The organism is Klebsiella sp. HMSC25G12, assembly GCF_001807705.1.
Classification (GTDB): Bacteria; Pseudomonadota; Gammaproteobacteria; order Enterobacterales; family Enterobacteriaceae; genus Klebsiella; species Klebsiella variicola.
In genome coordinates, this window is sequence record NZ_KV789910.1 from 89308 (window position 1) to 146649 (window position 57342).

Consider the following 57342-nt stretch of genomic DNA (forward strand, 5'->3'; position numbering starts at 1 on the left):
GAAAAATAGGACAGATCCACCGAAGCCGCAGGATCCTCGGCGACTTCGAGTAAATTCGGGTTGAAATATTCACCGGCCTCAGCGCGAGAAGACAAGGTACTCAGGCACAAAACAATAGCGACGCAGATACTTTTGGTTGAAAACAGTAGCTCAACGCTACTGAATGATAGCGGTATATTTCTTCCCTGACATACCATAATCATTAATCACGCTCCATGTGATCTCTTTTTTCCCTGTCGCGGACAGGGTACTCTGCACGGGTATTTTTAAAGTAGAAAATGGGGCAGCAAACCATGCGCCAGAAATATTTTTTCCGTTAAGGCTAACCTGGGAAAAATTCATATACAGCGGTGAGTTATTTTTTACCGTCACCGAGTCCCCCGCTTTTCCCCACTGTAATTTTTCGGCATACGATTCCGGTGTATTGCCTTTTAACGCGGCAGGTCGATAAATCAATTTTATTTTCGAGTTGATGGCAAACTGCACCACATTTTTATCCGGGACATATTCCGTTGCCGGGATCCCTTTGATATTGAGCCAAAACATCGACTCGCGATCGTCGGGTAATTTTTTTCCTGAGCGGACAACGCGCACGAATCCTTTCTCTCCGGCTTTGAGACGGAACAGCGGCGGCGTAATAATAAACGCGTCTTTGGCTGGCGACGCGGCATCCACCACCGAGAGCCAGGACTGGACGATATTGCTGCTCTGATCTTTATTCTCAACCGTGATGACGGCGTTGTTTTTCGCACCATCAAACACCAGACGCGTGCCGCCCACGACCACGCTGGCTTGCGCAATAGAGGAAGACAGCAAAAAACCGACCACAAAAAAAGGATATCTCATACGTTTAATTAAAGGGGAATAGCAGACGATTCCCCTTTCTCCATTCAACAAAACGCCGAATTAATAATAAGTCACGTTATAAGTCACAGTTGTCTGAACGGTACCTTTCGTCGGATCGGTATCACCCGACTTCACCATTTTAACGGTGAATGGAATGGTTGCGGCACCAGAAGAAATATCGACATCTGAACCCTCTTCATTATTCTTCATTACCTTACCCGCTTCGTCAAAAAGGGCCACAGCAACACCGGTTGCCGGCTCATCAGTCGCCTGGTTTTTAAAATAATCGCTGTTCGCGGTATCGGAAACACCGCCAAAAGTGACGCGAGCGATACTGTTGCCACCGTCTTCCGCGGTCGGGCAATCGGCTAAGCTAAAGGAGAAGTTCTTGGCAGCGCCGAAGGTATACGCTTTCAGATCCGCCACTGAGGTGGTGCCCATATCAATAGCCGTTACGCCGCCGTCAATAGTCGCCGTACAGGTCGTATCGGAAACAACACCATTAAAAGTAATGGTGTTATCGGCCTGAGCAACGGTAGACAGCACGCTGCAGGCAGAGAAAATCAGGGCACCCGCCAGAATTTTTTTACTCATCTTCATATTTATTCCCATATCCATTATAAACGACAATCAGTCCGTCAATTGTTTTATGCAGATATATTAGAGAATGAATTTGCATCCGCGCGGCGTCACATACACATTTACGTGACATATGATTTATGATAATTAATATTATACATAAATAAACGACCAGCATTTGAATCCATTCAATAATACAAGCCCGCGTAAAAAGAATAACGAACAGAGGGTAAAAGCTCAATTATTAATGTAAAAATTGATTTTTAAACAAATCGCCTTAAAAAATGAAAAAAATAAGATGAAGTTCCTTTGAAATCATAGCGATACAAACTTATAAAATTCTTAGAGATAATAAAAAGCCTATACATCATTCGCAATATAATTAGATCACTATTGATTATGAAATATTTAGTTACAAAGAGAGGATGGTAATAAGAATTGCCTTAATCTTTTCTGATGACCAATAACCGGCATAAACAAAAAGGGGCGAAAATAGTTCACAACTATTCCGCCCCTCAATATTTCATAACAACCGATTACACGAGAACGCTAAAACAGCAGCCAGCGCACTAACGGCGCCGCCAGCACCACCACTACGCCAGACAGCATCATCACCAGGCTGGCCACCACGCCCTCCTGCTGGCCCAGCTCATAGGAGCGCGCCGTCCCGGCACCATGGGAAGCCGCGCCGAACCCGGCTCCTTTCGCCATCCCTTCCCGGATAGCCAGGCGTAAAAACAGCATATCCCCCACCGCCATGCCAAAGACGCCGGTGATCACCACAAACAGCGCCACCAGATCGGGCTGACCACCGAGCGGTTTCGCCGCCGCCAGCGCAAAGGGCGTGGTCACCGAGCGCACCGCCAGGCTGCGCTGGATTTCATCAGACAACATCAATCCGCGCGCCAGCCATACGGAGCTGGTCACCGCCACCACCACCGCCGTTACCACCCCGGCGCTGAGCGACATCCAGTGGCGTTTGATCACCGCGACATTTTCATAGACCGGGACGGCAAAGGCGATGGTGGCGGGGCCCAGCAGCCACAGCAGCCAGTGGGTCTCTCCCATATAGCTCTGATAAGAGATATGGCCCAGCACCAGGATCAGCACCAGCAGGATCGGCGTGAACACCAGCGGCATCAGCGGCAGTTTATGAAAACGGCGATACAGTCTTTTATTGGCGTAATAGAGACCCAGCGTCGCCACCAGACACAGGACGCTCAGCATGACATCATTCATTTTTTTAGCCGGCTCACTTCGTAACGGTAAACCCTGTCGACGACCCAGGCCGTCGCGCCCAGCACCATCAGCGTGCTTAAGGCAATGACCAGGAAAATCCGCCAGCCATCAACCATCAGCAGCTGGGTATAATTGACCACCGCGACCACCGCCGGGACGAAAAACAGCAGCATCTCCGCCAGCAACCAGCGGGCGCCGGCGCGAACCCAGTTCAAGGGGATCACCCGGCAGACGATCAGCAGCAGGAGCATCACCATGCCGACCAGGTTAGCCGGCAGGGGTACCTGCCACCTGTTCACCAGATATTGCGCAAAAATAAATAACCCGACATAAAGAAGCACCTGCAGCGGGATTTGAAGACGCTGCGCCACGGCGGGGGCAACGCGAGCTGGCGCGAAGGCCATGAGCGATATTCCTGAAAAAAAGAAGTCAGGGGTGCAGTATAGAGAGCCGCCGAAGCGGACAGAAATGAATTAAAATCATCGCAGGTATAGTCTCAGGGAATAATTATGGATATCCGAACGCTGCGCTATTTCGTTGAAGTGGTTCGTCAGCAGAGTTTTACTCGCGCGGCGGAAAAGCTGTTCGTCACACAGCCTACCATCAGCAAGATGCTCAAAAATCTCGAAGATGAACTGAACTGCACGCTGTTGATCCGCGATGGCCGTAAACTGCTGCTCACCGATACCGGGCGCGTCGTTTTTGAACGCGGCCAGGCGATCCTTGGCGAGTTCAGCCAGCTGGAGTCAGAACTAAGCGATATCAACCACCTGAATAAAGGGGTGTTGCGGCTTGGCATTCCACCGATGGTCGGAATGCTGATGGCGGAGCCGATCAGCCGCTTCCGCGAGCGCTACCCGGGCGTCGAGCTGAAAATCGCCGAGTTTGGCGGCCTGACGGTCCAGCAGGCGGTCAGCAACGGCGAGCTCGATATGGCGATGACCGCCCTGCCCATCGAAGAGGGTAGCCACCTCACCACCCTGCCGTTGTTCAACCACCCGCTGTGCGTCCTGACGCCAAGAACCGCGCCGTGGGAGGGCGTGACCTCGCTCTCGCCGGTCGAGCTGGCGGCGTATCCGCTGGTCATCTACAACGAAGAATTTGCCCTCAGCCAGCAGCTGATGCGCCTGTTTGCCGAGCATGACGTAAAGCCGCGTATCGCGGTGCGCAGCGGACAGTGGGATTTTCTCGCCGCGATGGTGCAGGCCGGCATTGGCGTGGCGATCCTGCCCGAGCCGATTTGCCAGCGTCTCGACCCGCAGAACTTTTGCTGGATCCCATTACAAAGCGAGCTGCGCTGGGAGCTGGGGATGATTTGGCGGGAGGGCGTGTATATGTCGCGCAGCGCTGAGGCCTGGCTGGCGTGCAGTAAAGCGTTCTGGCTGGAATAATTCCCTGGTGACAACGCGTTTCGCAGAGGAATGGGTAGCCCGGGTCAGGCGCTTGCGCCGCTGCCCGGGTTTCCCCCGGTCGCGCTAACGCTTACCGGGGCGACACATTTACTGCAGTCTCGCCAGTAGCCCGAATAAGCGTCGCGCTATCCGGATTACAGGTTATTGATCTTCGATTAACAGCGCTTCCAGCAGGTCGAGATCGTGCAGCAGCTTCTGCAGCGTCTCGTTACTGATCTGCCGGGTGGCGCGCAGATGATACAGCTCTCCGCGTTCAGAGCGCAGCGCCGCCAGGCGGAAGCGGCGCTCGAGGCTCTCCTCCAGCATAGAGGTTTCCACGTCGTTACGACCATCGACGCGGCGGCGCAGGTTACCGATCACCCGCGAACTGACTTCGGTCAGCAGCTGGTTATCGATATTCTCTTTGGTATCTGCCGCCAGCCGCTCTTCCATCTTCTGGATCGCCACAATCGCCACGTCTGCCGTCGCTGCGCGCGCCAGTCGTTCCTCTTTCCGCTGCTGCACGTTGTCACTCGATTCAATGTGGCGCAGCAGGATCGGCAGCGCAATCACCCCGACGAACAGCGAGAACAGGATCACCCCGGCGGCGAGGAAAATCAGCTCATAGCGCGCAGGGAAAACATTCCCGTCCGGCAGCAACAGCGGAATCGAGAGCACACCGGCGAGGGTAATCGCCCCGCGCACCCCGGCCACAGAGGAGATCAGCAGCTCGCGGGTGGTCCAGGAGCCAAACTCCATCGGTTTCTTCTTCAGGAAGCGCTGACTAAGCTTACGCATCGACCACAGCCAGCCAAAACGCACCAGCATCAGCGCGGCATAGATCAGGATGATGTCGGTAAACAGCATCCAGGTCTCGACGTTGGGGTCAGCTTCCGCCGCCACCAGCGAGCTGGAGAGGATATCCGGCAGCTGCAGGCCCAACAGCAGGAAGACCATGCCGTTGAAGACAAATTCCAGCATCGCCCAGGTGCTGTTAGCGCGCAGACGCATGGCCAGCGGCGCGGTACGCATCACGCCGGAACGGGTGATGGTCATCCCCGCCGCCACCGCCGCCAGGATACCGGAGACACCGATATGTTCGGCAATCAGATAGGAGGCAAACGGCAGCAGGAACAGCAGGACAATCTGCGTGGCGGGTTCATCCCCGCCCCAGCGGCTGAGGAAACGCATCGAACGGCCATACGACCAGCTCACCACAAACCCGGCCAGCACGCCGCCGATCGCCACCTTCAGAAATTCTACGGTCGCGCCGCCAACGGTAAAGACCATAGTGCCCATCGCCACCGCGACGGCAAACTTGAGCGAAACCAGACCAGAGGCGTCGTTCATTAACGCCTCCCCCTGCAGAATGCCCATGATTTTTTTCGGTATCCGCCCTTCCCCGACGATGCCGGAGAGCGCCACGGCATCGGTCGGCGAGAGTACGGCCGCCAGCGCGAACGCCGGGATCAGCGGAATGCCAGGCACAATCCAGTAGATCAGAAAGCCGATGCCGACCACCGTCACGACGACCAGCGCCAGCGCCAGACCAAGGATCTCCCGCCCGTGTTCAATAAACTCACGGGTCGGCGTTTTCCAGCCGTCGGCGAACAGCAGCGGCGGGATAAACAGGACCAGAAACAGCTCTGGATCAAATTCAACGTGCAAACCGAAGGTCGGCCATGCCAGAAGCGCGCCAATGGCGATTTGCATCAGTGGGAGTGGAACCTGAAAGGGCAGTACACGCGTCACTACCCCGGACAGTGAGACCACGAGGGTCATGATGAGGATGGTAAAGAATATTTCCATGTGTTCCCTGTTTGCTGCGTTTTCTTTTATACCTGTGAGGCGTCGTGCCTGTGAATCATACGCTACCCAGATTAACGCAAATGGAAACAGGATGTGGCTTAAAAATAAAACGGGCGGCCTGAGCCGCCCGTGAGGAGCACGAAGGGTTTAAATCGCCCAACCGCCCGCGTAAAACGCCACCAGCGCCACGGCGATAATTACCGTACCGAGGTTCAGCTTGCGCCACTCGCCGGAGACCAGACGGCCAATCACCAGGGTAGCGAAACCGATCATGATGCCGGTCACGATGTTACAGGTCAGCACGATAAACACCGCGGTGATCAGGCCAGCCATCGCGTCAACGAAGTCGTTGAAATCGATTTTTGCCACGTTGCTCAGCATCAGCAGGCCGACGTACATCAGCGCCGGCGCGGTCGCGTAGGCCGGTACCAGATAAGAGAGCGGGGAGAGGAACAGGATCAGCAGGAACAGGACACCGACCGTCACCGCGGTCAGACCGGTTTTACCGCCAGCCGCGGTACCCGCCGCCGATTCGATATACACCGCCGCTGGCGCCGCGCCAACTAAACCGGAGAAGACGCTGCTCAGGGAGTCGGTGGTCAACGCTTTACCGCCGTTGATGATCTGTCCGTCTTTGTCCAGCAGGTTTGCCTGGCCGGCCACCGCGCGGATAGTACCGGTGGCGTCAAAGACCGCCGTCATCACCAGCGCCAGCACGCTGGGCAGCACGACCGGGTTCAGCGCGCCGATGATGTCGAGGCTGCCGATCAGCGAGTTGCCTTTATCATCGCTCAGGGATGGCATGGCGAAAATACCGGAGAAATGGACGTTCGGATCGAAAATCAGGCCCACAATCGACACGCCAATAATGGTCAGCAGAATGCCGCCCGGCACCTTCATTTTTTCCAGACCAATGATCACCGCGAGGCCAATCAGCGACATCACCACCGGGAAACTGGCAAATTTGCCCAGCGCCACCGGCAGACCGTCCAGCGGATTTTTGATCACCAGACCAACGCCGTTAGCGGCGATCAGCAGCAGGAACAGGCCAATCCCGATCCCGGTACCATGCGCCACGCCCTGCGGCAGGTTGCGCAAGATCCAGCTGCGGATGCCGGTCGCGGAAATCACCGTGAACAGGACACCCATCAGGAATACCGCGCCGAGGGCCACCGGAATACTGATCTGCTGCCCCAGCACCAGGCTGAAGGCGGTGAAGGCGGTCAACGAAATGGCGCAGCCGATAGCCATCGGCAGATTTGCCCATAACCCCATCACCAGCGAGCCAACGCCCGCCACCAGACAGGTCGAGACAAACACCGCGGCCGGCGGGAAGCCCGCTTTACCGAGCATGCCCGGCACCACGATGACGGAGTAAACCATCGCCAGAAAGGTAGTAAGACCTGCAACAATCTCCTGACGCACGGTGCTACCGCGCGCCGAAATTTTAAACCAGGCGTCTAATGAACCGCCGGTACGCGCTGAAGGCGTAGACATAGAAAACTTCCCCTGAAAATTTTTATTGTTCGTTGATATGCGTGGTGGACCCTCCACTGCCAGTTAAACGCGATCTCCTTGTACCGAATCGCAGCGCCAGGGGGGCTGCAAAAAAGCAAACGTTTAACTCCGCGCATACACTACGGTGTGTCAACCTTATCTCCTCCCCCTGGATAGCAGAAAAAAGAGGGAGCAAAACAGAAAGGCAAACGATTATCCGGCCTTTAGATAACCCTTTTCAACCGATGTTTATCGTATTTCGCTAAATTTCGCTTATGACGAGCAGAAAATAACCAGACGATGCGCAAACGTTATCGTCTATGCGCAATCCGCTAACAAATTTTTAGTGAGTTGCTTTCATTTGTCGGCGTCATCGGATCCGCTGATACCTCAGGCGCCGGGTAAGGTGAAGGGACCGCCGCGCTCGATGGCCCGCTGCCAGGCCGGACGCTGCTCCACCCGCTGTCGCCAGGCCTCAATATGGACAAGGTCATGCACGCCACCGCGCGCCAACAGCGCCATCACCGGGAAGCTCATCTGGATATCGGCCATACTTAGACGCTCGCCGGCAAACCATGGCCGCGTGGCAAGATGGTCGTCAATAAACCGCGCATGGGTGGCCAGCTGGGGATCCAGCCACGCTTTCTGAATGCCCTTGCCCAGCAGGGCGCCCAGAGAGCGGACGCCAAAGGGCACAGGGGGTTTACCCAGGCTGACGAACACCAGCTTCATTAACAGCAGCGGCATCAGCGAGCCTTCGGCATAGTGCAGCCAGAAGCGGTACTGCAGTTTGTCCTCTATCGCCTGCGGCTTCAGCAGCCCGCCGCTGTCCCAGGTCTCCTGCAAATACTCGAGAATGGCCCCGGACTCCGCCAGCACATAGCCGTTGTCTTCCAGCACCGGCGATTTCCCCAACGGATGGACTTTCTTCAGCGCCGCCGGCGCCAGCATCGACTTTTCCCGCTGATAGCGGACTATCTGATAAGGCAGCTGCAGCTCTTCCAGTGCCCACAGTACGCGTTGCGATCGTGATTGATTAAGATGGTGTACCGTCAGCATGGGCCTCTCCCGTGGTTTGTTCAAATTAACTATAGGAACAGGCGCTCATTGCCGGGAAAATTTCGGCAAAATAGTGAGGAAAAAATGACGGCAGCTGCCATAGTTAAAGTGTCGACGCAAACCGGAACCTCCATCAACAGATTGCGCAATACTGAGGGACGTCGATGTCGGGGGAAACCCTCTCGTGAACCAGCGAGATAATGCGAAAGACAAAGACCGGAAAACAACTAAAGCGCCCAGTTGTGGCGCTTTAGTTTTATTATTCCTCTTCCAGCAGCCGGGCGCCGGTCCCCTCTTCCCCCAGCTTATCGCCCGGGTTGCGCAGCGGGCAGTCGCGCCGTGATAAACAGCCGCAGCCGATACAGCCGTCGAGCTGGTCGCGCAACGCCGTCAGGGTATGAATACGCCGGTCCAGCTCCTCACGCCACTGCGATGACAGCATCTTCCACTCTTTTGCGCTGAGGTTGTGCCCTTCCGGCAGTACGCCAAACGCGTCGCCGATGGTCGCCAGCGGGATGCCGATGCGTTGCGCAATTTTGATAATCGCCACCGCGCGCAGGACATCGCGCCGGTAGCGCCGCTGGTTGCCGGCATTCCGCTGGCTATGGATCAGGCCTTTACTCTCATAAAAATGGAGAGCCGAGACCGCCACGCCGGTTCGTTTTGCCACTTCCCCGGGCGTCAGCAGCATTTTGATGCGGGGTGATTTCTTTTCCATAAAGCGCTTTACCTCAAGTTAACTTGAGGAATTATACTCGCCCGCAGACAAAACGACGAATCGAGAATTGAGAGAGGCCGCTTTATGTCCCATCAGGATATTATTCAAACACTGATTGAATGGATTGATGAACATATCGATCAACCACTTAACATTGATATAGTCGCCAGAAAGTCAGGATACTCGAAATGGTATCTGCAGCGGATGTTCCGTACCGTAATGCATCAGACGCTGGGTGATTATATTCGTCAGCGCCGCCTGCTGCTGGCGGCGGAAGCGTTGCGAACCACTCAGCGACCTATCTTTGATATCGCGATGGATCTGGGCTACGTCTCGCAGCAAACCTTCTCCCGGGTGTTCCGCCGCGAGTTCGACCGCACTCCCAGCGACTACCGCCATCAGATCTCCGCGTGACGCGGCGGCTGAGGCCTGCTTATGGGCGTGGGAGCATTCGCTAACCACTGCATAAACTCCCGCGCCGGCATGGCTTTCGCAAACAGCCAGCCCTGACAAAATTGCACGCCGCGCTTGTAGAGCCAGCTTACCTGCTCCGGGGTCTCCACCCCTTCCGCGATAGTTTTTAAACGCAGCCCGCGCGCCATCTCAATGATGTGCTCAGCGATCAGATGGCTGGTGTTGTTGGTGGTCAGCGTATCAACGAAGGTTTTATCGATTTTGAGGATATCGACATTCAGCGCGTGCAGATTATGCAGATTCGAGTAGCCGGTACCAAAATCATCGATCGCAATCTCATAGCCTGCTTCGCGGAACGCCTGGATCACCGGCGTCGTTTTCGCCACGTCGATAAACCCGCGCTCGGTCACTTCGATTTTGATCTGTCCGATGCAGACCGCATAGCTGTGCGCTTTCTCACTGATCTGGGAAATCAGCCGCGCCGAGTGGAAATCGGACGCAGAGAGATTGATCGCCACATACAGCTGCGGATGGCTGGCAAGAAACTCACCCATTTCATAAAACAGCTCGTCCACCACGTAGTCCGTGATCTGGGCAATCATGCCTTCATTTTCCGCCAGCGGGATAAACTCCGCCGGGTTCATCACCGGGCCATCAAACCCCGGCCATCGCAGTAGCGCCTCCGCCCCGACGCAGCGGTTATTTTTAATATCGATAATCGGCTGGTAGTGCAGCCGCAGCTGGCGGCAGCTCAGAGCCCGCTGTAGCATATTGCGCGGTGAGTGATATTGGCGGCGGGTTCGTGTCCACACCAGCACCAGTAAAATACTGCAAATGATCCCCAGCGGCAGCGTCAGGCTCGCCTGGTCACAGAAGTTGTGGTAGTAGCTGGCCCGGGAGGTGGACATGATGACCGCGATCGGCCGGATAGCGGAGCGGGCTATCGTATACACCCGACCATTCTGATTAAAAAAAGCATCGCCTTCGCGAATTAACGCCTGGAGTTCGGCGGGCTCAACATTATTACTCAGCGAGAAAAAGAGGTTGGTTTTAGTATCGAAAACGCCATAGGCTAAATCGCGGTCGCTGGCAATCACCGAGCTGAACGAGTAGGGGTTGACCACCACCACATAGGGCCCCTTCTGCATATAATTCATGGCAAAGCCCGGGTAAAACGGCGTATCCCGATAGTAGTAAATCGCCACATCCGGCTTTTTGGTGTAATTCGCCGCGGGCATCCGCCAGCCGGTCTCGGGATGAGCGGACGTTGAACAGATAAAGCGCTGACCGTTGGCGTAGATCAGATCTTCTACATACAGCAGACCGCGAACAATATGCAGTAAATAACGCTGGTGCTCCGCTGAGCATAGCTCACCACGATACCGGCTGGCTTTAAACCGCGCCTGATCCGCTTCCCGGATGACCATTTCTGTTTTTTGCAGCGCCAGCTGCGAAAATGAGTGCAATTGATCAATGGTTTCGGCTTTGGCCCGCAGCTGGGCAAACCACAATGCCAACATCACCGGCAATAAAATAACCAGCCCCATTCCGACAAGTCTGAGCGCCTTATGCGGCGCACTGTCAGCCATTTACGCTTTCATCCATGCGATATGCCTTAATTAAGGTAGCCCGAACACGTTAGCAATCGCGACTGCGATAGACATCAGCAGATATCTGCCAGCCCTTCAGGGCGTCAGCTTTTCAGCTGGTGGTGTTGAATAATACTTATTTATCAGGTATTCGAAAGATATTCTCGTCAGATTAAGAATAGACGCGCATCTGACTCGGTTTCTCCGTGTAATAAACAGGAACTGGTAATAAAACCCGCAGAATAATAATCATTAGCAAGAGAATGAAAATAAGATAATCGGGTTTTGCTTACCTATATCCACACAAAATTAAAGCTTATTCAGCGCAGCGAAAGCTCATTTTTTGGCTGGCGAATAAAGCACCAAGTGTGATATAGTTCACACAAGTTGATGAAACAGAAATGACGTTTCATCACTCTCTAGTTTGCCAGTCGAGACCAGAGCGCTATGCCATCGTCAGTCGCGCCAGGTCATCCATGGCTCCCCGACTTTCTTTGAGGATAGGTTAATGGCTTCCATTACTACCAGTGTCGTTTTGTTGCGCTGGCCCCTGGTGAGCGCGGTACTGATGTTTCTCGCCAGCTCGTTGAATATCCAGTTACGGAAAAGCGATTATGCCGGTCTGGCAGTGATCTGCAGCTGCCTCGGCCTTGCCGCCGCCTGCTGGTTCGCCACCGGTTTGCTGGGCATCACCCTGATCGATATCGCAAAAATCTGGGGTAATATCAAAGATGTGATGATTGAGGTCATGAGTCAGACGCCGCCAGAATGGCCAATGATGATGACCTGAGGTTAAAAAGCTTCCCACCGGGAAGCTTTTTCGTTTTCTACGGTCCTTACTTCCCCAGTTTCGCCATCATCTCCGGGCGCATAAATTTATGGATCACCACCATAAAGAGCAGCGATGGCACCAGCAAAATCAGCGCCGTAATCGACGAGACCTGATAGTTACCCGACATGCTGGCGTTATAGAGCAGTAGCGGCAGCGTGGTGATATCCGGCGCGCCGACAAAGAAGGTGCCGGTAAACTCATCCAGCGACTCCAGAAAAACGAAGATGCTGGCGGCAACGATCCCCGGCGCCGCCTGCGGCAGCACAATGTGCCAGAAGGTATACACCGGTCCGGCGCCAAGGTTACGCGACGCCCGCGCCAGCAGCGGGTCGATGGATGAGAAGGCTGCCACACAGATCCACACCGAATACATCAGGCCGTGGACGCTATGCACCAGCACCACCCCCGCGATACTGCCGTTCAATCCCCACTGATAAAACAATCGGGCAACATTCATGTATACCGTCAGGTTGGGAAAGGCCTGCGGGATGAGAAACAGCAGCATAAACAGCACCCGCAGCGGCATTTTCCGCCGGGAAAGCGCATAGCCGGCGGGGACGGAAATCAGCAAACAGACCCCCACCGATAACAGGGCGATCAACACGCTGGTTAACAGCGAACCGGACACATCGCTGTATGGATTGAAAACCTGATACCAGTACTTCAACCCCCACTGACTGGGCAGCGAATGGGGAAAATACCAGCTTTCCGCTACGGTCCAGATCAACAGGTTCAGCAACGGGCCAAACATCGCCAGCAGCATAAACAGCAGCAGCAGGGTCTGCAGCGCCAGGCTGGCGCGCACTTTACGGCGCCCTTTTATCCACCATGACGGGGATGAGGCGAGAGTCAGCGCTTTCATGATTCCCCTCCTTTTTGCTGCAGGCTGTGGCGCAGGTAAAACCACGACAGCGCGCCGCAGATCGCCAGCGACACCACACCCAGCGCATTCGCCACCGCGTAATCGCCATAGGAATTCACGCGAAACGCCATATCCACCGTCAGCATCGTCGGCGTTCCGACGCCGATCATCAACGGTACCGACAGCACCGACATCATGGTCACCGTCGACAGCACCAGCGCCACGCCGATGGTCGGCAGGACCTGCGGCAGCATGATATCGAACAGGATCCGCGGCCGGGAGGCGCCAAGGTTACGCGCAGCAAGGATCTGCGACGACTCCAGCGCCGCCATCGCTCCGCAGATCAGCAGCGTGGCAAAGGCCAGTTGCTTCCAGACAAAGGTGATCACTATCCCTTTCCATCCCAGCCAGGAGAGCGTCTCCAGCGGTGTGACCAGGTCGGCCGCCACCAGCGCATTGTTCATCAGGCCATTTTTGGCGAGAAAAGTGCGCATCATCTGGGCGACAACGATAAACGGAATAAACAGCGGTAAGCGATACAAAAAACCCAGCAGACGAACAACGGGTCGGCACGGTGACAGCGCAATCACTGCCGACAGGGTAATGGCGATCAGCGCTAACAGCGCCACTGAGACCAGTACGATAATCAGCGAAAAGAGCACATCACTGGCGTAAAGCGCATAGACCTTGCGGAAGTGATCGAGCGTGAACGGCTGTCCCGGCGCGGTAAACGCCGAGACCAGCGAAAACCCCAGCGGATACAAAAACAGGATCGCGATCATCAGCGCCGCCGGAGCAACCAGCAGCAGATATTTTAATGAACTGGACATAATGCACCTGGCGTCAGCACAAGAAAGCGCCCGGGCCGACAACCCGGGCGGGAGAAGGCGTTAGTTGGCCACCTGGCTTTCGTAACCCTCTTTGATGTCGTCAAAATAGGGAGCGATCGGGAAGCTTTTGCCATACTTTGCCAGCGCTTCCGGCGAGATTTCGGCAAACAGCTTTTGCCAGGTCGCCGTATCCAGCTTCGGCTTCACCTGGCCGGCGTCGATGCCCGGATACCAGTTAAACTGCTTAACGATCCCCTGCGCCTGCACTTCCGGGCTGGTGGCCAGCGCGATAAAGTCGCGCGCCAGCTGCGGATTCGCCGCCTTCGCCGGGATGACGTAATACATCGGCTGACCCGGCATACCCGGCGCCAGTAAAGCAAGCTTGATCGAGGGCGGCAGCTTGCCCTGATCTTTCCAGCTATAGAACATATCGACCCACACCGGGCCCATGGCGATTTCCCCCCGGCTCAGCATGTCGAGCGTCCCGGCGTTGCCCGGGGTGAAAGTCACGTTTTTATTGAACGCCTTCAGCTTCTCATAGGCCTGCTGCCAGCCTTTTTCGACGCTTTTATCATAGGGCCCAGCGGAGAGACGCTGGGCGTCGGTCCCGTAGGCGTAGATCCAACCCACCACAAAGCTGACGCCAGACATGCCGTTTTTGATGCCGTTATAGCCAAAAGCCTGCGGATGTTTCTGCGTCCAGGCCACCAGCTCGTCATACGACGCCGGTGGGGTAGTGACCAGATCGCTGTTCCAGGCGATAGCGGTCTGGCTTAAGAACATCGGCATGACGTATCCGTCGACGTTAACGCCCAGCGCCTGAGTGGCGCTCGGCGAACTCACCATGCCGCCGGTCTGAATATCCTGACGGTATTTTTGCAGTAATCCCTTTTCCACCTGCTCACCGCCCGCCTTCTGGTGCACTACCGCGACGTCGATATCCCACTGCTGCGCGCCGCTCTCCTGCTGGGCCGTTAGCTTCTCGCTAATTTTATTCGACCCGGCGTCGCCGGGGCCGGTACCGATCACCCGCACCTTGACGCCGGGATGAGCGGCTTCAAATTTTGGCCCCAGCCAGGTTTTTACATAATCCACCATATTCTGATCGCCCGCGGTGGCGACATTCAGAATGGTGTCGGCCTGTGCGCCAAGGCTCAGGAAGAGGGTCGTTACGATCGCTGCTTTCGTCTTAGTCAACATGGATTGTCCCCAGAATGAACACGCTGATATCACTGTGATAGTGGTAAAGGAAAAATATGCAGGGCCGGCGTTGGCACATGGAGCCGAACGCGGCTTTTTGTCGGCCAGCACTGCGCGGCATCGGCCAGTAGCAGGCGGTCATGACAGCGCACGCTGTGGCGATACAGATTGCCCAGAAACGCGCTTTGCTCCACCACGCCCTCCAGAGCAAGTCCCTCCTGCGGCGCAGGCTGCGTTAATTCAGCGAGCGCGGCATCAGCGCTGCGAAAATAAATAACTTTTTCCCCCTGCTGAGCGGCGGATAAACCGGATATTGCGGCAGCGGATAATTCACCGGAGGTTATTTTATTATCGGCGCCCATAAAATCAGCGACGAAGGGCGTCGCAGGATGTTGATATATTTGTTCCGGGGTGCCAGTTTGTTCAATACGCCCCTGATTTAATACCGCAATGCGGTCCGCCATCACTAAGGCTTCCTGCTGATCGTGGGTGACAATTAATGACGTGAAACCCAGTCTCTTTTGCAGAGATTTAATTTCATGGCGCACATTCAGGCGCACTTTGGCATCCAGATTAGATAACGGCTCATCCAGCACCAGCACCTGGGGCTCTATGGCCAGGGCTCTTGCCAGCGCCACCCGCTGCCGCTGACCGCCCGACAGTTCGGTCACTTTCACCTCGCCAAGTCCCTCAAGATTCACTATTCGCAGCAGCTCCGCCACCCGCCGCGCGATATCCGCCCCGCGCCATTTGCGCAGTTTCAGGCCATAGCCGATATTGCGCGCTACCGTCAGGTGCGGCCACAGGGCGTAGCTTTGAAACACCATGGTGATATTGCGCTGCTCCGGCGCAAGATGGGTGATCGTTCGACTGGCAATCGCCATCTCGCCGCTTTGCACCGGAATAAAGCCGCAGAGCGCGTTCAGCAGCGTGGTTTTTCCGCATCCCGACGGACCCAGCAGGGCAATCATTTCCCCTTGCTCGACCGCCAGATCGATATTATGTAAAACCACGTTATCGCCATAACTAATTTTAAGGCCGGTGATCTGTAAATAACTCATATTCGCTACCTGAAAGCGCTGCTGCGGCATTTTTTTAGCAAGGTGAACACGTGTTCATTTGGCTGTAAAAAAAATGCAACGTTAACTCGACATGATGTGAGCCTACTTTGTCGGGTATTTATGACAATTTAATTAAGCGGCAAAAAATTTTGGCGAGGGTCAATGAAAATAGATGTGCTTGGCTGCGGGAGCGCCTTTTCCTGCACGCAAAATACCTCCGCGCTGCGGGTGATCGACGCGGACAACAAACAGTGGTTAATCGACTGCGGCCCCACCGTTCCCCGCGCACTCTGGCAGCGCGGCGGTGGGGTCAATGATATTGACGCAATCTACTTCACCCACGTCCATCCGGATCACTGTACCGGTCTGACGGCGCTGCTGAATTACTGGAAAAGTGGCTCCCGTCAGAAGCCGCTGATTATCTACTGCCAGCCAGCGCAGCAGCCGGTGCTCATGCAGCTGGCCGCGCTGGCGAACTGGCCTCAGGCGGACCCTGGTTTCACCATCGACTGGCAGGAATGCCGCGAAGCCTGGACGTGGCAGGACTGGCAGATCCGCACCGCCGCCACCCAGCATGAGCTGAGTAATCGCGCCATCCGCATCACCATTGCCGGGCAGACGCTGTTTTACAGCGGCGATGGCCGGCCAACCGCCGACTCGATAGCCCTGATGGCCGGCGCCGGGCTGGCGTTTCAGGAGTGTGCCTCAGTGGCGGCCCTTGACGACGATGCTTCTCATGGCGATTTCCCCTCCTGCCTGATGCTGTTCAGAACGCTGCAGCTCCCGGCGCTGGGGCTCTATCACTGCGAGGACGCCGCCCTGTCGGCGCTGAAGCAAGCCTGTCAGCCGTGGCAGGGATTATTCGTGTCGCAGGATGGGGACCACTTTACGCTGCCGCGTCCCGCATTCGCCGATGAGGCGCATGCCCTATGAGCCCACGTAAACCCAGCGTCACCGCCCAGGATGTGGCCAGACTGGCCGGCGTCTCGCGGGCGGTGGTGTCACGCGCGCTGAGCAGCAACGGCAGCATCTCTCCCGACGCCCGGGCGCGGGTGCTGCGCGCCGCCGAAGAGCTGGGGTACCAGGTTAACTTTCTTGCCCAGGGGCTCAATCGCCAGCGCAGCCACTTAATCGGCGTGATCGTCTCGCGCATCAGCGATCCTTTTCGCAGCGCCCTGCTTGATGCCCTGCTCAACGAGATCCAGCGCCAGGGCTTTCAGGCGCTGGTGAGCGAGATCCACAGCGAGCAGGACCTGGCGCACACCCTGCGCCGTTTCACGCAGTTTCGCGTCTCCGGCGTTATCGTCACCTCCGGCCAGCCGCCGGAGGCGTTGGTGAACGAGTGCGTCCAGCAGCATATCCCGGTAGTGGGCATTAACCGCCAGCCGACGATCCCCGGGGTGGATTATGTCTGCTCTGACAACGTCGCCGGCGCCGAACTGGCGGCCGACCAGCTGCTGCGCAGCGGCTGCCGGCGGTTTGGCTGGCTCAACCACTCGCCTTCCACCTGGGCCGGGCGCATGCGTGGGGAAGCATTCAGCCGGGCACTGCAGGCGCGCGGAGTGGACGTCGAACGCAATCTGGCGATCCTCGCCTGCCCGGAAGAGGGCTATACGGGCGGGTTTCAGGCCGCGGCGCTCGCCGACGAGGCGCTGGAGGGGATCTTCTGCGCTAACGCCCAGATTGCCTGTGGCTTTCTCGATGGAATGCGCCAGCGCGGCAAACAGGCGCCTGAGGATTATCAGTTGATTGGTTTTGATAACACGCCGCCGACCGCGCAATATAGCTACCAGCTCACCACGCTACATCAGGATGTGGCGGCGATCTCCCGCCAGACCCTCGCCCGGCTGCAGGAGCGCACCGTCGACCCTTTACAACCTTCACGCACCACCTGGGTGGAGGTGACATTAATTCACCGGCGCACGTCGCCCTTTATTATCTGAGAGCAAGACCATGACGGAAGCACAACGAGAGTCATTATGCGCCTTGATTCGCCAGGCAGGCGCCCACGCCCAGGCGCTGCGCGATGCGGGATTGCAGGTCGATAAAAAATCGCGCCAGGACTTTGTTTCGCAAGCAGATCTCGCGGTAGAACAGGAGATTAAAGGGTGGCTGAAGGCGCACTTTCCGCAGGAGGGTTTCCTCGGTGAAGAGAGCGGTTTCGAAGGCGATGAGCACACCGTCTGGGTGCTTGACCCCGTGGATGGCACCACCAACTTTATCCTTGGCATGGATTACTGGTGCATCTCACTGGCGAGAGTGTGCCAGGGCGAACTCTCGTTCGGCATCATCTACGCCCCCGATCGCAATGAGTTTTTCTTCGCCGGCCGCGGCGAAGGGGCGTTTCTCAACGGTCGTCGCCTGACGCTGCGTGAACCGGATCCCGACGCGGTGGTGATCGGCATGGGGCGCTCCAGCCGCGCCCCGGCCAGCGACTATGCCCGGGCCATCGACACGCTGCTCGACGCCGGCCTGGAGTATCGCCGTTTTGGCGCAGGCGCCCTGATGCTGGCGCATGTCGCTGCCGGTCAGATCCATGGCTATTTTGAAGCGCATATGAACAGCTGGGACGCGCTGGCGGGTATGCTGTTGATTGAGGAGGCGGGCGGAACGTGCAATGCATTTCTCGCCAATGAAGGGCTGCGGCAAGGCAACCTCGTCCTCGCCGGCTGCGCAAGCGTCCAGCCACGAATGGCCGCCCTGCTGGTCAAATAACATCGCGCCGCCGGTAGCCGACCGGCGGCTTTCTCGGGCTAACGCCAGGGTTCACCGCGCGGAATATTATTCGGGCAGCGCTTAATCGCGCAAAAGGACTGGAAAAAACAGGAGTCAGACTGCTTGCCGCCAGCCTGATACGGGCAAGATGGCCGTTCGCGTAATTTCTCCCACTGCGCCTCGTCGTACACCGTAATATTGTAGATTTTTAATGAATGATACTGGTCATTAATTAAAACTCTCGAGGAATAGAGCTTCATCGACTCGCCGGGCAGCAGTATCACATCGGCCTCGTACCACATAATAAATTTTAAGAAACGCAGGCTGGATATTGCCGAAAAGGCGATGCCGGATTGCGGGCAGATGAGAGTATTAAGAATAGTCCATTTCATATTCCTTCCTTATAACAGATGCTACAAATTATTACCTTATATAGTGATAGCATCCATCATTATAAACTGCAAGCACACCTGACAATTATGTGACTTAAGACAATTCCTAACAACATAACCCATTATCGGTAACCTTAATTTTTCATCAAGAGATTAATGGTTAACCTCTATAAAAAAAGAAATAAATTAACCACAGAAAAGAAAATATAATAAAAAATAAGATAATATAAACATAATTGACAAAACGTCTTAGTCCTTGTGGATGAGCCCTCAGCCATGGGTATCAGGTAATGTCGCACACAGCGTCGCCAGCGCCTCGGCTGGCATGGTCAGCAGGGTAATTAATGCCCGGGCAGCGGCTGACTGGCTTTTATGCGGCGGGTAAAGCACCGAGAAAGGCCGTGAACGTCCGGCGAACGCCGGAAGAACAGGAACCAGCTCCCCGCGCGCGATCGCCTCCTGCACAATAAACGCATAGCTCTGACAGATCCCCGCCCCCTGCAGGGCCAGCGAGACCACCCCGAGCACATCATCGGAGACATGCAGAGATGACGTCGGCAGCCAGCTGATATCCCGGCCATCCTCACGAAATACCCATTCGGCGACTTTTCCCGTTGCCGGCATAATAAATGTCAGGCATGAATGATGGCGCAAATCGGCTATTTTACTCAGCGGTCTCGCTGTCGAGCGTAAATAGGCCGGCGAGGCCACCAGACATAGCGCCGCATCTTCCAGCTTTTTTGCCACCAGGCCGCTGTCGGGTAAATGTCCCTGGCGCACCACCAGATCGAAGCCCTCAGCGATAATATCGACATTACGGTTGGTAATATTCAGCTCAATCTGTACGTCGGGGTGCAACTGACGGTACAACGCCAGCCGGGCGGGCAAACGATAGTGTCCCCAGGTGGTGGGGGCGCTCAATTTAACGCGCCCGGATAACGCCCCTTTTTGCCCCTGCGTCTCCCGTTCGGCATTATCCAGCACCTCAAACGCCTGGCGGACCTGACTCAGATAGGCGCTTCCGGCCTCGGTCAGGCTGATCCGACGGGTGGAGCGGCGCAGCAGCTGGCACCCCAGACGCGTTTCAAGACGGGTGACGGCCCGGCTTAACACCGACGGCGTCGACGACAGCGCCACCGCGCCGGCGGTAAACGACCCGCGCTCGGCCACCGCCAGAAAGACTTCTACATCCGCAAGATAATCAAACCGCCGGGCCATTTGGTTCTCCAGAGAACAAATGATTGTCATTCCAGGCATCTTATCTTCCCGAAGGGATTTAATAAAATCGTTTACCGAGGCTTAACCGGGCCATCTGCCCCTCTTTTTTACTGCTTTCTGGAGACCATGATGCATCGTTTTTCACTCTTCGTTCTCGGCCTGCTGTCCCTGGGGCAGACCGCACTGGCGGCCGGGCCTGACGCCCCTGCCCATCTGGCGCTATGGCGCAGTTATACCGGGGTCACCTGGCAGCAGCGCGTCGATGCGCATTCCGTCAATGCGCCCATCGCAGGATTGCACTTTGACGCCGCCGGTCGGGCATTTGTTAGCACCCCACGTCTGATTTCGACCCAGGCGCCCGCCACGCTCAGCCTGCTCGATACCAAGTCCCTGAGCGGCCCGGCACGACTCACCGCCTTTCCGTCCACCGCGGCCAACAGCATCAGCGCCGATCCCCGCACGCACCTGCGCAATGTGCTGGGCTTTTACGTCGATAACCGCAACGGCTGGCTATGGGCGTTAGATCAGGGCTTTGTCGCAGGGGAAAAGACGGCGCCGCCGGGGGCGCAAAAAATCATGATCTATGCGCTCAGCGACGGTCATCTGGTGCAGCGTATTCCGCTCGACAGCGTCGCCGACCGGGAAGGAAGCTTCCTCAACGATATTGTGGTCGATGAGGCGCGCCGGGTGGCGTATATCGCCGACAGCGGCCTGCGCAGCGCGCCGGACAATCAGGCCGGACTGATCGTCGCGGATGCTAACCGTGGGACGGTCCGCCGGGTACTGAACCAGCACCCGGCGTTGATGCCGGTTGCCGGTCTGCAGGTGGTTTCACATGGGGAAACGGTCTGGCCGGGCAACCCCATTATGCTTGGTATCAATGGTATTGCGCTGTCACCGGACCAGGAAACCCTCTACTGGACGGTCACCACCGGTACCACGGCGCGGACCATCGCCACCGCCGCGCTGCGCGATCCCGCGATGAACGAACGCCAGCTCGCCGCGGCCATCCGTACCGCGGGTGAGGTCGGCGGGAATAGCGATGGGATCGTGGTCGATAAGCATGGCGCACTCTATATCACCGATGTGACCCATAACGGTATTGTCCGTTATCGCCCGCAGAGCGGGCGGTTCACCCTGCTTGCCGCTGACGACCGCGTGTACTGGCCCGATACGCCGACTATCGGCCCGGATGGCGCGGTAATGTTCACCGCCAGCCATTTAAACCAACACTTCGCTCAGGCGGTTAAACCGGGAGAAGAGAAATATACCATCTGGAAAGTGGTGCAACCCTGATCCACACGGCAGGCAGGCCCGTTGGACCTGCCTGCGTTTTTACCAGGTTTTGCCAATATTAAACTGAAACTGTTCTGCTTTATCGCCATCATACTTTTTAAACGGCTCTGCCCAGGAGAAGACCAGTGGACCAAGGGGAGACATCCACTGCACGGCAATCCCCGCGGAGAGACGAATATGACCCGGATCGCCGTAATCAGGGATCCCTGCCGCCAGCGTCTGCGCGGTGTTCTGCCAGGATGTGCTCCAGACCGTCCCGGCATCAACAAACAGCGAGGTTCGCAAGCTATCGGCGTACTTATCATTCACAAAGGGGGTTGGAATGATAAATTCGCTGTTCAGCACCGCCATGGCATTCCCGCCGACCGCATCAGATGAGGCGTCCAGCGGGCAGGCGCTATAGCTGCTTTCGCTACCATTGCAGCGGTAATAGGCCGCTTTAGGCCCAATGGTGTTAGAAGAGAAGCCGCGCACTGACGACGAGCCGCCGGCGTAAAAGTTATCGTAGAACGGTACACTTTTGCCGTCTAACCCACCGGCATAGCCTGCACGCAAACGTTCCATCCAGACCCAGCGCTTATTCTCGCTCAGCGGCAGATACTGGGCGGTGTCAAATGAGAGCTTGTAGTAGCTATTATCCGAACCGGGGAGGGTCACTTTACCGCTAAGACTGCTCTTGTTTCCCGCACGCGGGAAGAAGCCGCGATCGAGATCGTTATATCCCCATCCAAGACTCACAAAATAGTCGTTGGCGCTATATTTCGCGCCGCTGTCGCCATCTTTCGTCACCACGCTGGGCTCGATTCCCCGGGAGCTGAGGTAGCGCCAGGTCGTCAGCTCCGGATCCATATTGGTCAGGCGATTATGAACATAATCCAGTCCCAGGTTCAGGGAGTTATTTTCGCTAATGGGAAACCCCAGCGTACTGCCTAAGCCATAGCTCTGCTGGTTATAGCTCCCGGCATCCGCATCGGAAGCATCATAGCTGTTATAAAAAATCTTTCCGCCCAGGCTGATGCCATCGACGGTAAACCACGGGTTCGTCGCCCCCAGTTCAAGATAAGACTGGTAGCTGTTGCGCGTCCCGTTGAAGCTAACGCTATTACCCGTTCCCAGCCAGTTATCCTGAGTCACGCCAAGCTGATAGCTCACGCCGCTGTCCGTACCAAATCCCAGGCCCACGTTAAATGAGCCGGTGTTGCGCTCCTTCACCTTGTAGACCACATCGACCTGATCTGCCGTCCCACTGACCGGAACGATCTGCTGTTCAACGTTCTCAAAAAAACCCGTTCGGTCAAGACGTACTTTCCCTTGTTCGACTTTTTCGTTGTTGAGCCACGCCCCTTCCATTTGGCGCATTTCACGACGCAGCACCGCGTCCCGGGAGGTGTCGTTACCGGAAAATCGGATCTGGCGTACCGAGTAGCGGCGGCCCGCGTTGACCTGAATATGCAGCGCCACGCGGTGATGCGCATCATCGATTTCCGGCGTGGTCGTCACCTGCGGCCAGGCATAACCATACTTACCGAAACGCTTTTTGATCTCATTTTCAACTGTGGTGACTTGCGCCCCGCTGTACCATGCCCCCGCCAGCGGCTGGGCAAGGGCCTCGATCTCTGGGCCATGCTGCGCCAGGTCGCCTGTCACCTGAGTTCGGTCGACCCGATAACGTTCGCCTTCATTGAGGGCGATAGTGATATACAGGGATTTTTTATCTGGCGTCATACTGACCAGCGTGGACTCGATAGCAAAGCGCGCATAGCCGCGATCGAGATAAAAACTGCGCAGCGTTTCCAGATCGGCTTCCAGCTTCTGCTTCTGGTATTTTTTATCGGCTACCACGTTCCACCACGGCACATTATCGCGTAGCTGAAGCTGGTCCAGGAGCGTCTCTTCCCGAAACGCCTGATTACCGATAATGTTTATTTGTGCGATTTTCGCCGAGATGCCTTCCTGAAAGACGAACGTTAAGTCAACGCGATTACGCGGTAACGGGGTCACCACCGCGTGAACCTGCGCACTGTATTTCCCCGCACTGTAATAGAAATCCTGTAACCCTTTTTCTATTTCGCTAAGCGAATTTCTGTCCAGTGCGCTACCTGCAGAAATACCGGACGCGGTGAGATTTTCCTTTAGCGCATCATCCTTCACTGACTTATTCCCGGAAAAACTGACGCTGGCAATAGTGGGCCGTTCCTTAACCTGCACCACCAGCGTTTTCCCATCGCGCAGGATCTGCACATTCTCGAAATTGCCGCTCGCATACAGCGCGCGCACAGCCTCGCTGACATCTTCTGGCGTCACCGCATCTCCCGCGTGCAATGGCATACTTAATAGCGCTGCCCCGACGGTCACGCGCTGTAGCCCTTCAAAACGGATATCATCAACTTGATATGATGTTGCGGCATATAACGTTAAAGGGGCGATCAATAATCCGCTGATGATATGAGTCTTTTTTAACATGAATGTGTCGTCTACGAGATAATGAGCAATAGCAGTATTCTGCTGGTGTTGAGCTTATTTGTTCAGGATGCATCTCTAAAATGTGCGACAGAAAATAACCTGAGCGAGGCGCAGAATTACATGCAATTATGGCGATAAAATGGAGAAAAAAAGGATGTTAAATCATCTTTAAAAATATATTTAATGATGGAACTTTTGCTGAACGCCGTGGTTCTAATGGCCAACACCAGAGCTATATTTAGATTTACCTGAACGTTTTTTATTAAAAAAGCCCCCTTTCTTGTTAATGGAAAGGGGGAAAATTCTCGTTAGGAATGATGCTCTCTGGGATCACCAGGAACAGGGAGAAAAATATCCTGAAACCCAGCAGATATAATGAAGAGAAATTGAATAAATTATGCAACTGATATCACAACATTCTACCCCGTATACACTGCCAAAGGCCGTTAACGAACATCTCCATATTTTCCTCAAAATAGCAGAATACAGTAGGGTCGCCTTATCAAGGCATCAAGGAAAGTCTATCGTTATCTACAATAGCCAAGCAGTGGCGCCTCGCCAGGGAAGGTGAGGCATAGGCTTCGCCATCCTGCCGCCTCCCATCATTAGCAACAGGGAACTGCGTATGACACGCTTACTCAAGACGATCTTACCCGTCATCCTCTGCACCCTCTTTGGGTTATCGTTCGCTTCACCCACGCAGGCTGCCGCCAGTCTGCCGATGGTTCTCCCCGCGCTAACATGCGATGCGCTGAGCGCGACCGACTTCAGCGCCGCCGTTGGCGCAAAGGTCACTATCAACCACACTGAAATGCAAACCTCCGCGCAGGGAAGCTGGTGCAAGGTGAGCGCCACTATTGCCCCCCAGATTGGCGTGCAGATTGCCCTGCCGACCCAACGCTGGAGTCAACGTTTCTTGCAGGTCGGCTGCGGCGGACTGTGCGGGAGTATTAACCTGAGTCTGTCGAATGCCAGCGGCTGCCTGCCGGCAATGAACGGCGAGTTTGTGGTGGCAGCAACCGATATGGGGCACCATGGCAGTATGATGGATGCTTCATGGGCCGAGGATCCGCAAAAGCGCATCGATTTTGCCTGGCGCGCCAACCACCTGACCGCCGTGCTGACCAAAGCGGTGATTCAGACGCTTTACCGCCAGCAACCAAAGTACGCGTACTTTATGGGCTGCTCAGACGGCGGTCGCGAAGCATTGATGGAAGCACAGCGCTTTCCGCAAGATTTTGACGGTATCAGCGCTGGCGCGCCTGCGGCCTTTTTCCAGTTTCAGAATTCCTTCTTCCACGGCTGGAATGTGGCCGCCAATCAGCGTCCGGACGGTACCGCTATCCTGCTGAAAGATCGCCTTCCTCTGATTCACCAGGCCGTGCTGGCTCACTGCCCGACGCTTTCCGGCGTGCAGGATGGTATCCTGCAAAATCCGTATGCCTGTCAGTTCTCTGAGTCATGGCTCCCCCGCTGTCCTGCCGATGCTCAGGACCGTTCTACCTGCCTGACGCAGGAAGAGATCGAGGTGGTGAAAAAACTCTACCGCGGCGCTTACGACAGCCACGGCGCCCAGTTTGTCGCTGGCGGTCTGCCGCTGGGCTCCGAGCTACGCTGGCCGGTGCCCGAGACCCCGACCGGCCACTCGATGTCGGAAATGATGGTACTGCCGGCTCTGCAATCCGTGCTCCTGCCGGGAGGAAAACAGAAGATCCAATCGATGCGGGATTTCCCACTGAACCAGCAGAATTTTGACGCCGTCGCTCAACTGGCACCGCTCTATAACGCGGCAAATACCAATCTTCATGCCTATCAACAGCGCGGCGGCAAGCTTATCCTGTGGCACGGTCTGGCCGATGACTCCGTCAGCCCAGCCTTTTCTATCGCCTATTACCGCAGCGTAGAAGCAGAGATGGGCCATGCCGCAACGGATACCTTCCTGCGGTTATTCCTGCTGCCTGGGGTAGCCCATTGCGGTAATGGCGAAGGTTACGATCAAATTGATCTCCTTACCCCGCTGATGCGCTGGACCGAGGAAGGCATCGCGCCGCAAGAGATCATGGCCGGAAAACGGGCGCCAGCCGCCACCAGCCTGCCGCCGATGACAGAAAAACCAGATGCCCAAACGCAGTTTCACGGCGTGCAGAAAGTCAGTCAGCCTTTCGCTGACGCCGCCCCAGCCGTTATCGCGACTCGCCCGGCGTACCCCTTTCCGGCCACTGCCCGTTATAACGGGCACGGCGACGTGAATGACGGCGAAAATTATCATGCAGAGCAATCAACCGCGTTTGGTCATCTGCAGCTGGCAAAACCCGCCAGCGACTATATTGGCCCTGATAATCAAAAAAATTATCAGGTTCGCCACGGCGAACTCACTGTTCAATAAACCCCAAGGCTCCTCGCTGAGGAGCCATTCGTTATGGGATTAGCCGCAATCATGCGTAGCAAAACGCTCCAGCAATCGGTATTAAACGACCTGCTCTTGTGGATCGATAATAATCTGGATAAGAAACTGACCGTCGACGATCTGAGCGATATCTCTGGTTATTCCCCCTGGCATTTATTTCGACTCTTCCGCCATTATTTTGATCGTTCGCCCATGGAATATATCCGCCAGCAGCGCATGTCGCTGTGTTGCCGTTTATTGCTGACGACGCCTGGTTACCGAATCGTCGATATTTGTATGATGGTCGGTTATGACGATCTCAGTGCGTTTAATCGTACCTTCAAAAAATATTATGCGCTCACACCCACTCAGTATCGCTATCAGATCACGCGGCAAAAATAAGGAGGTCCCCCTCCTCCGCATCGCTGCGGTTGGGAATGGAAGGGGGACAGGGGATATTACAGAAGGGAAATAGCAGGATGCTATTATCGAACCCGGTCGGGATCAACGACCTTGCGCGACGGAAATCAGTATAAAAGGATATGTTGAGCTAATAATGTAGAGGGCGTGAAGATTTTGTCACGATTTATAACCGCCTCCTCCGCTCTCATCTGAAATAAAAAAACCGGGTCGCGCTGCACCCGGTTTACTCCTCGTCAGGATCATCAGAAATGAGTATTAACGCTCATAAAGAAGGTCCGCCCCGACTCGTTATAGGTCTCCGCACCCGCGCCATAAAGATAAGCCCCCGTCGTCGCGTTGCCGGTCGTTTGCGCATTCCCTGCCCGGTAGTGGCGAATATCAAACAGGTTATCTATCCCGCTGGTGAAGCTCAGATTTTTGTTCACATCCCAGGTCGCACTGAGGCCGACAATGCTGTATGGGCTGACTTCGTTTAGTTCGCTGCCGCTGACCGCCTCGCCCTTATAATTAAAGCGTTTTGGTTTCTGTCGACCATACCAGGTAAAGGTGCTCTGCAGGGAGAGATCTTCACGAACCTGCCAGCTCAAAGTCGAGTTCAGGGTAAACTGCGGGATCACTGACAGCCGGTCGCCGGTCGTCTTATTCTTGCTCTGCAGCATCCATGTCAGGTTATTGCTCCAGTTAACCGTCTCCCCCACCGGAAGATTCAGCGTTCCTTCCAGGCCTTCCACTAACGCCTTTGGTACGTTTTCCCACTGATAGATATTGGTGGTGCCGTTGCTGGCGGTGCCCACCGCCGCGTACCCTGACTCAATCTTGTTGTGATAGTCGTTACGGAACCAGGTGATTCCCGCCTGATAGCCATCATGCTTGTACTCAAGACCAATCTCTTTATTAACGCTGGTCTCCGCTTTCAGGTCGCTATTCCCCATCAGATAGCAGGCGGAACTACTGGCGTAACAGCCTTGACCGTTGCTGTAGAGAATATAGTTCGGGTTCAACTGGTAGAGGTTAGGTGCCTTGTAAGCGCGGGCAATGCCCAGCTTCAGCGTCCAGTCATCCGTCAACTCCTGGGAGAGGTTCAGTGAGGGGCTCCAGTTATTGCCGACGATGCTGTGGTGATCGAAGCGCAGGGCGGGTGTCAGCATGGTACTGTCCGTTAGCGCCATATTATCTTCGGTAAACAGCGAGAAGATCTCGGCGCTGGAGTACGGGCTACGACCGGTAGCCGACACACCGTCGATAGTCCCGTAAGAGAGCGCCTGGGTTGTCGATACGCCATCTTTCATCCGCTGCTGATTCCATTCGGTGCCCAGCGTCAGATTCTGATCGACCCCCAGCGTAAACGGAATATTCACTTCGCTATGTAGCAGGACATCGGCCAGATCGATATCTGAAAACTCGCTACTGGAGAAGATCCCTTCCGTACCGCCCGCCAGCCCTTCATTCATTCGCGAGTTACGGGTGTGTTCGTACTGGGCATAGCTGTTGCTGGTCACGCCATTATCCCAGCCGCCGGTCCATGTGACGCCGTAAGTTTGCCGGTAGAGACGGTTGGTCTCTTTCCCGTACATACTCTTCACCAACGTACTGGTATTGGTGTTTTGCGTGTCGCCGGCATAGAGGTTGCCCTGGCGGCTGTAGCCGGCCTCAAACTCCAGGGCCTGCATCGGGGCGAACTCCCAGCGTAGCTTACTGTGAATATCTTTGTTCACCACCCCTTCACGTCCGGCGGGATAAGAACCGGCGTAGGAACCGGTACGCTCCGCTTCATGCCCGGCGTTAATGTCCTGAGCATCAGCCTGGGTTTTACTCAGATTACCCCAGAGATTGAAGCTGACACTGTCCGACAGTGGACCATTGAGGCTAAAGTTGGTACGTTTCGTCGCCCCTTCTTTACGGTGCTGCGGAGCATTCATATAGGTATTCCACGACCCGTGCCATTCTGGCGTGGTCGGTTTGGTCACGATGTTGACGACCCCGCCCATCGCGCCATTACCATAGCGCGCCGCCGCCGGGCCGCGGATCACATCGATATGATCGATCATCTCCGCTGGCACCCAACTGGTATCGCCGCGGGAGTCACGATCGCCGCGCCAGCCATACCGCACCGAGTTACGGCTGGTCACCGGTTTACCATCGACCAGCACCAGCGTATTCTCGGGCCCCATGCCACGGATATCAATTTGCCGGTTGTTGCCGCGCTGACCACTGGTGGAGTTGCCGGTCAGGTTTACCCCAGGTTGCGTACGAATTAACTCCGATACATCGCGGGCGGGGGGATGTTTGCGAATCTCCTCTGCGGTAATGGTCGACACGCCCGGTGCCTGCAGGTTCTGCCTGGCAGCGGTCACCACCATCGTTTCCTCCTGGTTTTCGGCCGTTGGGGTGCTCTTATCGCGCGTCGATTGTTCTGTCATATTCTCTGCCGCCTGCAGCGGCACGCTACAGGCGAGCAAAGGAATGACGATCCCCAGCGGGAAGTGAGACGTGTATTTCATAGAATATGCCCTGTTTTCTGTTGCTGTCGGGCATAACGCCTTCCCCAATTGAAAAAACAATGGGATAAAATACTCGCCTCTGCGCCTCGCCAGATTTTGGCGTAGGTCAGCCCCTTCCCGATAGTCATGGGAATAAGAAAACAGCATGAGGCATAATAAAATTAAGTGCCCTGTTTCATCATTAGAGAAAAAGCGCTGCGCGCTATTCTTTGATAGCGTAATCCAGACAGCGAATAATAAGAGTAATGTGCAGTGCTACGGTAATAAAAATGAGATTCATTATCAAGATGATAATAATCAATATCGGGGAAAAATAAAATAAACACAAATAATCAAACAGTTACAACAAAACAAATGGAGAAGAATAAAATAAAAATATCATCATCATTTTCTATTTATCATTAAAAACACACATTTCCGCCACATTATCTCCATAGTTAAAGTAAAGATAAAAGCACATTAATAGCAAGCGATAAAATGGGAGAAGACTATTTGTCGGCATCGTTATGTTTTTTACGCCCTTGTCGTGCCCGGCTAACGGCAGCCGTTCTGCTAAAATAACCACATCCCCCTGCGGAGTGTTCCTCCATGAACGCCAACTTGCTATCACGCCTGTTTATCGCCTGGCTCACCTGCCTCGCGCCGCTGTTATTCGCCCCTATCCTGCTTGCGGCGGAGGCGGAAAAAGCGCCGCCAGTCGCAACCGAAGACAATACGCTGTCGATCCACATCGACGATATGCTGCAGCCATGGAAAGGCGATCTGCCCGGCATGACCGAGCGGCGCACCATTCGGGTATTAACCACCTACAGCAAGACCTTCTTTTTTATTGATAAAGGCACTCAGCGCGGAGCAACCCACGATATCTTTATGGCGCTGGAAAACGATCTGAATAAGCAGTTGGCGAAGGATAAAAAGCTCAAACAGCGCCACCTGAAGCTGCATATCGTTTTTGTGCCGGTCAGCCGGGATAATCTCTTTATCGCGCTTAATGAAGGTAAAGGCGATATTGCGGCTGCCAATCTGACCATCACGCCCTCGCGGGAAGCCCAGGTCGATTTCGCCCAGCCGCTCTACAGCAACGTGAAAGAATTACTGATCTCCGGGCCGGCATCGCCGAAGATCGACAGCCTGGAGCAGCTCTCCGGCCAAACCGTCTTTGTTCGCCGCTCCTCCAGCTATTACGAGAGTCTGCAGGCGCTGAATGCCCGATTTGCCAGTGAGTCGCGGCCGCCGGTTATCCTGGAGGCAGCGCCGGAAGCGCTGGAGGATGAAGATCTGCTGGAAATGCTCAACGCCGGGCTGATTCCGCTGATCGTCGTCGATCAACACAAAGCCGTTTTCTGGAAACAGGTGTTTCCGAAAATTCAGGTCCATGACAACGTGGTGCTGCGCGACGGCGGCAACATTGCCTGGGCGGTACGCAAAGACAGCCCGCAGCTGCTGGCGGTGCTAAACAACTTCGTCAAAAAGAATCGTCAGGGCACCACGCTGGGTAATACCCTCCTGCTGCGTTACCTGAAAAATGCCAAATATGTCAAAAATGCCGCCGCGAGTAAGGAACGGCGCAAGTTCCTCGCCATGGTGGAAGTCTTCCGCAAATATGGCGATCGCTACGATGTCGACTGGCTGCTGATGGCGGCCCAGGGGTACCAGGAATCGCGACTGAACCAGTCGGTGCGAAGCCACGTCGGCGCCGTCGGGGTAATGCAGGTGATGCCCAGCACCGGAAAAGAGCTGAAAGTGGGCGATATTAAACAGTTGGATCCCAACATCCATGCTGGCGTGAAATACATGCGCTGGATGATAGATCGCTACTATGCTGATGAGCCCATGACCCGGCTCGATAAGGCGCTGTTTGCCTTTGCCTCCTATAACGCGGGTCCGGCGCGTATCGCCCGCCTGCGCACCATGACTAAACAGCGAGGATTTGACCCGAACGTCTGGTTCGGTAATGTCGAAAATCTGGCGGCAGAAAAAATTGGCGCCGAGACGGTCACCTACGTCAGTAATATCTATAAGTATTACATCGCCTATCGGCTGATCGTCGATGATATGGCCCGCAAACAGAAAGCGACGGCCGCGCCGCGACAGGAGCCAGCAGCAGAGCCAGTGAAACCGCAGCCCAGCGTGGCGACGCCGGAGACCGCTCAGGCGCCCTCTGCCTGAAACGCTCGTCGCCGCAGGTTAAAAACCGGTTCTGACACGGTGGCGCAGAAAAAATGCTGAAAGGATGATGCTGAAAGGATAAAGAAAAAGCCCCGGCGAAACCGGGGCTTTTTGTATTTTACGGCGCAGGCAACGCGTTTAAGGCAAGCCTTAAAACGGGATGTCGTCGTCGAAGTCCATCGGCGGTTCGTTAGAAGAAGGCGCTGCCGGGGCCTGCTGCTGCGGACGGGACTGTGCGCCGCCGCTGAACTGGTTGCCGCCCTGCGGCTGCTGAGGCTGACCCCAACCGCCCTGCTGCTGGCCGCCGCCTGCCGGCGCGCCGCCACCCTGACGGCCGCCCAGCATCTGCATGGTGCCGCCAACGTTAACCACGACTTCGGTGGTGTATTTCTCCTGACCGGATTGATCGGTCCACTTGCGGGTACGCAGCTGGCCTTCGATATATACCTGAGAGCCTTTGCGCAGATACTCGCCAGCGACTTCCGCCAGTTTGCCGAACAGCACAACGCGGTGCCACTCGGTCTGCTCTTTCATTTCGCCGGTCTGCTTGTCACGCCAGGATTCGGAAGTTGCCAGCGTGAAGTTGGCGACAGCGCCGCCACTTGGCATGTAGCGTACTTCCGGGTCCTGCCCCAGATTACCGACGAGAATCACCTTGTTTACGCCTCTGCTGGCCATGTTCGTGTCTCCTGAATACGTTTCTTAATAGTGTAAACGCGCGAGTGTACCATTTCCACGTAGCATTTTGATAGCTGCGAGGCTGATTCCAGAGATAGCACTCGTACAAGACATTGTTGCACACTCCCCCTGAATTTGCATTCCGATACTGTATATTCATTCAGGTTAAATTGTGTCATAATTAGCCGTTTCTGCCGTTTGTCCTTCAAGCAAACCAGGCAATCCGTGTATCTACCTACCGGGAAAGGTGAATGGATAAGATCGAAGTTCGGGGCGCCCGCACCCATAATCTCAAAAACATCAACCTCGTTATCCCGCGCGACAAACTCATTGTCGTCACCGGGCTTTCCGGGTCTGGCAAATCTTCACTCGCTTTCGACACCCTGTATGCCGAAGGCCAGCGTCGCTACGTCGAATCGCTCTCCGCCTATGCGCGACAGTTCCTGTCGCTGATGGAGAAGCCGGACGTCGACCACATCGAAGGGCTGTCGCCGGCGATTTCCATCGAACAGAAATCAACCTCTCACAACCCCCGTTCGACGGTGGGTACCATTACCGAAATTCACGACTACCTGCGTCTGCTGTACGCCCGCGTCGGTGAACCGCGCTGTCCGGATCACGACGTGCCGCTGGCGGCGCAAACCGTCAGCCAGATGGTCGATAACGTCCTCGCGCAGCCGGAAGGCCTGCGCCTGATGCTGCTGGCGCCCATTATTAAAGAGCGTAAAGGCGAGCACACCAAAACCCTGGAAAACCTCGCCAGCCAGGGCTACATCCGCGCGCGGATCGACGGCGAAGTCTGCGATCTTTCGGATCCGCCGAAGCTGGAGCTGCAGAAGAAGCACACCATCGAGGTGGTCATCGACCGCTTTAAGGTGCGCGACGATCTGGCGCAGCGCCTGGCCGAGTCGTTCGAAACCGCGCTGGAGCTCTCCGGCGGTACCGCCATTGTGGCCAATATGGATGATGAAAAAGCGGAAGAACTGCTGTTTTCCGCTAACTTCGCCTGCCCGATCTGCGGCTATAGCATGCGCGAGCTGGAGCCGCGCCTGTTCTCCTTCAACAACCCGGCGGGCGCCTGCCCGACCTGCGACGGCCTCGGCGTTCAGCAATATTTCGATCCCGACCGCGTGGTGCAGAATCCGGAGCTGTCGCTGGCGGGCGGCGCCATCCGCGGCTGGGATCGCCGTAACTTCTACTACTTCCAGATGCTGAAGTCGCTGGCGGAGCACTATAAATTCGACGTCGAAGCGCCGTGGGGCACCCTCAGCGCCAGCGTGCAGAAAGTGGTCCTGTACGGTTCCGGTAAAGAGAATATTGAATTCAAATACATGAACGATCGCGGCGACACCTCGGTACGTCGTCACCCGTTCGAAGGCGTGCTGCACAATATGGAGCGCCGTTACAAAGAGACGGAATCCAGCGCCGTGCGCGAAGAGCTGGCGAAATTCATCAGCAACCGCCCATGCGCCAGCTGTGACGGCACGCGGCTGCGTCGTGAAGCGCGCCACGTGTTTGTAGAGAACACCCCGCTGCCGACCATTTCCGATATGAGCATCGGCCACGCGATGGACTTCTTCAACAACCTGAAGCTCTCCGGCCAGCGGGCGCAAATCGCTGAGAAAGTGCTGAAAGAGATCGGCGATCGCCTGAAGTTCCTTGTCAACGTCGGTCTGAACTATCTGACGCTTTCCCGTTCGGCGGAAACGCTCTCCGGCGGCGAAGCCCAGCGTATCCGTCTGGCGAGCCAGATTGGCGCCGGGCTGGTTGGTGTGATGTACGTGCTGGATGAGCCTTCTATCGGCCTGCACCAGCGCGATAACGAACGCCTGCTGGGTACCCTGATCCATCTGCGTAATTTAGGCAACACGGTGATCGTCGTTGAGCATGACGAAGACGCGATTCGCGCCGCCGACCATGTGATCGATATCGGCCCTGGCGCTGGGGTCCACGGCGGCCAGGTGGTGGCCGAAGGGCCACTGGACGCCATTATGGCGGTACCAGAATCCCTCACCGGGCAGTTCATGAGCGGTAAGCGCAAAATCGAAGTGCCGAAACAGCGCGTACCCGCCAATCCGGAAAAAGTGCTGAAACTGACCGGCGCGCGCGGCAACAACCTGAAGGATGTGACGCTGACCCTGCCGGTCGGTCTGTTTACCTGCATTACCGGCGTTTCCGGCTCGGGTAAATCGACGCTGATTAACGACACCCTGTTCCCGATTGCTCAGCGCCAGCTTAACGGCGCGACCATCGCCGAACCGGCGCCGTATCGCGATATCCAGGGGCTGGAGCACTTCGATAAAGTGATCGATATCGACCAGAGCCCGATCGGCCGTACGCCGCGCTCCAACCCGGCGACCTATACCGGGGTGTTTACGCCGGTGCGCGAACTGTTCGCCGGGGTGCCGGAATCACGTTCACGCGGCTATACGCCAGGGCGCTTTAGTTTTAACGTTCGCGGCGGGCGCTGTGAAGCCTGCCAGGGTGATGGCGTCATTAAGGTTGAGATGCACTTCCTGCCGGATATCTATGTGCCGTGCGACCAGTGCAAAGGCAAACGCTATAACCGCGAAACGCTGGAGATTAAGTACAAGGGTAAGACCATCCACGAAGTGCTGGATATGACCATTGAAGAGGCGCGTGAATTCTTTGATGCCGTACCGGCGCTGGCGCGTAAGCTGCAAACCCTGATGGACGTCGGCCTGACCTATATCCGTCTCGGCCAGTCGGCGACGACGCTGTCCGGCGGCGAGGCGCAGCGCGTGAAGCTGGCGCGCGAACTCTCCAAACGCGGTACCGGCCAGACGCTGTATATCCTCGATGAGCCGACCACGGGTCTGCACTTCGCCGATATTCAGCAGTTGCTGGAAGTGCTGCATCAGCTGCGCGATCAGGGCAATACCATCGTGGTGATTGAGCATAACCTCGATGTGATTAAAACTGCCGACTGGATTGTCGATCTGGGTCCGGAAGGCGGTAGCGGCGGCGGCGAAATACTGGTCTCCGGTACACCTGAGACCGTCGCCGAGTGCGAAGCCTCGCACACCGCGCGCTTCCTGAAGCCGATGCTGAAATAATTAGCGGGATAGCTGCTGCCGGACCGACTCCGGCAGCATTTTCACCGCCTGCTGGTAAGATGCATCGACCAGGTAGTAGATTTGCGAATCCGGCAGCGAGCCATCCAGAAAGACGGTGCTCCAGTGCGCTTTATTGAGATGCTTGCTGGGCCGGACATCGCGATGCTGCTCTCGCAGCAGCTCCGCCAGTTCCGGGCTCGCTTTCAGCGCGACCGCCGGCCGCTGGTCCTCCACTTCCTTCACCATGGCAAACAGCACGTCCGAGACTTTGATCTGCGTGGCTTTCCAGTCGCTATGGACGCTCTGCTCCGCTCCCGGTTTCGCCATGCAGTACTGCAATAACTCCGAAATTGTCATCTTTTATTCCCCCATGAGCGTCGCAACGATGTGCCGCGAACCGCCGTGTATCCGATGCTCCCCCAGCCAGATGCCCTGCCAGGTTCCCAGCCTGACGCGCCCGTCCTCGACCGGCAGCATCAGCGACACGCCAAGCATCGATGATTTGATGTGCGAAGGCATATCGTCAGGACCTTCATAATCATGTTCGTACGGCGCATTGTCCGGCACGGCGTTGAGAAAATACTGCTCCATGTCATAGCGGACGGTGGGATCGCAGTTTTCGTTGAGCGTCAGGGAAGCGGAAGTATGCTGGAGCAGGAGGTGCAGCAGGCCAACCTTCACCCCGGACAGCCCGCGAATCTGACCGAGGACCTCATCGGTGACCAGATGAAAACCGCGGGATTTTGGCCCAAGCGTCAGGGTTTGCTGATACCACATCATCGACTCCTTTTGCGAATGAATCCTTCTAAGTGTGCAGCAATACGTGAAAAGGTAAAACCTTCCACCCCTGATTTTGCATAAAAAAACGGCAGCGCTACCGCTGCCGTTTATCGCGTTCAGGCGATCGTCAGTATTCGGAATTGACGATCACTTCTTCGCCCAGCGCCCCGGCCATCGGCAGCGGCTTATAGGAGGAGTTGGCGGCCCGCAGCACGCGGATCCCACGGGCGCCGGCCTCACGGGCAGCGGTGATGTCGTTATCCGAATCGCCGTAGAAAACCTTTATCTGCTTCGCCTGCAGCCACTGGGTCTTGGTGTTCTGGCCAGGCTTATCACCGGCGAAAATCACCGGATTCATATTGGCGGCCGGAATGAGAAAATCATCCTGCAGGGTTTTAGAAACGGTTTCTGTTTTGGTCTGGCTGCGGCCGGTGACGAACCAAATGCTGTCCCCACGCTTCACATGCATCGCAATCAGCTGGCGCGCCACCTCTTTCGGCATGCTGAATTCATCCCAGCCGTTGTTCATTTTTTCCCAGAACTGCGGGTTTTTCAGGTAATCCTCACTGCCGGGGGAGAAAGTTTTTTGCCCGCGCCAGAAGCCCGGACTGGAGAAGAGGACGGTGTCATCGATATCAAAGCCGACGGCCATCGGCGGCCGCCCCAGCAGGCTGTTCTCGATTTGCGCCACCGAAACCCAGTGGATCGGCGCCTGCTCGGCCAGCTGGGCCACATTGGTGCCCACCCACAGCGGCTGTGGCGTGGAGGCGCGCGCCACAACGGCGCTGTTCAGCGAGAACAAAAGAGAAGCCGCCGCAAAGGCGAGAGTAAGTTTGCGCATATTTATCCCTAAATCTATCAATCATTATTATTTTTAATAATGTGCATGCTTAGCAACGCCCCGACCTTACCCGCCGATCGCGTGGATGAAAAGCCTTTTTCGCGTAGATGTCATAGAAAAAGAGGATGATCACAATCAGAGAGGAGGTTGCCGCTGCCCGTTGACCGGCAGCGGCAACCCACTGGAGAGCGGCTTACATCACCGCAGCAAAGGCTTTCGCCACCTGCTGAACATTACGTGAGTTTAACCCTGCCACGCACATACGACCGCTGGCAATCAGGTAGACGCCAAACTCGTCGCGCAGACGATCGACCTGCGCTGCGCTGAAGCCGGTGTAGCTGAACATCCCGCGCTGCTTAAGCAGGTAATCCACCTTGCTGCCCGGAGCAACCTGCTGCAGCGCGTCGACCAGTGCCTGGCGCATGGTCAGAATGTGCGCGCGCATGGCGTCCACTTCCGCCTGCCAGGTGGCTTTCAGAGCTGCATCGTTCAGCACCGTCGCCACCACCTGCGCGCCAAAGCTTGGCGGGCTGGAGTAGTTGCGGCGCACGGTGGCCTTCAGCTGACCCAGCACGCGGCCTGCAGTTTCGCTGTCTTCACAGACCACTGACAGGCCGCCGACACGCTCCCCGTACAGGGAGAAAATCTTGGAGAACGAGTTGCTGACCAGCATCGGCATCCCGGCGCTGGCGATGGCGCGAATGGCGTAAGCATCCTCTTCCAGCCCCCCGCCAAAGCCTTGGTAGGCGATGTCGAGGAAGGGGATCAGCTGACGCGCTTGTAATACCTCAACCACGCGGTCCCACTGGGCTGGCGTCAGGTCGGCGCCGGTCGGGTTGTGGCAGCAAGGGTGCAGCAGCACAATATCGCGCGCCGGCAGCGTTTGCAGCGTCGCCAGCAGGTCCTCAAAGCGCACGCCGTTGGTGGCTTTGTCAAACCAGGGGTAAGTACTTACTTCGAAGCCAGCCCCTTCAAAAATGGCGATGTGGTTTTCCCAGGTCGGATCGCTGACCCAGACATGAGACTCCGGAAAGTAGCGTTTGAGGAAGTCGGCCCCGACCTTCAGCGCGCCCGAACCGCCGACCGTCTGAATGGAGGCAATGCGGTTTTGCTTAAGCGCGGTATGCTCTGCGCCAAACAGCAGCGGCGCAATCGCCTGACGGTAGCCGCTCAACCCTTCCATCGGCAGATACAGCGAGGCGCCATGCGGCCCGGCGTTCAGGCGTGCTTCCGCTTCCGCCACCGCCTGCAGCTGCGGGATAATGCCGTCATCGTTGTAGTACAGCCCGATACTCAGGTTGACTTTGTCGCTTCGCGGATCTTCTTTGAAGCGTTCCATCAGAGAAAGAATAGGGTCGCCGGCGTAGGCGTCAACTTTTTGAAACACGCGATGTATCTCCAGGTTTACATAGGGCAGGTTCTTACACAATAAACCGGATATGACGGCAGGTCGAGAGGATGTTGAGGGGAAAATGACCGCGAGGTGGCATAAACCGCTTATTCGCTCGCGGCTGTGCCGATGGCGTACCGGATAACATCAGGGTTATCCGGTACGGCTGGTGCTTAGTCGAGGTATTTCATGGCGACGCGGGAGGTCAGTCGCGTAATAAGTTCGTAAGCACTCACTTTCGTTATCTCGGCGATGCGCTCTACCGGGAGCCCCTCTCCCCATAGCACTACCGCGTCGCCGGCTTTATCCTGGGCCTGCGGTCCGAGGTCAACGCAGATCATATCCATCGCTACCCGGCCGACAATCGGCACTTCCCGGCCATTGACCAGCACCGGCGTGCCCGACGGTGCGGCGCGCGGATAACCGTCGCCATAGCCCATCGCCACCACGCCGAGACGGGTATCGCGTTCGCTGATCCAGGTGCCGCCGTAGCCGACGGGCTCCCCTGCTTTATGCTCGCGCACCGCAATCAGGCTGGACGTCAGAGTCATCACCGGCTGGCAGCCGAAATCTTTCCCGGTGGAGCGATCGTCCAGCGGCGACACGCCATACAGGATAATCCCGGGGCGTACCCAGTCGTAATGCGATTGCGGCCACAGCAGAATGCCGCCCGAGGCGGCGATAGAGCGCAGCCCCGGTTTGCCTTCGGTAAAGGTGGTGAAGATATCCAGCTGGCGTTCGGTGGCGCCGCAGGTCGGCTCATCGGCGCGGGCGAAATGACTCACCACGTTCACCGGCTGGCGGACGTTTTTACACTGGCTCAGACGCTGATAAAACGCCTCGGCTTCCTCCGGGCGCACCCCTAAGCGATGCATGCCGGTATCCAGCTTCATCCACACGGTTACCGGCTCGGGGAGATCGGCTTGCTCCAGCGCCGCCAGCTGTTCGGGGCTATGCACCGCCGTATGCAGGCGCTGGGCGGCGATCACCGCCAGGTCTTCCGCAGCAAAAAAGCCTTCCAGCAGGAGGATCGGCTGGGCGATGCCTCCTGCTCGCAGGCGCAGCGCCTCTTCCAGGCGGGCGACGCCAAAGGCGTCGGCGTCGGTCAGCGTTCGCGCGGTCTCAAGGAGGCCGTGTCCGTAGGCGTTCGCTTTCACCACCGCAACCAGTTTGCTGGCAGGCGCCAGGTCACGCAGACGTTGCAGGTTGTGTCGCAGAGCGCGGCGGTTGATAACTACAGTTGCCGCTTGCATTTGAATTCCTTAAAAAAAGACAGACAGAGGTTTACTCATCGTCATACTGAGGGCCGGCATAATTATCGAAACGCGACCACTGGCCGTTAAAGGTCAGTCGCACGGTGCCGATCGGGCCGTTACGTTGTTTACCAATGATAATTTCCGCGATGCCTTTAAGATCGCTGTTCTCGTGATAAACCTCATCACGGTAAATGAACATGATCAAGTCGGCATCCTGTTCGATGGATCCGGACTCACGCAGGTCGGAGTTGACCGGGCGTTTATCGGCGCGCTGTTCCAGCGAGCGGTTCAGCTGCGACAGCGCCACCACCGGCACCTGCAGCTCTTTCGCCAGCGCCTTCAGCGAGCGGGAGATTTCGGCGATCTCAAGGGTACGGTTGTCGGAGAGCGACGGCACGCGCATCAGCTGCAGGTAGTCGATCATGATAAGCCCGATGCCGCCGTGCTCGCGGGCGATACGCCGCGCGCGGGAGCGCACTTCCGTCGGCGTCAGGCCGGAGGAGTCATCGATATAGATATTGCGTTTTTCCAGCAGGATGCCCATGGTGCCGGAGATCCGCGCCCAGTCTTCATCGTCCAGTTGACCGGTACGAATGCGGGTCTGATCGACGCGCGACAGCGAGGCCAGAGAACGCATCATGATCTGTTCCGAGGGCATCTCAAGACTGAAGATGAGTACCGGCTTATCCTGCAGCATTGCCGCGTTTTCCACGAGGTTCATCGCGAAGGTCGTTTTACCCATCGACGGACGGGCGGCGACGATAATCAGATCCGACGGCTGCAGGCCAGCGGTCTTTTTGTTGAGGTCGTCGTAGCCGGTATTCACCCCGGTGACACCGTCATGCGGCTGCTGGAACAGCTGTTCGATACGGGCGACGGTGGCATCAAGCACATCGGCGATGTTTTTCGGCCCTTCGTCTTTATTGGCCCGGCTTTCGGCGATTTTGAAAACCCGGGATTCGGCGAGATCGAGCAGATCTTCGCTGGTTCGCCCCTGCGGGTCGAAGCCGGCTTCGGCGATCTCGTTGGCCACCGAAATCATCTCGCGCACCACCGCGCGTTCGCGCACGATGTCAGCATAGGCGCTGATGTTCGCCGCGCTGGGCGTGTTTTTGGACAGTTCGGCCAGGTAGGCGAAGCCGCCGACGCTGTCCAGCTGCCCCTGACGCTCCAGCGACTCCGCAAGGGTGATCAGGTCAATCGGGCTACCTGACTCCTGCAGACGCGCCATCTCGGTAAAGATATGACGATGCGGACGAGTATAGAAATCTTCCGACACCACGCGTTCGGCGACGTCGTCCCAGCGCTCGTTATCCAGCATTAAACCGCCCAACACCGACTGCTCCGCTTCAATCGAGTGCGGCGGGACTTTCAGCCCGGCGAGCTGCGGATCGCGTTCGCGGGTTTCTGTCTGTGGTTTGTTGAAGGGTTTATTTCCTGCCATAGCCTAACATTTCACCGATACGGAAAAGAGCGTGACAGTATAGCGAGAAAGCCATTGCCGCTAAAGAACCCATTAAGCGTGGCAGGCCTGAGGCGGATAAGAAAATCCGTCGCTGCCGCCGCAGGCTGTTAAGCTTACTGGATAATCTCAGAACAACACAGGAGCGAACATGGCAACACGCATCGAATTTTCAAAACACGGCGGGCCGGAGGTGCTTCAGGCGGTTGAGTTCACGCCCCGCGATCCTGCGGAACATGAAATTCAGGTCGAAAACAAAGCCATCGGTATCAACTATATCGACACCTATGTTCGTAGCGGCCTCTATCCGCCACCATCGCTGCCGAGCGGTCTGGGCACCGAGGCAGCCGGCGTCGTCAGTAAAGTTGGCCATGGGGTAACGCACATTAAGGTAGGCGATCGGGTGGTGTACGCGCAGTCGGCGCTCGGCGCCTACAGCACGGTACACAATGTGCTGGCCGACAAAGCCGCGGTCCTGCCGGACGCCATCTCTTTCGAACAGGCCGCGGCATCGTTCCTGAAAGGATTGACGGTCTGGTATCTGCTGCGCAAAACCTATGAAATTAAGCCTAATGAAGTGTTCCTGTTTCACGCGGCCGCCGGCGGCGTGGGGCTGATTGCCTGTCAGTGGGCGAAAGCGCTGGGCGCGAAACTTATCGGCACCGTCGGCAGCGCGCAGAAAGCGCAGCGTGCCAAAGAGGCTGGCGCCTGGCAGGTAATTAACTATCGCGAAGAGCAAATCGTGGAGCGACTCAAGGCGCTTACCGACGGTAAGAAAGTGGCCGTGGTCTACGACTCGGTGGGGAAAGATACCTGGGAAGCCTCTCTGGACTGCCTGCAGCGACGCGGCCTGATGGTCAGCTTTGGCAACTCCTCCGGCCCGGTGACCGGCGTCAATCTGGGGATCCTGAATCAGAAAGGTTCTCTGTACGTCACCCGCCCATCGCTGCAGGGCTATATCACCAACCGGGAAGAGCTGGCGGAAGCCTGCAGTGAACTGTTTTCACTGATCGCCAGTGGGATAATCAAAGTGGACGTGCCCGAGAGTCAGACCTATCCGCTGACCGAGGCCCGTCAGGCGCATGAAGTTCTGGAAAGCCGGGTAACTCAGGGGTCTAGTCTGCTGCTGCCGTAAGCGGACAAAGGGACAAAAGTTTAGGGCTTCCACCTGGGAAGCCCTTACTTTTTTTTAGTTCGGCTGTATGTAGGGTACAGCGCGATGAATTCGTTAACGCGCTAATAGTGACAGATTTGCTCAGTAATGCCTACGCGGTTGTCTGCAAAATTGTTCAGGTTGTGACAGACCCCTCAATACCTTAGTAACGCCAACGGTTATTGTCGCGAAAAGCGTTTCCGTTCGGGGATTTCAGCGCCCGAATAATCCACACCACCACCACGGCCAGCAGCAGCCACGGCAGTAATTTGATCATCAAGGCAAACAACCCGCCGACGAACATCAGCGCGGTAGCGACCACGATAGCCGCGATAATCCCCAGCAGCGATACGCCGGTCACCAACAGCATGACAAAAAATCCAATGACAAATAGCAGTTCCAGCATGGTTCTCTCCCCAACGAATGAATACTTCACTCTGCAGGTATTACAAAAAGCATGCCAAACATAAACATTTGACTTTAAAAGAAAACGCCCCGCGTCAGTGCGCGAGGCGTGGTCAATTTCACCAGGTTTTCGTCAGAAATTAACGTTTATCGGCCACCAGCTTCAGAGCATGCTCCAGCACCGCAATATCGGCGCCGGCTTTATGCGCGTTCTCGCTCAGGTAGCGACGCCACTGGCGAGCGCCGGGGATGCCCTGAAACAGCCCCAGCATATGGCGGGTAATATGGCCCAGATAGGTGCCATTGCTGAGCTCGCGCTCAATATACGGGTACATGGCTCGCACCACCGCCACCGGATCGGCATCCGCGCCGGCGATGCCGAAAATTTCGCGGTCGACCGAGGCCAGAATACCCGGGTTCTGATAGGCCTCACGCCCGACCATCACCCCATCCATATGCTCAAGCTGCAGTCTGGCTTCGTCCAGCGATTTGATCCCGCCGTTAATCGCCATCGTCAGGTGGGGGAAGTCGCGCTTCAGCTGCCAGACGCGGGGGTAATCCAGCGGCGGGATCTCGCGGTTCTCTTTTGGGCTCAGGCCGGAGAGCCAGGCTTTGCGGGCGTGAATAATAAACATCTCACACTCGCCCTTGCCGGAGACCGTCTCAATGAATTCGCATAGAAACTCATAGCTATCCTGATCGTCAATCCCGATACGGGTTTTCACCGTGACCGGAATCGACACCACATCGCGCATCGCCTTGATGCAGTCGGCCACCAGTGGCGCATTGCCCATCAGACAGGCGCCAAACATCCCGTTCTGCACGCGGTCGGAGGGGCAGCCGACGTTGAGATTGATCTCATCGTAGCCACGCGCTTCAGCCAGCTTCGCGCACTGCGCCAGGGCCTGCGGATCGCTGCCGCCGAGCTGCAGAGCAACCGGGTGCTCTTCTTCGCTATAGGCCAGATAGTCACCTTTGCCGTGAATAATCGCCCCCGTGGTCACCATTTCGGTATACAGCAGCGTATGCCGCGACAGCAGCCGCAGGAAGTAGCGGCAGTGTCGGTCAGTCCAGTCGAGCATCGGCGCGATGGAGAAGCGGTGAGCAGGGAAAACAGGTGACGTTGATTCAGGCATCATGGCGAATAAATAAGCATCCGGGTAAAAAGGGGCGCTACTATAGCACAAAGATAAACCACAGGCGCATAGTGCGCCGCGCTTCGCCCCTTCCCCGGGTCGATTACTTTTTCCGCGGCTTGCCGTCGTGTGGACCGAAGAATTGCGGCGGATGGTCAACCCAGCGATCCTGGCGCGTCGCGGCATAGCCTGGATTGAGCGGATAATAGATGCGGTTGTATTTCTTGTTGGCCTCGCCCACCACCAGCAGACGAACCTCCTGCTCGGTGTTATTGAGAAAAGTGTGGCAGATACCGGTACCCGCGGGAAAACCCACGCTGTCCCCTGGCTCCAGCTTCCAGAGATAGCCGTTTATCCACACTTCCGGATAGCCCTCCAGCACGTAGATGAACTCTTCCTCATCGCTCTCCGCGTGAGGGTACGAGGTGCGCCGCCCGGGCGGCAGTCGCTCGTGGTGGATCCCCAGCCGGTTGAGACGTAAACCGCGCCCCAGCGGCGCGCCAATCGAAAAACGCTCCGGGCTGTCGGGATAAGTGGCATCGTCGGGCCCTTCCAGTTCGCGCCAGTGGCGAATGCAATCAGGTCGTTTCATCGTTTTCTCCCGAAAATGAGACACTTCAGATATAGCATACCCAGGGTCATGCGTGTTGCGATTAAATCGGGCAGGACGGTTTTAGCGATCGACTAAGGCGTAGTCTGCACGAAAGTCAGCGGCCAGCACCCGGAACTGGCGCAGGTACCGACAATCTGAAGTATGACCCGTATCACCTGCCGGCTCTCGGTGTTTTCTGAGGAACGTGATAAAGTAACAGATTCAAATTCACGCAACCCGAGGATGCTCATGGATAAGACCCCTTCGCAAGAGATGTTAGCGCATGCTGAAAAGCTATGCGCGCAGCGCGGCGTACGCCTGACCCCACAGCGTCTGGAGGTGTTGCGCCTGATGAGCCTGCAACAAGGGGCGATCAGCGCCTACGATCTGCTGGATCTCCTGCGTGACAAAGAGCCGCAGGCTAAACCGCCGACGGTTTACCGCGCGCTGGAGTTTTTACTCGAGCAGGGCTTTGTTCATAAGGTTGAATCGACCAACAGCTATGTGCTGTGCCATCTCTTTGACCAGCCGACCCATAGCTCAGCCATGTTTATCTGTGACCGCTGTGGCGTGGTGAAGGAAGAGGCGGCGGAAGGGGTGGAAGATATCATGCATACGTTAGCGGCCAGAATGGGCTTTGCCCTGCGCCACAACGTGATTGAAGCTCACGGCCTTTGTGCAGACTGCGTGGAAGTCGAAGCCTGCAGCACGCCGGGACACTGCCAGCACGACCATTCCATTCAGCTGAAAAAGAAAGCCCGCTGAGCGTCAGCCGCAGCGGGAAACAGGGTTAACGGCGCATCCTTACGCCATTCAGACAGGCACTAACACAAATGCTTTATTCTTTGAGCCACGGAACGCTACCAGCGGTAGTCGTTTTTATGCTCCCAGTCTGAGACTTCTTTCTCAGCCTGATCCTTCGCATAGCCGTACCGTTCCTGAATTTTACCGACCAGCTGATCGCGCTTACCTTCGATCACGGTCATATCATCATCGGTAAGTTTGCCCCACTGTTCCTTGGCTTTACCTTTCAACTGTTTCCAGTTACCGCCGATTTCGTCTTTATTCATGATAACGTCCTCATCATTCGGTGGGTTTACAGCCCGTTTTGTACCGGACATGGTATTAACTATAGATGAGAATGCTGGTACCGATTCGTTATTCGGAATTTTTAACCATCATACCGATGGGTAAGGCTGAGGCGATTTTCCCGGCTTGCGCTACGCTGAGCCGGGCTACTGAGTTGCCCCGGTAAGCGGCGCGCAACCGCGGGAATTCATAGATGGCCGTGATGAACGGCAATGACTAGCTAAACCAGGTGCCGTGTCGCCAGTGGCGACGCCAGATCAGCGCCAGAGACAGGCCGCGCAGGGCGAGGAACACCGCCAGCGCCAGCCACAGACCGTGGTTACCGAGCAGCGGGACCGAAAGCAGCGTTACAGCAAACCCCGCCGCGGCGACCGCCATGCTGTTCCGCATCTCCGCGCCGCGTGTGGCGCCGATAAACATGCCGTCCAGCAGATAGCACCAGACGCCCACCACCGGCAGGATGGCCTGCCAGATCAGATAGCGATCGGCCAGCTGCTGCAGAGAAGGCAGCGAGGTTAACAACGCGATGATGTACTCCCCCGCCAGGCTATAAATCAGGGCAAACGCCAGCGCCACCATGCCAGACTGCCGGCAGGCCGCCCGCCAGACTTCCAGCAGCTGGCTGCCGTCGCGCGCGCCGTAGGCCTGGCCGGAGTGGGCCTCCACGGCATAGGCAAAACCATCCAGCGCATAGGCGGTAAAGGTCAGCATGGTCATCAGTACCGCATTGACCGCCACAATGTCGCTGCCCAGACGCGCGCCGTACACGGTCAGCGCGCCAAAGCACAGCTGTAGCAGCAGGGAACGCAGCATGATGTCCCGATTCAACGCCAGCAGACGGCGCAGATCCCCGCGCCAGGCGTTTTTCAGCATTGCCAGCGACACGCCGCGCAGCGTCAGCACCCGCTTCGCCATCATCAGGCCAATAATGAGAGTGGCATACTCCGCGGTGACCGTGGCCAGCGCCGCCCCCTGGACGTTCATCCGCAGGCCCATCACCAGCCACAGGTCGAGCACAATATTGAGCAGATTACCGACCACCAGCAGAATCACCGGCGCCCGGGCGTACTGGACTCCCAGCAGCCAGCCGAGCAGCACCAGATTGGCCAGCGAGGCGGGGGCGCTGAGCCAGCGGATTTCGAGAAACCGTCTCGCCTGCTCAAGCACCGCCTCACTGCCGCCGACAATATGCAGAGCGAGGTTAATCAGCGGCAGGCGAAACAGGATGATGAGAACCCCGGCGCCCAGCGCCAGAGCCAGCGGCTGCACCAGCGCCCGCGCCAGTCGCAGCGGATCTTTGGCACCCCAGGCCTGAGCGGTGAGCCCGGTGGTGCTCATGCGCAAAAACAGCAGCAGCATGAAGAGGAAACTGGTAGCCGTCGCCCCAACCGCGACGCCGCCGAGGTATACCGGGCTGTCAAGATGGCCGATCACCGCGGTATCCACCAGCCCCAGCAGCGGGACGGTGATATTGGAGAAAATCATCGGGATCGCAAGGCGCCACAGCGCTTTATCGGCAGCGTTGAGCAGCATGTTCGGAGACCTGATTGAGGACAAACGTCGCAGCGTCATGCATCAGATGACGCTGCACAGGGGCAGGCGTTACAGCCATTCTCCATTACGGATCACGCCAACGGCCAGACCCTCAATGGTAAAACTCTGCTGACGCAGATCGACAACGATAGGGGTAAATTCGCTGTTTTCCGGCAACAGTTCGACGACGTTACCCTGCTTTTTCAGGCGCTTCACCGTCACTTCGTCGTCAATGCGCGCTACCACTACCTGGCCGTTACGCACGTCCTGGGTTTTGTGGACCGCCAGCAGATCGCCATCAAGGATACCGATGTCTTTCATCGACATGCCGCTGACGCGCAGCAGGAAATCCGCGTTGGGTTTAAACATCGACGGGTCGACCTGATAGTGCCCCTCAATGTGCTGCTGCGCCAGCAGCGGCTCGCCGGCGGCGACGCGGCCGATCAGCGGCAGGCCATGTTCTTCTTCCGTCAGCAGGCGGATACCGCGAGAAGCACCGGAGACGATCTCGATCGCGCCTTTACGCGCCAGCGCTTTCAGGTGTTCTTCCGCCGCGTTTGGGGAACGGAACCCCAAGCGCTGAGCAATTTCCGCACGCGTCGGCGGCATGCCCGTCTGGCTGATATGATCCCGAATGAGATCAAACACCTCTTGCTGCCTGGTCGTTAACGCTTTCATTCCGCCCCCTGGGTGTATATACAGTTATGCTGTGAGTATATACAGCTACCGGTGATTTTGGAACCACATGGCACACAAAAATCGGCAGATTGTTTATATTTTGCGAGGCTTAGCGAAGAACGTTAATGATAATGGCTCCACAGCAGCGTTCCCCAGGTGATCAGTGCGATGATAATCGCCAGCAGGACCGCCGCCGATCCCATGTCTTTGGCGCGCCCTGAAAGCTCATGATATTCCGAGCCTATACGGTCCACGACCGCCTCAATCGCGCTGTTGAGAATTTCGACTATCATCACTAGCAGGACCGACCCAATCAGCAATACGCGGGTAATGGCGTCGACGTCCAGCCAGCAGGCTATCGCGACGGCCACGATGGCGGCGATACCTTCCTGACGAAACGCGGCCTCGTTGATCCACGCTGCGCGAAATCCTTTCCAGGAGTAACCTGCCGCCTTAATGATTCGGGTTAACCCGGTGGTATTATTGGCCATCACAAAACCTTTTTACGTAAATGACGTCGATGAGTGTACGCGTTTGCCGCGTGGTAACGGAAATTTTGCCCACTTTCTGTTATTCTTGCCGCGCATTTGCATGATTAACCAGAGGCTTCACATCGTTTATGTCCGGCTGGCAACGAATTTACTATAAATTACTGAATTTACCATTACGGGTGCTGGTAAAAAGCAAGTCTATTCCGGCAGAGCCTGCCCAGGAATTAGGACTCGATACCTCGCGTCCGGTCATGTACGTCCTGCCCTATAATTCCAAGGCGGACCTGCTGACGCTGCGCGCCCAATGCCTGGCGCATGATTTACCCGATCCGCTTGAACCGCTGGAGATCGACGGCGCGCTGCTGCCGCGTTACGTATTCATCCACGGTGGGCCGCGCGTATTTACCTATTACACGCCAAAAGAAGAGTCCATCAAGCTGTTCCACGACTACCTCGATCTGCACCGCAACCATCCGGACCTCGATGTGCAAATGGTGCCGGTCTCGGTGATGTTCGGCCGCTCGCCGGGTCGTGAGAAAGGGGAAGTCAATCCGCCGCTGCGGATGCTGAACGGTATCCAGAAATTTTTCGCCGTCTCCTGGCTCGGCCGCGACAGTTTCGTGCGTTTCTCGCCTTCCGTGTCGCTGCGCCGCATGGCGGATGAGCACGGTACCGATAAGATCATCGCCCAGAAGCTGGCTCGCGTCGCCCGGATGCACTTTGCCCGCCAGCGCCTGGCCGCCGTCGGCCCGCGTCTGCCGGCCCGCCAGGATCTGTTTAATAAACTGCTGGCCTCGAAAGCGATTGCCCGCGCGGTGGAAGACGAAGCGCGCAGCAAGAAAATTTCGCATGAGAAGGCTCAGCAGAACGCTATCGCGCTGATGGAAGAGATTGCCGCGAACTTCTCGTACGAGATGATCCGCCTGACCGACCGCATTCTCGGCTTCACCTGGAACCGCCTGTACCAGGGGATCAACGTGCATAACGCCGAGCGCGTGCGCCAGCTGGCTCACGACGGCCATGAGATTGTCTATGTCCCCTGCCACCGCAGCCACATGGACTATCTGCTGCTCTCCTACGTCCTGTATCATCAGGGCCTGGTGCCACCGCATATCGCGGCGGGCATCAACCTCAACTTCTGGCCAGCCGGGCCGATCTTCCGCCGCCTGGGCGCGTTCTTCATCCGCCGCACCTTTAAGGGCAACAAGCTCTACTCCACGGTGTTCCGCGAATATCTTGGCGAGCTGTTCAGCCGCGGCTATTCCGTCGAGTATTTCGTCGAAGGCGGCCGCTCCCGTACCGGCCGTCTGCTCGATCCGAAGACCGGTACGCTGTCGATGACCATCCAGGCGATGCTGCGCGGCGGCACCCGGCCGATCACTCTGGTGCCTATCTACATCGGCTATGAACACGTGATGGAAGTAGGCACCTACGCTAAAGAGCTGCGCGGCGCCACCAAAGAGAAAGAGAGCCTGCCGCAGATGGTGCGTGGCTTGAGCAAGCTGCGCAACCTTGGCCAGGGCTATGTCAACTTCGGCGAACCACTGCCGCTGATGACCTACCTTAACCACCATGTGCCGGAGTGGCGGGAAGCCATCGACCCGATCGAAGCCATCCGCCCTTCCTGGCTGACGCCAACGGTGAACAACATCGCCGCTGACCTGATGGTGCGCATCAACAACGCCGGCGCGGCCAACGCCATGAACCTGTGCTGCACGGCGCTGCTGGCCTCGCGTCAGCGTTCACTGACCCGGGAGCAGCTCACCCAACAGCTGGAGTGCTACCTCGCGCTGCTGCGCAATGTGCCCTATTCGCCAGATGCGACGACACCTTCCGCTTCGGCCAGCGAGCTTATCGACCACGCGCTGCAAATGAACAAGTTCGAAGTGGAGAAGGACACCATCGGCGATATCATCATCCTGCCGCGCGAGCAGGCGGTGCTGATGACCTACTATCGCAACAACATCGCCCATATGCTGGTGATACCGTCGCTGTTAGCCGCCCTGGTGACTCAGCATCGTCAGCTCAGCCGCACCGAAGTGCTGCGCCATGTCGAAACGCTGTATCCGTTCCTCAAGGCCGAGCTGTTCCTGCGCTGGGAGAAAGCAGAGCTGGCCGGGGTGGTGGATGCATTGATTGCCGAGATGCTGCGTCAGGAGCTGATCGTCGTCGATGGCGAGGTGATGAGCCTCAATCCGTCGCACTCTCGCTCCCTGCAACTGCTGGCCGCGGGCGCGCGCGAGACGCTGCAGCGCTATGCCATCACCTTCTGGCTGCTGAGCGCCAACCCGTCAATCAACCGCAGTTCGCTGGAAAAAGAGAGTCGTACCGTGGCCCAGCGCCTGTCGGTGCTGCATGGCATTAACGCGCCGGAGTTCTTCGACAAAGCGGTGTTCAGCACCCTGGTGCTGACCCTGCGCGATGAAGGCTACATTAGCGACACCGGCGATGCCGAGCCGGAAGAGACCCTGAAGGTTTATCGGATGCTGGCGGACTTGATTACGTCGGATGTGCGGCTGACGATTGAAAGCGTCACGCAGGATGACGCGTAACGCGGTGTTTTCTGCCCTCGCTTCCCCCCGATACACCGGGGGGAAGCTGACAGGGGATTACAGGTAGCTCATCGCCAGGCCCAGGAATAGCACCAGCCCGACGTAGTTATTGTTCATAAACGCTTTGAAGCAGTTATCGCGCTCGCGATTGAAGATAAGCTTCTGCTGCCAGCCAAACAGACCTGCCGCGACAAACAACGACCAGTAGTATTCCCAGCCCAGCCCATTCAGCCAGCCCACCGCGCCCATCAGCGCCAGCACGGCCACCTGCAGGATACCGATAATCAGACGATCGTTTTCGCCGAACAGGATCGCCGTGGACTTGATGCCGATCTTCACGTCGTCATCGCGATCCACCATCGCATACTGGGTATCGTAGGCCACCGCCCACAGAATGTTGGCGAGGAACATCAGCCAGCAGCTCAGCGGCAGCGATTCGCTAACGGCCGAGAAGGCCATCGGGATCGACCAGCCAAAGGCGGCCCCCAGCACCACCTGCGGCAGATGAGTGTAGCGCTTCATAAACGGGTAGACCCATGCCAGGGCCAGCGCCGCGACCGACAGCAGAATGGTCATGGTGTTGAGGGTGAGCACCAGCAGGAAGGAGAGCAACACCAGAACGATAAACAGCGTTCGCGCCTCTTTCTCGGTAACGTCGCCGCTCGGTAGCGGACGACGGGCGGTACGCTTTACGTGACCATCAAATTTTCGATCGGCATAGTCATTCACCACGCAGCCGGCGGCGCGCATCAGCCAGACGCCGGCGACGAATACCGCCAGGATCCACAGCGGCGGGACGCCCGGCGAGGCCACCCACAGCGCCCACAGCGTCGGCCACAGCAGCAGCAAAGCGCCGATCGGTTTGTCAGTGCGCATCAGGCGATGAAACGCCAACAGCTTATTCTGCGACAGACTCCACTCCATTTTTTCTTCCTCTTAGTACAACGGCGACGCAGGCAAAAACAGCTCGGTCAGCAGCAGGGGTTTGCCGCTCAGCCGCAGGCGGGAACGACGCCCCCACAGCGCTGCATCGCGACCAATTTCAATAAAATCGCGGGTTAATGTCGACGACGTGAACAGGTATCGGCCCAGCGGGATCTGCCCGAGCTGCTGTAGCGCCAGCTCCGGACCACACAGTGTCGACTCCGGCACCACCGTGCGCCCGGCCAGCCAGGGTTCGCCATCGGCATTGAGTATAATCTCCCGCAGCCAGTAGCGCGGCTCGTCAGGTAGCAGCGCCGCTTCGTCAGTCAGCGCCTCACGCTCAATATACCCTTCGTTAATCAGGGTCACGGTGACCTGCTTTCCTTGTTGCTCAAAGCGCTGGGTCATTGAGTCCTCCAGCAGCAGCCAGTCACTCAGGGGCGGCGCCAGGGATGGCATAACGGCAAAATAGCGCAGCGCACGCAGTCGCGTAAGCGCAGGATGGGACATGCCTGATTCTCCGGTACATAACGTGAAAGCATTGTATCGCAGAATAGGCGGTTGGTGGCGGGCAAACGTCAATATACGATCATTCACGCAACAGCCATGCAACAGGCTGCCGCGCGTGCAAAAAAAGGTGCATCCCGAAGGATGCACCTAAAGGCTGTGCCTAAACATCAGCATTGTGGGGAGACGATTACCCCTTGCCTTTTACACTGCTGATAAAGGTGGAACGAGCGGATTTCGAGCCGAGGCGCTCAGCTTCGTTCATCAATTTCAGGGCTTTGTCGATGTCACCTTGTTTCACCGCCTGCTTAATACCGTTGTTGAAGTAGGTTTCGGTATCGCTGAGCATCGGTTCGCTTTTGGCTGCCGGTGCAGCAGCAGCAGCGGCGGCTGGCGCGGCCACCGGCGCGGCGGTATTGCCTACGGTGACCGGACCCGGGCCGGAGGAGCCGAACAGCGGGCCCACCAGCACGCTGGAGGTGCTATTGGTTTTCACTTTCAGCTTCAGCACGCCATCGGTGGTATGTTTAGCGATCGGATCCGGGATATCCGGGGCCGCATTGCCGGCGCCTTTGGCATAGGCTTTCGCCGGATCCAGTAGGGTCGTGGTCTGCTGGAGATCTTTTTCAGTGGTAAACACCAGCACATAGAGTTTTTGCTGGCCCAGCGCCGGGGTCAGGCGCATCACGCCGCCCAGGCGGTCAGCGGTCATGACGCCCGGCTGCTGATAGGTAAAGTAGTTGCTGGGGAAGAACGCCGCTGGCGTCATGTTCTGATCCAGAATCAGCACGTTCGGCGCAAAAATCTGCTTATGTTTGTTCAGTTCGCTGTCGAGCGTCAGGGTCAGCTCACCGATATTGGCCGGTACGCTCCAGGCGGCGACCGGTCCGACGATCCCCGGGACATCCAGGCGTTGACCGCCGGTGGTTAAATCAACGCTCTGCGTCTTTGATTGATCGGCAGGCGTCCAGATCAGCTGCTGCAGCGCGCTGGCTGGAATAGACGGCGCGGCGCTGGTGTTCTGCGGTACAAAGTTAACATCGGCAAGGCTCATCCCCGGCACGCATGCCAACATCCCTGCGGATAAACACAGAGCGACGAGAGTTTTCTTCATTTTCATTCTTCTCACCTTGGATAGCATCGGTTTAGCGGTAGCCAGGCAATAGCGCGCTAACCCTGAATAGTCAGGAGGGGCTGACGCCCCTCCCAGGTTACACCCGTCCTGCGGACGGTATTACCACCACACTTCCATCTGGGCACCGAAGGTAACTTCGCTGTCGTCACCGCGGCTGGAGGTGTACATGCCGCTTCCGCTGCTGTCTTTGGTCTGCAGACCGGAGGCGTTGCTGTAACCCCAGTTTTCATCCCACTTCGCGTAGGTTGCGAAAATACGGATAGCCGGACGAGACCAGACGCTGTTGCCTGCCTGCCACTGTTGAGCCAGAGTAATTTTGTACTGGTTGTTGTTTTCGCTGGTACGCTGGGATTTCACGTTGTCGTAACCGATTTCCAGCTGGGTGCTCATGATCGGCGTCCATTTGTACATCGGACGGACACCCACGGTGTACCAGGTCGAACCGTTTTTGCTGTCCAGGTCCACGTCCTGGTACATCGCCACATACATCAGGCCCCAGTCATCGTTGAAGTCCATCGCACCGTGATCCAGAACGCGGATCATGCTGCCGTTGTTATCGATGCTGGTCCCTTGAGAGTGGCCGCTGTTCCAGGAGGTCATTGCGTCGGTCGCGTACTGAACGACAAACTTGTTGAAGCCGCCCCAGATGGACTGAGTATGTTCACCGGTCCACATCCAGCCGTCTTTCGACGCGCCGTCTTCCAGGCGGTAGTCATCCTGCGGGTTCGCACGGCCGTAATCGACGCCTAACTCCAGCACGCCGCCCGGGTTGGTTTCCAGGCCCGCCAGACGGATGTCAAAGACGTCGTTGGCCGTTTTCGCTGCATATTTTTTGGTGTCATCGCTGGAGAAGGTATAAGAACCGCCGCTTTCTGAGTTACGGGTAGCGGCCAGAGAGAGCTTACCGAAGCCAAGGTCAACGTTTTCCAGACCTGCACCCGGGCCGGAGATATCCCAGTAGTAGAAGTCGATCATGTGAACGTCATGACGCTGATAGAAGCGTTTACCCGCCCACAGCGTGGAGCCCGGCAGCCAGTCGATCAGGTTTTTACCCTGGATGTTGGCTTCACGGAACGCCGGAGAGGTGCTTTCCCAGTCATCTTCCTGATTCACGGAATAGGCAACGTTAGTATCGAAATAAAAACTCTTATCCCCTTCTTTCCACAGTTCCTGGCCCAGCTTCAGTTCCGCATAGGTTTCACATTCGTTACCAAGACGGTATTTACTTTGAGCACCGGTCGCTTTGAAGCACTGTTGCTCGCCGCCGCTGCCGGTCCAGCCAATGCCGGAACGCGCGTAGCCATGGAAATCGACAGCCAGCGCCTGAGCAGACATTACGCCTGCTGCGACGGCGACCGCCAGAGGAAGTTTGCGCAGAGTAATCATCATTCTATCTCCTGAGATCATTGCTTTTCTTTGAACGCTTCGCCGGTGTACCGCCTGCCGGGTTCGCGCCTTTTTTTAATGGGAAGCCTTACACGCCCGGCTCTTTATGCAGCCGACGACAAGCGGTGCCATCCTCACGGAATAAGTGGCAACGTTCTGGCGGCAAACCGATGGCGAATGTGGCTCCCTCTTCTACCAACACCACGTCGTTCTGGCGGTAAACCAGGTTCTGACGGATGGCGGGGATCTGGATATGAATTTGCGTTTCATGACCGAGCTGTTCGACGACCTGAACCTCGCCTTCGAGGGTCACATCGGCGATATCGCTGGGCAGTAAATGCTCCGGGCGGATACCTAAGGACATGTTGGCGCCCACCTGAACGTTGGCGCTGTCCACCGGCAGCCAGACTTGCTGACGGTTCGGCAGTTCTACCTGCACCTGATCGATAGCCGTTGCGGTGACTTTGACCGGCAGGAAGTTCATCTTCGGCGAACCGATAAAGCCGGCAACGAAGCGGTCAGCCGGATAGTGATAGAGCTCCAGCGGTTTCCCGACCTGCGCCACACGGCCGGCGTCCAGAACCACGATCTTGTCGGCGAGGGTCATCGCTTCCACCTGATCGTGGGTGACATAAATCATGGTGCGGGCCAGTCGCTTATGCAGACGGGAGATCTCGATACGCATCTGGACGCGCAGGGCGGCATCCAGGTTAGAGAGCGGTTCATCCAGCAGGAAGACGCTTGGCTCTGCCACCAGCGTACGACCGATCGCCACACGCTGGCGCTGACCACCGGAAAGCGCTTTCGGTTTACGCTCCAGGAGATGCGCCAGCTGTAAGACCTCAGCCACCTGAGTCACACGCTGGTTAATAACCTCTTTTTTCGCGCCGGCCAGCTTGAGGCCGAAAGACATATTTTCGGCAACGGAAAGATGGGGATAAAGCGCATATGACTGGAATACCATGCCGATGCCACGTTCGGCTGGCGGCACGTCGTTCATCCGGGTATCGCCAATAAACAGATCGCCGCTGGTGACGGTTTCCAGTCCGGCAATCATACGCAGCAGGGTGGATTTGCCGCAGCCCGACGGTCCAACAAACACGACGAACTCCCCATCCTGGATCTCGAGATTGATATCTTTAGATACCACCACGTCGCCCCAGGCTTTCGTTACATTTCGCAGCTGTACGCTCGCCATGCCCTTCTCCCTTCGTTACAACCTGTCACTTAAAGACACATTCAAGATGGGTCGACTATGCGGCATTCCTTAGGCTGGCAAATCCTCCACCCCCCGGCTTTTTTATGGGGGAGGAGATGGGAGGATGAGAGATTGCCTCTCGCCGCGGGGGATGGCGGACGCAGCGTGATTTCGTGATGGGGACGACAAAATTGGGCACTTTTTTCTGTGCTCCAGGACGCAATACGGCCGTTTTTGCAATGGAGATCACACAACCAGCGGGTGGGGCGTAGACCTGGGGAGGATGGAAAGGGGTTGTTAAAAAAGGAAACTCATCATCGTTAAGCCACCGAAGTGTATCCACGAGTACATCACCAAATAGGACGGGTATATGAAAATCAAAACTGGCGCTCGCATCCTCGCGCTGTCAGCACTGACCACGATGATGTTTTCCGCCTCTGCCCTCGCAAAAATTGAAGAAGGTAAGCTGGTTATCTGGATTAACGGCGACAAAGGCTATAACGGCCTCGCTGAAGTGGGTAAAAAGTTTGAAAAAGACACCGGCATTAAAGTTTCCGTAGAGCATCCGGACAAGCTGGAAGAGAAGTTCCCGCAGGTTGCGGCGACCGGCGACGGCCCGGACATCATCTTCTGGGCGCATGACCGTTTCGGCGGCTACGCACAGTCCGGCCTGCTGGCTGAAATCACCCCGGACAAAGCGTTCCAGGACAAACTCTATCCCTTCACCTGGGATGCCGTGCGCTTTAACGGCAAACTGATCGCCTATCCGGTGGCGGTTGAAGCCCTGTCCCTGATTTATAACAAGGACCTGGTGCCGAACCCGCCGAAAACCTGGGAAGAGATCCCGGCGCTGGATAAAGCGCTGAAAGCGAAAGGTAAGAGCGCGCTGATGTTCAACCTGCAAGAACCGTACTTCACCTGGCCGCTGATCGCTGCCGACGGCGGGTACGCCTTCAAGTTTGAAAACGGCAAATATGACGTGAAAAACGTCGGCGTAGACAGCGCAGGCGCGAAAGCGGGTCTCACCTTCCTGGTTGACCTGATCAAGAACAAGCACATGAATGCCGACACGGATTACTCCATCGCGGAAGCCGCCTTCAACAAAGGCGAAACCGCCATGACCATCAACGGTCCGTGGGCGTGGTCTAACATTGATAAGAGCAAGGTTAATTACGGCGTCGCCCTGCTGCCGACCTTTAAAGGCAAACCATCGAAACCGTTCGTTGGCGTGCTGAGCGCCGGTATCAACGCCGCCAGCCCGAACAAAGAGCTGGCGAAAGAGTTCCTCGAAAACTACCTGATGACCGATCAGGGTCTGGAAGCGGTTAACAACGACAAACCGCTGGGTGCTGTCGCGCTGAAATCCTTCCAGGAGAAACTGGAAAAAGATCCGCGCATCGCCGCCACCATGGCGAACGCCCAGAATGGCGAAATCATGCCTAACATCCCGCAGATGTCTGCCTTCTGGTATGCCGTTCGTACCGCGGTAATCAACGCCGCCAGCGGTCGCCAGACGGTCGATGCTGCACTGAAGGATGCACAGAGCCGTATCACCAAGTAAGAAAACGGCGGGTGGCGCTTGCGCTTACC

The 57342-nt window shown here is 56.7% G+C and carries 52 protein-coding genes (1 of these 52 only partly in view); 15 read left to right on the forward strand and 37 right to left on the reverse strand.

Annotated features, from left to right (window positions below; all coding sequences use genetic code 11):
- The 5 genes from HMPREF3096_RS21310 to HMPREF3096_RS21330 form a co-directional block, all read right to left on the reverse strand.
- Positions 1-203: the start of a fimbria/pilus outer membrane usher protein gene (locus HMPREF3096_RS21310; protein WP_032731720.1), read on the reverse strand. It extends 2377 nt beyond the left edge of the window; the window shows 203 of its 2580 coding nt (coding positions 1-203); its start codon is at positions 201-203; the stop codon falls past the left edge of the window.
- Positions 157-846, reverse strand: a complete 690-nt coding sequence (locus HMPREF3096_RS21315; RefSeq protein ID WP_032691118.1) for a fimbrial assembly chaperone — start codon at positions 844-846, stop codon at positions 157-159. The genes HMPREF3096_RS21310 and HMPREF3096_RS21315 overlap by 47 nt, the downstream gene beginning before the upstream one ends.
- A 60-nt stretch (positions 847-906) precedes the next feature.
- Positions 907-1464 (reverse strand): fimbrial protein, encoded by a 558-nt coding sequence (locus HMPREF3096_RS21320; RefSeq protein WP_074442684.1) that lies wholly within the window; start codon positions 1462-1464, stop codon positions 907-909.
- Positions 1465-1974: 510 nt separating this feature from the next.
- Entirely contained in the window at positions 1975-2664 is a 690-nt protein-coding gene (locus HMPREF3096_RS21325) for an LrgB family protein (RefSeq protein WP_023296899.1), read from the reverse strand.
- Positions 2661-3068: a CidA/LrgA family protein gene (locus HMPREF3096_RS21330; protein ID WP_012969152.1), complete on the reverse strand. Its 408-nt coding sequence runs from the start codon at positions 3066-3068 to the stop codon at positions 2661-2663. Before HMPREF3096_RS21330 ends, HMPREF3096_RS21325 begins: the two co-directional genes overlap by 4 nt.
- A gap of 105 nt (positions 3069-3173) precedes the next feature.
- Here HMPREF3096_RS21330 and HMPREF3096_RS21335 point away from each other — a divergent pair, with 105 nt between their 5' ends.
- On the forward strand, positions 3174-4055 hold the full coding sequence (locus HMPREF3096_RS21335; protein ID WP_070544577.1) for a LysR family transcriptional regulator: 882 nt from the start codon (positions 3174-3176) through the stop codon (positions 4053-4055).
- A 162-nt stretch (positions 4056-4217) separates the two neighbouring features.
- Here the strand turns inward: HMPREF3096_RS21335 and HMPREF3096_RS21340 are convergent, their stop codons facing one another.
- From HMPREF3096_RS21340 to soxR, 4 genes are all read right to left on the reverse strand, one after another.
- Positions 4218-5864, reverse strand: a complete 1647-nt coding sequence (locus HMPREF3096_RS21340) for a Na+/H+ antiporter (RefSeq protein ID WP_012543172.1) — start codon at positions 5862-5864, stop codon at positions 4218-4220.
- Between the two features lie 147 nt (positions 5865-6011).
- Positions 6012-7361 carry an NCS2 family permease gene (locus HMPREF3096_RS21345; protein WP_008807272.1) on the reverse strand — a complete coding sequence of 450 codons (1350 nt, stop codon included), beginning with the start codon at positions 7359-7361 and terminating at the stop codon, positions 6012-6014.
- Between the two features lie 390 nt (positions 7362-7751).
- Positions 7752-8420 (reverse strand): glutathione S-transferase family protein, encoded by a 669-nt coding sequence (locus HMPREF3096_RS21350; RefSeq protein WP_032731715.1) that lies wholly within the window; start codon positions 8418-8420, stop codon positions 7752-7754.
- Between the two features lie 259 nt (positions 8421-8679).
- A complete protein-coding gene (gene soxR / locus HMPREF3096_RS21355) occupies positions 8680-9138 on the reverse strand; it encodes a redox-sensitive transcriptional activator SoxR (RefSeq protein ID WP_004206331.1) in 459 nt (152 codons plus the stop codon).
- Between the two features lie 84 nt (positions 9139-9222).
- Between soxR and soxS the strand changes: the two genes are divergently transcribed.
- Positions 9223-9552, forward strand: coding sequence for a superoxide response transcriptional regulator SoxS (gene soxS, locus HMPREF3096_RS21360; protein WP_004151738.1), 330 nt, complete (start codon positions 9223-9225; stop codon positions 9550-9552).
- Here the strand turns inward: soxS and HMPREF3096_RS21365 are convergent.
- Positions 9537-11141, reverse strand: a complete 1605-nt coding sequence (locus HMPREF3096_RS21365) for an EAL domain-containing protein (protein WP_032731712.1) — start codon at positions 11139-11141, stop codon at positions 9537-9539. The two genes, soxS and HMPREF3096_RS21365, sit on opposite strands and share 16 nt — an antisense overlap.
- Before the next feature lie 508 nt (positions 11142-11649).
- On the opposite strand from HMPREF3096_RS21365, the gene HMPREF3096_RS21370 reads away from it, so the two are divergent.
- On the forward strand, positions 11650-11931 hold the full coding sequence (locus HMPREF3096_RS21370; protein ID WP_008807275.1) for a YjcB family protein: 282 nt from the start codon (positions 11650-11652) through the stop codon (positions 11929-11931).
- Positions 11932-11977: 46 nt separating this feature from the next.
- On the opposite strand, the gene HMPREF3096_RS21375 is transcribed toward HMPREF3096_RS21370, so the two are convergent.
- Genes HMPREF3096_RS21375 through HMPREF3096_RS21390 form a run of 4 tightly spaced genes read right to left on the reverse strand, consistent with a single transcriptional unit; the run spans position 11978 to position 15926 of the window.
- Positions 11978-12835, reverse strand: a complete 858-nt coding sequence (locus HMPREF3096_RS21375; RefSeq protein ID WP_008807276.1) for an ABC transporter permease — start codon at positions 12833-12835, stop codon at positions 11978-11980.
- Positions 12832-13665 (reverse strand): ABC transporter permease, encoded by an 834-nt coding sequence (locus HMPREF3096_RS21380; protein ID WP_008807277.1) that lies wholly within the window; start codon positions 13663-13665, stop codon positions 12832-12834. The genes HMPREF3096_RS21375 and HMPREF3096_RS21380 overlap by 4 nt, the downstream gene beginning before the upstream one ends.
- Positions 13666-13725: 60 nt before the next feature.
- Entirely contained in the window at positions 13726-14865 is a 1140-nt protein-coding gene (locus tag HMPREF3096_RS21385; protein WP_012969155.1) for an ABC transporter substrate-binding protein, read from the reverse strand.
- A 29-nt stretch (positions 14866-14894) separates the two neighbouring features.
- Complete coding sequence (locus tag HMPREF3096_RS21390) at positions 14895-15926, reverse strand: ABC transporter ATP-binding protein (protein WP_012543175.1); 1032 nt, start codon at positions 15924-15926, stop codon at positions 14895-14897.
- A 162-nt stretch (positions 15927-16088) separates the two neighbouring features.
- Between HMPREF3096_RS21390 and HMPREF3096_RS21395 the strand changes: the two genes are divergently transcribed.
- The 3 genes from HMPREF3096_RS21395 to HMPREF3096_RS21405 are packed head-to-tail and all read left to right on the forward strand — an operon-like array spanning position 16089 to position 18641.
- A complete protein-coding gene (locus HMPREF3096_RS21395) occupies positions 16089-16859 on the forward strand; it encodes an MBL fold metallo-hydrolase (protein WP_012543176.1) in 771 nt (256 codons plus the stop codon).
- A complete protein-coding gene (locus tag HMPREF3096_RS21400) occupies positions 16856-17869 on the forward strand; it encodes a LacI family DNA-binding transcriptional regulator (protein WP_023323471.1) in 1014 nt (337 codons plus the stop codon). The genes HMPREF3096_RS21395 and HMPREF3096_RS21400 overlap by 4 nt, the downstream gene beginning before the upstream one ends.
- Before the next feature lie 10 nt (positions 17870-17879).
- Positions 17880-18641 carry an inositol monophosphatase family protein gene (locus HMPREF3096_RS21405; protein ID WP_023339416.1) on the forward strand — a complete coding sequence of 254 codons (762 nt, stop codon included), beginning with the start codon at positions 17880-17882 and terminating at the stop codon, positions 18639-18641.
- A 38-nt stretch (positions 18642-18679) separates the two neighbouring features.
- Here the strand turns inward: HMPREF3096_RS21405 and HMPREF3096_RS21410 are convergent, their stop codons facing one another.
- The gene (locus tag HMPREF3096_RS21410; RefSeq protein WP_008807283.1) at positions 18680-19033 is read right to left on the reverse strand and encodes an anti-adapter protein IraM; all 354 of its coding nucleotides are present in this window, start codon (positions 19031-19033) and stop codon (positions 18680-18682) included.
- A 270-nt stretch (positions 19034-19303) separates the two neighbouring features.
- A complete protein-coding gene (locus tag HMPREF3096_RS21415) occupies positions 19304-20251 on the reverse strand; it encodes a LysR family transcriptional regulator (RefSeq protein WP_022065214.1) in 948 nt (315 codons plus the stop codon).
- Positions 20252-20380: 129 nt separating this feature from the next.
- Here HMPREF3096_RS21415 and HMPREF3096_RS21420 point away from each other — a divergent pair, with 129 nt between their 5' ends.
- Positions 20381-21547 carry an L-dopachrome tautomerase-related protein gene (locus HMPREF3096_RS21420; RefSeq protein WP_023323470.1) on the forward strand — a complete coding sequence of 389 codons (1167 nt, stop codon included), beginning with the start codon at positions 20381-20383 and terminating at the stop codon, positions 21545-21547.
- Between the two features lie 39 nt (positions 21548-21586).
- Here the strand turns inward: HMPREF3096_RS21420 and bamA are convergent, their stop codons facing one another.
- Complete coding sequence (gene bamA / locus HMPREF3096_RS21425; RefSeq protein WP_032731696.1) at positions 21587-24010, reverse strand: outer membrane protein assembly factor BamA; 2424 nt, start codon at positions 24008-24010, stop codon at positions 21587-21589.
- Between the two features lie 625 nt (positions 24011-24635).
- On the opposite strand from bamA, the gene HMPREF3096_RS21430 reads away from it, so the two are divergent.
- Complete coding sequence (locus tag HMPREF3096_RS21430) at positions 24636-26396, forward strand: tannase/feruloyl esterase family alpha/beta hydrolase (RefSeq protein ID WP_032731693.1); 1761 nt, start codon at positions 24636-24638, stop codon at positions 26394-26396.
- A gap of 33 nt (positions 26397-26429) precedes the next feature.
- Positions 26430-26798, forward strand: a complete 369-nt coding sequence (locus HMPREF3096_RS21435; RefSeq protein WP_008807288.1) for a helix-turn-helix transcriptional regulator — start codon at positions 26430-26432, stop codon at positions 26796-26798.
- Positions 26799-27061: 263 nt separating this feature from the next.
- On the opposite strand, the gene HMPREF3096_RS21440 is transcribed toward HMPREF3096_RS21435, so the two are convergent.
- Positions 27062-29320, reverse strand: a complete 2259-nt coding sequence (locus tag HMPREF3096_RS21440; protein WP_008807289.1) for a TonB-dependent siderophore receptor — start codon at positions 29318-29320, stop codon at positions 27062-27064.
- A 588-nt stretch (positions 29321-29908) separates the two neighbouring features.
- Between HMPREF3096_RS21440 and HMPREF3096_RS21445 the strand changes: the two genes are divergently transcribed.
- Positions 29909-31489: an MltF family protein gene (locus HMPREF3096_RS21445; RefSeq protein ID WP_016160107.1), complete on the forward strand. Its 1581-nt coding sequence runs from the start codon at positions 29909-29911 to the stop codon at positions 31487-31489.
- A gap of 150 nt (positions 31490-31639) precedes the next feature.
- Here HMPREF3096_RS21445 and ssb1 read toward each other — a convergent pair whose 3' ends face one another.
- Positions 31640-32167, reverse strand: coding sequence for a single-stranded DNA-binding protein SSB1 (gene ssb1, locus HMPREF3096_RS21450; protein ID WP_008807292.1), 528 nt, complete (start codon positions 32165-32167; stop codon positions 31640-31642).
- Between the two features lie 251 nt (positions 32168-32418).
- On the opposite strand from ssb1, the gene uvrA reads away from it, so the two are divergent.
- Positions 32419-35244 carry an excinuclease ABC subunit UvrA gene (gene uvrA, locus HMPREF3096_RS21455; RefSeq protein ID WP_008807293.1) on the forward strand — a complete coding sequence of 942 codons (2826 nt, stop codon included), beginning with the start codon at positions 32419-32421 and terminating at the stop codon, positions 35242-35244.
- On the opposite strand, the gene HMPREF3096_RS21460 is transcribed toward uvrA, so the two are convergent.
- The 6 genes from HMPREF3096_RS21460 to dnaB form a co-directional block, all read right to left on the reverse strand.
- Entirely contained in the window at positions 35245-35601 is a 357-nt protein-coding gene (locus tag HMPREF3096_RS21460; RefSeq protein WP_008807294.1) for an MmcQ/YjbR family DNA-binding protein, read from the reverse strand.
- Between the two features lie 3 nt (positions 35602-35604).
- The gene (locus tag HMPREF3096_RS21465) at positions 35605-36021 is read right to left on the reverse strand and encodes a secondary thiamine-phosphate synthase enzyme YjbQ (protein WP_008807295.1); all 417 of its coding nucleotides are present in this window, start codon (positions 36019-36021) and stop codon (positions 35605-35607) included.
- Between the two features lie 130 nt (positions 36022-36151).
- The gene (gene aphA / locus HMPREF3096_RS21470; RefSeq protein ID WP_023323467.1) at positions 36152-36865 is read right to left on the reverse strand and encodes an acid phosphatase AphA; all 714 of its coding nucleotides are present in this window, start codon (positions 36863-36865) and stop codon (positions 36152-36154) included.
- A gap of 193 nt (positions 36866-37058) precedes the next feature.
- Positions 37059-38252 carry an aromatic amino acid transaminase gene (gene tyrB / locus HMPREF3096_RS21475; RefSeq protein ID WP_008807297.1) on the reverse strand — a complete coding sequence of 398 codons (1194 nt, stop codon included), beginning with the start codon at positions 38250-38252 and terminating at the stop codon, positions 37059-37061.
- A 176-nt stretch (positions 38253-38428) separates the two neighbouring features.
- Complete coding sequence (alr, locus tag HMPREF3096_RS21480; RefSeq protein ID WP_008807298.1) at positions 38429-39508, reverse strand: alanine racemase; 1080 nt, start codon at positions 39506-39508, stop codon at positions 38429-38431.
- Positions 39509-39539: 31 nt separating this feature from the next.
- On the reverse strand, positions 39540-40955 hold the full coding sequence (gene dnaB / locus HMPREF3096_RS21485) for a replicative DNA helicase (RefSeq protein WP_008807299.1): 1416 nt from the start codon (positions 40953-40955) through the stop codon (positions 39540-39542).
- Between the two features lie 169 nt (positions 40956-41124).
- Here dnaB and HMPREF3096_RS21490 point away from each other — a divergent pair, with 169 nt between their 5' ends.
- Complete coding sequence (locus tag HMPREF3096_RS21490) at positions 41125-42108, forward strand: quinone oxidoreductase (protein ID WP_032731688.1); 984 nt, start codon at positions 41125-41127, stop codon at positions 42106-42108.
- 181 nt (positions 42109-42289) lie between these two features.
- On the opposite strand, the gene pspG is transcribed toward HMPREF3096_RS21490, so the two are convergent.
- The 3 genes from pspG to HMPREF3096_RS21505 form a co-directional block, all read right to left on the reverse strand.
- Positions 42290-42532, reverse strand: a complete 243-nt coding sequence (pspG, locus tag HMPREF3096_RS21495; RefSeq protein WP_012543188.1) for an envelope stress response protein PspG — start codon at positions 42530-42532, stop codon at positions 42290-42292.
- A gap of 139 nt (positions 42533-42671) precedes the next feature.
- A complete protein-coding gene (dusA, locus tag HMPREF3096_RS21500) occupies positions 42672-43670 on the reverse strand; it encodes a tRNA dihydrouridine(20/20a) synthase DusA (RefSeq protein ID WP_012543189.1) in 999 nt (332 codons plus the stop codon).
- Positions 43671-43770: 100 nt separating this feature from the next.
- Positions 43771-44259 (reverse strand): cupin domain-containing protein, encoded by a 489-nt coding sequence (locus HMPREF3096_RS21505; protein ID WP_002884935.1) that lies wholly within the window; start codon positions 44257-44259, stop codon positions 43771-43773.
- Between the two features lie 249 nt (positions 44260-44508).
- Here HMPREF3096_RS21505 and zur point away from each other — a divergent pair, with 249 nt between their 5' ends.
- Positions 44509-45024, forward strand: coding sequence for a zinc uptake transcriptional repressor Zur (zur, locus tag HMPREF3096_RS21510; protein ID WP_012543190.1), 516 nt, complete (start codon positions 44509-44511; stop codon positions 45022-45024).
- A gap of 95 nt (positions 45025-45119) precedes the next feature.
- On the opposite strand, the gene HMPREF3096_RS21515 is transcribed toward zur, so the two are convergent.
- The 4 genes from HMPREF3096_RS21515 to HMPREF3096_RS21530 form a co-directional block, all read right to left on the reverse strand.
- On the reverse strand, positions 45120-45329 hold the full coding sequence (locus tag HMPREF3096_RS21515) for a CsbD family protein (protein WP_004206293.1): 210 nt from the start codon (positions 45327-45329) through the stop codon (positions 45120-45122).
- A 235-nt stretch (positions 45330-45564) separates the two neighbouring features.
- Positions 45565-46881, reverse strand: coding sequence for an MATE family efflux transporter DinF (dinF, locus tag HMPREF3096_RS21520; RefSeq protein ID WP_008807305.1), 1317 nt, complete (start codon positions 46879-46881; stop codon positions 45565-45567).
- Between the two features lie 69 nt (positions 46882-46950).
- A complete protein-coding gene (lexA, locus tag HMPREF3096_RS21525) occupies positions 46951-47559 on the reverse strand; it encodes a transcriptional repressor LexA (protein WP_004206291.1) in 609 nt (202 codons plus the stop codon).
- Positions 47560-47681: 122 nt separating this feature from the next.
- Positions 47682-48050, reverse strand: coding sequence for a diacylglycerol kinase (locus HMPREF3096_RS21530; RefSeq protein ID WP_008807306.1), 369 nt, complete (start codon positions 48048-48050; stop codon positions 47682-47684).
- Between the two features lie 128 nt (positions 48051-48178).
- On the opposite strand from HMPREF3096_RS21530, the gene plsB reads away from it, so the two are divergent.
- The gene (plsB, locus tag HMPREF3096_RS21535) at positions 48179-50602 is read left to right on the forward strand and encodes a glycerol-3-phosphate 1-O-acyltransferase PlsB (protein ID WP_008807307.1); all 2424 of its coding nucleotides are present in this window, start codon (positions 48179-48181) and stop codon (positions 50600-50602) included.
- A 57-nt stretch (positions 50603-50659) separates the two neighbouring features.
- Here the strand turns inward: plsB and ubiA are convergent, their stop codons facing one another.
- The 5 genes from ubiA to malK all read right to left on the reverse strand — a co-directional run bounded on the left by ubiA (position 50660) and on the right by malK (position 55752).
- Positions 50660-51526, reverse strand: a complete 867-nt coding sequence (gene ubiA, locus HMPREF3096_RS21540; protein WP_008807308.1) for a 4-hydroxybenzoate octaprenyltransferase — start codon at positions 51524-51526, stop codon at positions 50660-50662.
- A gap of 12 nt (positions 51527-51538) precedes the next feature.
- Complete coding sequence (gene ubiC / locus HMPREF3096_RS21545) at positions 51539-52036, reverse strand: chorismate lyase (RefSeq protein ID WP_008807309.1); 498 nt, start codon at positions 52034-52036, stop codon at positions 51539-51541.
- 187 nt (positions 52037-52223) lie between these two features.
- A complete protein-coding gene (gene malM, locus HMPREF3096_RS21550; RefSeq protein ID WP_008807310.1) occupies positions 52224-53153 on the reverse strand; it encodes a maltose operon protein MalM in 930 nt (309 codons plus the stop codon).
- A gap of 114 nt (positions 53154-53267) precedes the next feature.
- Positions 53268-54557, reverse strand: coding sequence for a maltoporin (locus HMPREF3096_RS21555; protein WP_008807311.1), 1290 nt, complete (start codon positions 54555-54557; stop codon positions 53268-53270).
- 85 nt (positions 54558-54642) lie between these two features.
- The gene (malK, locus tag HMPREF3096_RS21560; RefSeq protein ID WP_008807312.1) at positions 54643-55752 is read right to left on the reverse strand and encodes a maltose/maltodextrin ABC transporter ATP-binding protein MalK; all 1110 of its coding nucleotides are present in this window, start codon (positions 55750-55752) and stop codon (positions 54643-54645) included.
- 370 nt (positions 55753-56122) lie between these two features.
- Between malK and malE the strand changes: the two genes are divergently transcribed.
- Complete coding sequence (gene malE, locus HMPREF3096_RS21565) at positions 56123-57313, forward strand: maltose/maltodextrin ABC transporter substrate-binding protein MalE (RefSeq protein ID WP_008807313.1); 1191 nt, start codon at positions 56123-56125, stop codon at positions 57311-57313.
- Positions 57314-57342: the final 29 nt, after the last annotated feature.

Coding starts and splice junctions, on each gene's coding strand:
- ubiA (WP_008807308.1), bottom strand. CDS start 51,526: ATGGAGTGGAGTCTGTCGCAGAATAAGCTGTTGGCGTTTCATCGCCTG.
- HMPREF3096_RS21555 (WP_008807311.1), bottom strand. CDS start 54,557: ATGATGATTACTCTGCGCAAACTTCCTCTGGCGGTCGCCGTCGCAGCA.
- HMPREF3096_RS21330 (WP_012969152.1), bottom strand. CDS start 3,068: ATGGCCTTCGCGCCAGCTCGCGTTGCCCCCGCCGTGGCGCAGCGTCTT.
- HMPREF3096_RS21390 (WP_012543175.1), bottom strand. CDS start 15,926: ATGAGTTATTTACAGATCACCGGCCTTAAAATTAGTTATGGCGATAAC.
- plsB (WP_008807307.1), top strand. CDS start 48,179: ATGTCCGGCTGGCAACGAATTTACTATAAATTACTGAATTTACCATTA.
- pspG (WP_012543188.1), bottom strand. CDS start 42,532: ATGCTGGAACTGCTATTTGTCATTGGATTTTTTGTCATGCTGTTGGTG.
- HMPREF3096_RS21380 (WP_008807277.1), bottom strand. CDS start 13,665: ATGTCCAGTTCATTAAAATATCTGCTGCTGGTTGCTCCGGCGGCGCTG.
- malM (WP_008807310.1), bottom strand. CDS start 53,153: ATGAAAATGAAGAAAACTCTCGTCGCTCTGTGTTTATCCGCAGGGATG.
- HMPREF3096_RS21490 (WP_032731688.1), top strand. CDS start 41,125: ATGGCAACACGCATCGAATTTTCAAAACACGGCGGGCCGGAGGTGCTT.
- HMPREF3096_RS21395 (WP_012543176.1), top strand. CDS start 16,089: ATGAAAATAGATGTGCTTGGCTGCGGGAGCGCCTTTTCCTGCACGCAA.
- HMPREF3096_RS21375 (WP_008807276.1), bottom strand. CDS start 12,835: ATGAAAGCGCTGACTCTCGCCTCATCCCCGTCATGGTGGATAAAAGGG.
- HMPREF3096_RS21430 (WP_032731693.1), top strand. CDS start 24,636: ATGACACGCTTACTCAAGACGATCTTACCCGTCATCCTCTGCACCCTC.
- HMPREF3096_RS21350 (WP_032731715.1), bottom strand. CDS start 8,420: ATGCTGACGGTACACCATCTTAATCAATCACGATCGCAACGCGTACTG.
- HMPREF3096_RS21385 (WP_012969155.1), bottom strand. CDS start 14,865: ATGTTGACTAAGACGAAAGCAGCGATCGTAACGACCCTCTTCCTGAGC.
- HMPREF3096_RS21410 (WP_008807283.1), bottom strand. CDS start 19,033: ATGAAATGGACTATTCTTAATACTCTCATCTGCCCGCAATCCGGCATC.
- soxS (WP_004151738.1), top strand. CDS start 9,223: ATGTCCCATCAGGATATTATTCAAACACTGATTGAATGGATTGATGAA.
- HMPREF3096_RS21405 (WP_023339416.1), top strand. CDS start 17,880: ATGACGGAAGCACAACGAGAGTCATTATGCGCCTTGATTCGCCAGGCA.
- HMPREF3096_RS21435 (WP_008807288.1), top strand. CDS start 26,430: ATGGGATTAGCCGCAATCATGCGTAGCAAAACGCTCCAGCAATCGGTA.
- dusA (WP_012543189.1), bottom strand. CDS start 43,670: ATGATGCCTGAATCAACGTCACCTGTTTTCCCTGCTCACCGCTTCTCC.
- dinF (WP_008807305.1), bottom strand. CDS start 46,881: ATGCTGCTCAACGCTGCCGATAAAGCGCTGTGGCGCCTTGCGATCCCG.
- zur (WP_012543190.1), top strand. CDS start 44,509: ATGGATAAGACCCCTTCGCAAGAGATGTTAGCGCATGCTGAAAAGCTA.
- HMPREF3096_RS21340 (WP_012543172.1), bottom strand. CDS start 5,864: ATGGAAATATTCTTTACCATCCTCATCATGACCCTCGTGGTCTCACTG.
- HMPREF3096_RS21420 (WP_023323470.1), top strand. CDS start 20,381: ATGCATCGTTTTTCACTCTTCGTTCTCGGCCTGCTGTCCCTGGGGCAG.
- HMPREF3096_RS21400 (WP_023323471.1), top strand. CDS start 16,856: ATGAGCCCACGTAAACCCAGCGTCACCGCCCAGGATGTGGCCAGACTG.
- bamA (WP_032731696.1), bottom strand. CDS start 24,010: ATGTTAAAAAAGACTCATATCATCAGCGGATTATTGATCGCCCCTTTA.
- HMPREF3096_RS21440 (WP_008807289.1), bottom strand. CDS start 29,320: ATGAAATACACGTCTCACTTCCCGCTGGGGATCGTCATTCCTTTGCTC.
- HMPREF3096_RS21460 (WP_008807294.1), bottom strand. CDS start 35,601: ATGACAATTTCGGAGTTATTGCAGTACTGCATGGCGAAACCGGGAGCG.
- ubiC (WP_008807309.1), bottom strand. CDS start 52,036: ATGTCCCATCCTGCGCTTACGCGACTGCGTGCGCTGCGCTATTTTGCC.
- aphA (WP_023323467.1), bottom strand. CDS start 36,865: ATGCGCAAACTTACTCTCGCCTTTGCGGCGGCTTCTCTTTTGTTCTCG.
- HMPREF3096_RS21505 (WP_002884935.1), bottom strand. CDS start 44,259: ATGAAACGACCTGATTGCATTCGCCACTGGCGCGAACTGGAAGGGCCC.
- HMPREF3096_RS21530 (WP_008807306.1), bottom strand. CDS start 48,050: ATGGCCAATAATACCACCGGGTTAACCCGAATCATTAAGGCGGCAGGT.
- lexA (WP_004206291.1), bottom strand. CDS start 47,559: ATGAAAGCGTTAACGACCAGGCAGCAAGAGGTGTTTGATCTCATTCGG.
- malK (WP_008807312.1), bottom strand. CDS start 55,752: ATGGCGAGCGTACAGCTGCGAAATGTAACGAAAGCCTGGGGCGACGTG.
- dnaB (WP_008807299.1), bottom strand. CDS start 40,955: ATGGCAGGAAATAAACCCTTCAACAAACCACAGACAGAAACCCGCGAA.
- HMPREF3096_RS21335 (WP_070544577.1), top strand. CDS start 3,174: ATGGATATCCGAACGCTGCGCTATTTCGTTGAAGTGGTTCGTCAGCAG.
- HMPREF3096_RS21465 (WP_008807295.1), bottom strand. CDS start 36,021: ATGTGGTATCAGCAAACCCTGACGCTTGGGCCAAAATCCCGCGGTTTT.
- HMPREF3096_RS21325 (WP_023296899.1), bottom strand. CDS start 2,664: ATGAATGATGTCATGCTGAGCGTCCTGTGTCTGGTGGCGACGCTGGGT.
- HMPREF3096_RS21345 (WP_008807272.1), bottom strand. CDS start 7,361: ATGTCTACGCCTTCAGCGCGTACCGGCGGTTCATTAGACGCCTGGTTT.
- soxR (WP_004206331.1), bottom strand. CDS start 9,138: ATGGAAAAGAAATCACCCCGCATCAAAATGCTGCTGACGCCCGGGGAA.
- HMPREF3096_RS21445 (WP_016160107.1), top strand. CDS start 29,909: ATGAACGCCAACTTGCTATCACGCCTGTTTATCGCCTGGCTCACCTGC.
- HMPREF3096_RS21320 (WP_074442684.1), bottom strand. CDS start 1,464: ATGGATATGGGAATAAATATGAAGATGAGTAAAAAAATTCTGGCGGGT.
- ssb1 (WP_008807292.1), bottom strand. CDS start 32,167: ATGGCCAGCAGAGGCGTAAACAAGGTGATTCTCGTCGGTAATCTGGGG.
- HMPREF3096_RS21365 (WP_032731712.1), bottom strand. CDS start 11,141: ATGGCTGACAGTGCGCCGCATAAGGCGCTCAGACTTGTCGGAATGGGG.
- alr (WP_008807298.1), bottom strand. CDS start 39,508: ATGCAAGCGGCAACTGTAGTTATCAACCGCCGCGCTCTGCGACACAAC.
- uvrA (WP_008807293.1), top strand. CDS start 32,419: ATGGATAAGATCGAAGTTCGGGGCGCCCGCACCCATAATCTCAAAAAC.
- HMPREF3096_RS21315 (WP_032691118.1), bottom strand. CDS start 846: ATGAGATATCCTTTTTTTGTGGTCGGTTTTTTGCTGTCTTCCTCTATT.
- HMPREF3096_RS21515 (WP_004206293.1), bottom strand. CDS start 45,329: ATGAATAAAGACGAAATCGGCGGTAACTGGAAACAGTTGAAAGGTAAA.
- malE (WP_008807313.1), top strand. CDS start 56,123: ATGAAAATCAAAACTGGCGCTCGCATCCTCGCGCTGTCAGCACTGACC.
- HMPREF3096_RS21415 (WP_022065214.1), bottom strand. CDS start 20,251: ATGGCCCGGCGGTTTGATTATCTTGCGGATGTAGAAGTCTTTCTGGCG.
- HMPREF3096_RS21370 (WP_008807275.1), top strand. CDS start 11,650: ATGGCTTCCATTACTACCAGTGTCGTTTTGTTGCGCTGGCCCCTGGTG.